The 57,472-nt window shown below is 73.6% G+C and carries 47 protein-coding genes and 1 pseudogene (1 of these 48 cut by a window edge); 39 read left to right on the forward strand and 9 right to left on the reverse strand.

Going from position 1 to position 57,472, the window contains the following annotated elements; all coding sequences use genetic code 11:
• Both AB0H71_RS33175 and AB0H71_RS33180 read left to right on the forward strand, forming a co-directional pair.
• Window positions 1-1,390: pseudogene (locus tag AB0H71_RS33175) on the forward strand (hypothetical protein); the annotation flags it as partial.
• A complete protein-coding gene (locus AB0H71_RS33180) occupies window positions 1,390-3,432 on the forward strand; it encodes a hypothetical protein (protein WP_357029301.1) in 2,043 nt (680 codons plus the stop codon). The pseudogene AB0H71_RS33175 and the gene AB0H71_RS33180, both read left to right, overlap by 1 nt.
• A gap of 123 nt (window positions 3,433-3,555) precedes the next feature.
• On the opposite strand, the gene AB0H71_RS33185 is transcribed toward AB0H71_RS33180, so the two are convergent.
• Window positions 3,556-4,452: a hypothetical protein gene (locus tag AB0H71_RS33185; RefSeq protein ID WP_357029304.1), complete on the reverse strand. Its 897-nt coding sequence runs from the start codon at window positions 4,450-4,452 to the stop codon at window positions 3,556-3,558.
• 169 nt (window positions 4,453-4,621) lie between these two features.
• Here AB0H71_RS33185 and AB0H71_RS33190 point away from each other — a divergent pair, with 169 nt between their 5' ends.
• From AB0H71_RS33190 to AB0H71_RS33275, 18 genes are all read left to right on the forward strand, one after another.
• A complete protein-coding gene (locus AB0H71_RS33190) occupies window positions 4,622-5,647 on the forward strand; it encodes an NlpC/P60 family protein (RefSeq protein ID WP_357029307.1) in 1,026 nt (341 codons plus the stop codon).
• On the forward strand, window positions 5,628-6,296 hold the full coding sequence (locus AB0H71_RS33195; protein WP_357029310.1) for a hypothetical protein: 669 nt from the start codon (window positions 5,628-5,630) through the stop codon (window positions 6,294-6,296). Before AB0H71_RS33190 ends, AB0H71_RS33195 begins: the two co-directional genes overlap by 20 nt.
• 313 nt (window positions 6,297-6,609) lie before the next feature.
• Entirely contained in the window at window positions 6,610-8,370 is a 1,761-nt protein-coding gene (gene eccA / locus AB0H71_RS33200; RefSeq protein ID WP_357029314.1) for a type VII secretion AAA-ATPase EccA, read from the forward strand.
• Between the two features lie 32 nt (window positions 8,371-8,402).
• Window positions 8,403-9,956, forward strand: coding sequence for a type VII secretion protein EccB (gene eccB / locus AB0H71_RS33205; RefSeq protein WP_357029317.1), 1,554 nt, complete (start codon window positions 8,403-8,405; stop codon window positions 9,954-9,956).
• Complete coding sequence (eccCa, locus tag AB0H71_RS33210) at window positions 9,953-13,981, forward strand: type VII secretion protein EccCa (protein ID WP_357029320.1); 4,029 nt, start codon at window positions 9,953-9,955, stop codon at window positions 13,979-13,981. Before eccB ends, eccCa begins: the two co-directional genes overlap by 4 nt.
• A gap of 56 nt (window positions 13,982-14,037) precedes the next feature.
• Window positions 14,038-14,364, forward strand: a complete 327-nt coding sequence (locus tag AB0H71_RS33215; RefSeq protein ID WP_357029323.1) for a PE domain-containing protein — start codon at window positions 14,038-14,040, stop codon at window positions 14,362-14,364.
• 33 nt (window positions 14,365-14,397) lie between these two features.
• The gene (locus tag AB0H71_RS33220; RefSeq protein ID WP_357029326.1) at window positions 14,398-15,747 is read left to right on the forward strand and encodes a PPE domain-containing protein; all 1,350 of its coding nucleotides are present in this window, start codon (window positions 14,398-14,400) and stop codon (window positions 15,745-15,747) included.
• Window positions 15,735-16,097 carry a WXG100 family type VII secretion target gene (locus AB0H71_RS33225; protein WP_357029329.1) on the forward strand — a complete coding sequence of 121 codons (363 nt, stop codon included), beginning with the start codon at window positions 15,735-15,737 and terminating at the stop codon, window positions 16,095-16,097. Before AB0H71_RS33220 ends, AB0H71_RS33225 begins: the two co-directional genes overlap by 13 nt.
• Window positions 16,098-16,146: 49 nt before the next feature.
• Window positions 16,147-16,455 (forward strand): hypothetical protein, encoded by a 309-nt coding sequence (locus tag AB0H71_RS33230; RefSeq protein WP_357029332.1) that lies wholly within the window; start codon window positions 16,147-16,149, stop codon window positions 16,453-16,455.
• 26 nt (window positions 16,456-16,481) lie between these two features.
• Window positions 16,482-17,312 (forward strand): ESX secretion-associated protein EspG, encoded by an 831-nt coding sequence (locus AB0H71_RS33235; RefSeq protein WP_357029335.1) that lies wholly within the window; start codon window positions 16,482-16,484, stop codon window positions 17,310-17,312.
• Window positions 17,313-17,326: 14 nt separating this feature from the next.
• A complete protein-coding gene (locus AB0H71_RS33240) occupies window positions 17,327-18,847 on the forward strand; it encodes a MinD/ParA family protein (protein WP_357029337.1) in 1,521 nt (506 codons plus the stop codon).
• The gene (eccD, locus tag AB0H71_RS33245) at window positions 18,844-20,358 is read left to right on the forward strand and encodes a type VII secretion integral membrane protein EccD (RefSeq protein WP_357029340.1); all 1,515 of its coding nucleotides are present in this window, start codon (window positions 18,844-18,846) and stop codon (window positions 20,356-20,358) included. Before AB0H71_RS33240 ends, eccD begins: the two co-directional genes overlap by 4 nt.
• A gap of 14 nt (window positions 20,359-20,372) precedes the next feature.
• A complete protein-coding gene (gene mycP, locus AB0H71_RS33250) occupies window positions 20,373-21,812 on the forward strand; it encodes a type VII secretion-associated serine protease mycosin (protein WP_357029343.1) in 1,440 nt (479 codons plus the stop codon).
• 26 nt (window positions 21,813-21,838) lie between these two features.
• On the forward strand, window positions 21,839-23,524 hold the full coding sequence (eccE, locus tag AB0H71_RS33255) for a type VII secretion protein EccE (RefSeq protein ID WP_357029346.1): 1,686 nt from the start codon (window positions 21,839-21,841) through the stop codon (window positions 23,522-23,524).
• A gap of 9 nt (window positions 23,525-23,533) precedes the next feature.
• Window positions 23,534-23,869, forward strand: a complete 336-nt coding sequence (locus AB0H71_RS33260) for a helix-turn-helix transcriptional regulator (protein WP_357029350.1) — start codon at window positions 23,534-23,536, stop codon at window positions 23,867-23,869.
• 66 nt (window positions 23,870-23,935) lie between these two features.
• Window positions 23,936-24,880 carry a hypothetical protein gene (locus AB0H71_RS33265; protein WP_357029353.1) on the forward strand — a complete coding sequence of 315 codons (945 nt, stop codon included), beginning with the start codon at window positions 23,936-23,938 and terminating at the stop codon, window positions 24,878-24,880.
• Window positions 24,877-25,563, forward strand: a complete 687-nt coding sequence (locus AB0H71_RS33270; RefSeq protein ID WP_357029356.1) for a hypothetical protein — start codon at window positions 24,877-24,879, stop codon at window positions 25,561-25,563. The genes AB0H71_RS33265 and AB0H71_RS33270 overlap by 4 nt, the downstream gene beginning before the upstream one ends.
• Before the next feature lie 124 nt (window positions 25,564-25,687).
• Window positions 25,688-30,574, forward strand: coding sequence for an NAD-glutamate dehydrogenase (locus tag AB0H71_RS33275; protein WP_357029359.1), 4,887 nt, complete (start codon window positions 25,688-25,690; stop codon window positions 30,572-30,574).
• Window positions 30,575-30,747: 173 nt separating this feature from the next.
• On the opposite strand, the gene AB0H71_RS33280 is transcribed toward AB0H71_RS33275, so the two are convergent.
• Window positions 30,748-31,767 carry an SPFH domain-containing protein gene (locus AB0H71_RS33280; RefSeq protein ID WP_357029362.1) on the reverse strand — a complete coding sequence of 340 codons (1,020 nt, stop codon included), beginning with the start codon at window positions 31,765-31,767 and terminating at the stop codon, window positions 30,748-30,750.
• 135 nt (window positions 31,768-31,902) lie between these two features.
• Between AB0H71_RS33280 and AB0H71_RS33285 the strand changes: the two genes are divergently transcribed.
• Window positions 31,903-33,441, forward strand: a complete 1,539-nt coding sequence (locus tag AB0H71_RS33285; protein WP_357029365.1) for an amino acid permease — start codon at window positions 31,903-31,905, stop codon at window positions 33,439-33,441.
• 133 nt (window positions 33,442-33,574) lie between these two features.
• Window positions 33,575-36,244 carry a tetratricopeptide repeat protein gene (locus AB0H71_RS33290; RefSeq protein ID WP_357029368.1) on the forward strand — a complete coding sequence of 890 codons (2,670 nt, stop codon included), beginning with the start codon at window positions 33,575-33,577 and terminating at the stop codon, window positions 36,242-36,244.
• A 157-nt stretch (window positions 36,245-36,401) separates the two neighbouring features.
• Here AB0H71_RS33290 and AB0H71_RS33295 read toward each other — a convergent pair whose 3' ends face one another.
• Both AB0H71_RS33295 and AB0H71_RS33300 read right to left on the reverse strand, forming a co-directional pair.
• Complete coding sequence (locus AB0H71_RS33295) at window positions 36,402-36,776, reverse strand: DUF1707 domain-containing protein (RefSeq protein ID WP_357029371.1); 375 nt, start codon at window positions 36,774-36,776, stop codon at window positions 36,402-36,404.
• A 2-nt stretch (window positions 36,777-36,778) separates the two neighbouring features.
• Entirely contained in the window at window positions 36,779-37,282 is a 504-nt protein-coding gene (locus AB0H71_RS33300) for a hypothetical protein (protein WP_357029373.1), read from the reverse strand.
• 300 nt (window positions 37,283-37,582) lie between these two features.
• Between AB0H71_RS33300 and AB0H71_RS33305 the strand changes: the two genes are divergently transcribed.
• Window positions 37,583-38,329 carry a MerR family transcriptional regulator gene (locus tag AB0H71_RS33305; protein WP_357029376.1) on the forward strand — a complete coding sequence of 249 codons (747 nt, stop codon included), beginning with the start codon at window positions 37,583-37,585 and terminating at the stop codon, window positions 38,327-38,329.
• On the opposite strand, the gene AB0H71_RS33310 is transcribed toward AB0H71_RS33305, so the two are convergent.
• The gene (locus tag AB0H71_RS33310; RefSeq protein ID WP_357029379.1) at window positions 38,320-38,661 is read right to left on the reverse strand and encodes a hypothetical protein; all 342 of its coding nucleotides are present in this window, start codon (window positions 38,659-38,661) and stop codon (window positions 38,320-38,322) included. The genes AB0H71_RS33305 and AB0H71_RS33310 overlap by 10 nt on opposite strands.
• Before the next feature lie 587 nt (window positions 38,662-39,248).
• On the opposite strand from AB0H71_RS33310, the gene AB0H71_RS33315 reads away from it, so the two are divergent.
• The 10 genes from AB0H71_RS33315 (at window position 39,249) to pdxS (ending at window position 50,651) form a co-directional block, all read left to right on the forward strand.
• Window positions 39,249-41,456, forward strand: coding sequence for a bifunctional SulP family inorganic anion transporter/carbonic anhydrase (locus AB0H71_RS33315; RefSeq protein ID WP_357029382.1), 2,208 nt, complete (start codon window positions 39,249-39,251; stop codon window positions 41,454-41,456).
• A gap of 199 nt (window positions 41,457-41,655) precedes the next feature.
• Window positions 41,656-42,018, forward strand: a complete 363-nt coding sequence (locus AB0H71_RS33320) for a TIGR02611 family protein (RefSeq protein ID WP_357029467.1) — start codon at window positions 41,656-41,658, stop codon at window positions 42,016-42,018.
• Window positions 42,015-42,761: a (2Fe-2S)-binding protein gene (locus AB0H71_RS33325; RefSeq protein WP_357029385.1), complete on the forward strand. Its 747-nt coding sequence runs from the start codon at window positions 42,015-42,017 to the stop codon at window positions 42,759-42,761. The genes AB0H71_RS33320 and AB0H71_RS33325 overlap by 4 nt, the downstream gene beginning before the upstream one ends.
• A gap of 160 nt (window positions 42,762-42,921) precedes the next feature.
• Window positions 42,922-44,976, forward strand: coding sequence for a threonine--tRNA ligase (thrS, locus tag AB0H71_RS33330; protein ID WP_357029388.1), 2,055 nt, complete (start codon window positions 42,922-42,924; stop codon window positions 44,974-44,976).
• Window positions 44,977-45,047: 71 nt separating this feature from the next.
• Window positions 45,048-45,611: an HIT domain-containing protein gene (locus AB0H71_RS33335; protein WP_357029391.1), complete on the forward strand. Its 564-nt coding sequence runs from the start codon at window positions 45,048-45,050 to the stop codon at window positions 45,609-45,611.
• Window position 45,612: 1 nt separating this feature from the next.
• Complete coding sequence (gene pgsA / locus AB0H71_RS33340; protein ID WP_357029394.1) at window positions 45,613-46,281, forward strand: phosphatidylinositol phosphate synthase; 669 nt, start codon at window positions 45,613-45,615, stop codon at window positions 46,279-46,281.
• Window positions 46,278-47,228: a phosphatidylinositol mannoside acyltransferase gene (locus AB0H71_RS33345; protein WP_357029397.1), complete on the forward strand. Its 951-nt coding sequence runs from the start codon at window positions 46,278-46,280 to the stop codon at window positions 47,226-47,228. Before pgsA ends, AB0H71_RS33345 begins: the two co-directional genes overlap by 4 nt.
• Window positions 47,225-48,349: a glycosyltransferase family 4 protein gene (locus AB0H71_RS33350; RefSeq protein WP_357029400.1), complete on the forward strand. Its 1,125-nt coding sequence runs from the start codon at window positions 47,225-47,227 to the stop codon at window positions 48,347-48,349. The genes AB0H71_RS33345 and AB0H71_RS33350 overlap by 4 nt, the downstream gene beginning before the upstream one ends.
• Window positions 48,349-49,392 carry an NUDIX domain-containing protein gene (locus AB0H71_RS33355; protein WP_357029469.1) on the forward strand — a complete coding sequence of 348 codons (1,044 nt, stop codon included), beginning with the start codon at window positions 48,349-48,351 and terminating at the stop codon, window positions 49,390-49,392. Before AB0H71_RS33350 ends, AB0H71_RS33355 begins: the two co-directional genes overlap by 1 nt.
• Before the next feature lie 356 nt (window positions 49,393-49,748).
• Window positions 49,749-50,651, forward strand: a complete 903-nt coding sequence (gene pdxS / locus AB0H71_RS33360) for a pyridoxal 5'-phosphate synthase lyase subunit PdxS (RefSeq protein WP_357029403.1) — start codon at window positions 49,749-49,751, stop codon at window positions 50,649-50,651.
• A gap of 68 nt (window positions 50,652-50,719) precedes the next feature.
• Here the strand turns inward: pdxS and AB0H71_RS33365 are convergent, their stop codons facing one another.
• Genes AB0H71_RS33365 through AB0H71_RS33375 form a run of 3 tightly spaced genes read right to left on the reverse strand, consistent with a single transcriptional unit; the run spans window position 50,720 to window position 52,197 of the window.
• Window positions 50,720-51,073, reverse strand: a complete 354-nt coding sequence (locus AB0H71_RS33365) for a hypothetical protein (RefSeq protein ID WP_357029406.1) — start codon at window positions 51,071-51,073, stop codon at window positions 50,720-50,722.
• Window positions 51,073-51,531 (reverse strand): prevent-host-death protein, encoded by a 459-nt coding sequence (locus AB0H71_RS33370; RefSeq protein ID WP_357029409.1) that lies wholly within the window; start codon window positions 51,529-51,531, stop codon window positions 51,073-51,075. The genes AB0H71_RS33365 and AB0H71_RS33370 overlap by 1 nt, the downstream gene beginning before the upstream one ends.
• Window positions 51,532-51,582: 51 nt before the next feature.
• A complete protein-coding gene (locus tag AB0H71_RS33375) occupies window positions 51,583-52,197 on the reverse strand; it encodes a hypothetical protein (RefSeq protein ID WP_357029412.1) in 615 nt (204 codons plus the stop codon).
• Between the two features lie 81 nt (window positions 52,198-52,278).
• Between AB0H71_RS33375 and AB0H71_RS33380 the strand changes: the two genes are divergently transcribed.
• From AB0H71_RS33380 to AB0H71_RS33390, 3 genes are read left to right on the forward strand one after another with little or no spacing between them, the layout of a single operon-like run.
• Complete coding sequence (locus AB0H71_RS33380; protein WP_357029415.1) at window positions 52,279-53,103, forward strand: acyl-CoA thioesterase II; 825 nt, start codon at window positions 52,279-52,281, stop codon at window positions 53,101-53,103.
• The gene (gene pdxT, locus AB0H71_RS33385; protein ID WP_357029418.1) at window positions 53,100-53,729 is read left to right on the forward strand and encodes a pyridoxal 5'-phosphate synthase glutaminase subunit PdxT; all 630 of its coding nucleotides are present in this window, start codon (window positions 53,100-53,102) and stop codon (window positions 53,727-53,729) included. The genes AB0H71_RS33380 and pdxT overlap by 4 nt, the downstream gene beginning before the upstream one ends.
• Window positions 53,730-53,785: 56 nt before the next feature.
• The gene (locus tag AB0H71_RS33390) at window positions 53,786-54,538 is read left to right on the forward strand and encodes a YebC/PmpR family DNA-binding transcriptional regulator (RefSeq protein WP_357029421.1); all 753 of its coding nucleotides are present in this window, start codon (window positions 53,786-53,788) and stop codon (window positions 54,536-54,538) included.
• A gap of 1 nt (window position 54,539) precedes the next feature.
• On the opposite strand, the gene AB0H71_RS33395 is transcribed toward AB0H71_RS33390, so the two are convergent.
• Window positions 54,540-55,025 (reverse strand): SRPBCC family protein, encoded by a 486-nt coding sequence (locus AB0H71_RS33395; protein ID WP_357029424.1) that lies wholly within the window; start codon window positions 55,023-55,025, stop codon window positions 54,540-54,542.
• Between the two features lie 221 nt (window positions 55,026-55,246).
• Here AB0H71_RS33395 and ruvC point away from each other — a divergent pair, with 221 nt between their 5' ends.
• The 3 genes in view from ruvC to ruvB are tightly spaced (at most 3 nt apart) and all read left to right on the forward strand, a layout consistent with a single transcriptional unit that may run on beyond the window.
• Complete coding sequence (gene ruvC, locus AB0H71_RS33400; RefSeq protein ID WP_357029426.1) at window positions 55,247-55,816, forward strand: crossover junction endodeoxyribonuclease RuvC; 570 nt, start codon at window positions 55,247-55,249, stop codon at window positions 55,814-55,816.
• Window positions 55,813-56,409, forward strand: a complete 597-nt coding sequence (ruvA, locus tag AB0H71_RS33405) for a Holliday junction branch migration protein RuvA (RefSeq protein WP_357029429.1) — start codon at window positions 55,813-55,815, stop codon at window positions 56,407-56,409. The genes ruvC and ruvA overlap by 4 nt, the downstream gene beginning before the upstream one ends.
• Window positions 56,410-56,412: 3 nt before the next feature.
• Window positions 56,413-57,472 carry the 5' portion of a Holliday junction branch migration DNA helicase RuvB gene (gene ruvB, locus AB0H71_RS33410; RefSeq protein ID WP_357029432.1) on the forward strand. 26 nt of this gene lie beyond the right edge of the window, so only the first 1,060 of its 1,086 coding nucleotides appear in the window; it begins with the start codon at window positions 56,413-56,415; the stop codon falls past the right edge of the window.

The raw sequence follows: 57,472 nt of genomic DNA on the forward strand, positions 1-57,472 counted from the left end.
GCCCGCCGGCGCGCCCACCGCACCCGGCCTGCCGCCCGCTCCGATCACCGCGGCGGGCGCGGACCACGGCGCCACCGGCCACCCGGCCGGGAGCGCGCCGGTGAGCGGCGACCCAGCGGCGACCTCGGCGGCGCCCACCGGCGCCACCGCGCCGTCCGGAGCCGGTGTCGCCCCGCCCGTTCCGCTCGCCCCGCTCGCGGCGGGCCCCGACGACCACCGGCCGCAGAACGGCGCGAACCGGGGCGAGGCCGTCCCGGCCGCCCCGCTGCCGACCCCGTTCGCGGCGGCGGTCGCCCAGGCCAGGCAGGACGCCGCCGAGCCCGGCCATGTGGTCGGCGCCGCGGTCGACGACGACCTGGTGCTGGCCCGGACCCTGCTCGCGGGCGTGCTCGCCGCCACCGAGGCGGCCGTCGGCACCACCTGGGCCGTCGCCGTGCTGCGCGGCCCCGCCGGGGCCGGGGTCTTCATCACCAGCAACGAGGGCCGCGGCTGGCTGCCCGCCGGGCTGCACCTGCCGCGCGAGATCTCCACCCCGTGGCTCTGGGATGCCCTGCTCGCCACCCCCGAGCACGGCGGCTCGCCGTGGGAGGGCATCGCCGACCCGGCCCGGGTGCTCGCCGAGTTCGCGCTCGCCTGGGGCGCCAAGGCGAATGCCGGGCTCTCCGCGCTGGCCTCCTCCGGCCCCATCGACCCCGGGCTGCGGCTGCGGCTCGGCGGCACCGCCATCGCCGACCACGTCGGCCCCGCCTACGACCTCGACCTGCGCGTCCCCACCCCGGATACCACCGACCGGCTCGGCCTGGCCGGCTCCATCGCCGGGCTGGAAAGCGCCACGGCCGTGCCGGATTCGCAGCTCCGCGCGCACACGCTCGAACTGGCGGTCACCGCCAACGCCGCCACCGGGCGCGCGGGCCGCACCCCGCCGGAGGCGCGCGCCGCCCGGCAGCTGCGCGAACGGATCCTGGTCGAGCTGACCGCGGGCGGCACCGTCCCGCGCCGGCTCTGGGACGAGCTGCGCGACGCCGACGACCTGCTCGCCGCGTCGATGCTGGCGCAGCGCATCGATGTCGGCCGGGTCGAGCTCGGCGAGCTCCGGGTCGACACCGCCGCCGCCCCGCTGCGCGACCTGGTCTTCGAGCGCCGCTGCACCGAGCTGGTGCTGCTGCTCGAGGGCGAGCCGACCAGGCAGACGCTGCGCGACGCGGTCTACGCGCACGGCCAGATCACCGAGCATCCGCAGTTCACCGCGGCTCCGGCGGCGGTCTCGGTGCCCGAGCGGGTCGCGGTTCCCGCGGGTGCCCCTGGTGCGGTCGCCGCGCCCGCGGTCGGTGGGCCGCCCGCCGGTGCGGTCGCCGCGCCCAGTACCTCGCCGCCGGAGCGGTCGGTCTGATGGCGCCGGAGCCGAGGGTCGACCCGAAGGTCGACGCGAAGGGCGACGTCGCCGGGAACAGCGTCGACGTCGGGGGTGCGATTCTCTCCGGCTCCCCGATCAAATCCGCCGACGGCAGATACCAGCTGGCGCTCGACAACGGCAACCTGGTGCTGTTCGGGCCGAACGGCGTCGTCTGGGAGTCGGCGACGACGAACACCAACCCGGCGGGCCGGGGCAGCGGCAATATCATGGCCGCCTCGATCGGCCCGGACGGGCAGATCATCCTCAAGGCCGATGCCTACTACCAGTCGCTTCCGGTGTGGGCGACCGACAAGGTGGCGGGCGCGGTCCGGCTGCAGCTGAACAACGACGGCAGCCTCGTCTTCCTGGACAAGGACGGCAAGCCGATCCACACGGTCTCCGCGCCGGACCCCGAGCGCGGCTTCGAACTGCACCTGCACCACCCGTACGGCGCATCGGCCAATCTGGACAAGCACATCGACATCTGCGAGAACTTCCTGGTCACCGCCTGCGCCCAGGAGCTGTGGGGAACTGGTAGGGAGACCGCGAATCCGTCGCTGGACAAGCTGCTCACCAAGGCGGGGCTGCCCGGCACCAAGAACGACTCCACCATGACCGAGCGCTACGACGGCAAGACCGAGCGGCTCGACAAGGTGAATGCCGACCTCTACAAGAAGGTCCAGCAGGTGCACGTCACCACCCGCGACCTCTCGCAGCAGGCGGCGACCGCGCTCAAGGGCATCCAGGCGCAGGTGGACTCGACCAACGAGAAGCTGCGGGCGCCGCACCGGGTGGAGAAGGCGCCGCAGGCGGTCGCGAACCCCCCCTCCTACATCGAGTACGACGAGAAGGGCAATGTGAAGGGGGAGCCGAAGCTCCCCGCCGCCACCGAGGACTTCCTGCTCGGGGTCCTGCACGACCTGGTGCACTTCGTCGAGGGCGAGATCAAGAAGGTCAGCGACGCCGCCGACGCCAGTGGGCGCGACGTCGACGACAAGGAGCCGAAGTACGACGGCGAGAAGAACGGCAACGGCCAGTACAACGGCGGCTACGGCGACACCTCCGGGGGCACGACACCGCCCGGCACCGGAACCCAGGACTTCAGCAGCCTCTACGGCGACCTCCTCGGCACCGGCGACTCCCTCGGCACCGACCCGCTCACCGCCGGGACCGGCAGCGGCTCCAACAAGATCGTCGACCTGCTCAACTCGGCCATTGAGGAGATCGAGGGCGGCGCGGGCGCGACGACCGCCGGGACCGTCGGCACCACCGGCGCGGGCGGCACCGGCTCGACCGGCGGGGGCTCGACCGGCGGCACCGGCTCCGGCATGAATCAGATGATGCAGATGCTGCCCATGATGATGATGATGCAACAGATGATGCAATCCGCGTCCAAGGACCGGGGGCGCGACCGGGATCGGGAACGCGAGGAGGAGCGCGAGGAGCGGGAGCCGGAGCCGGGCCAGGACCCGAACGTGCCGGTCCAGCAGGTGCAGAACCAGGGCGCCGCCCCGCCGCCGGGGACGGTCACCGCCGAACCGGCCGCCCCGCCGACGGTGGTGCTCGGCACCAAGTCCATGGTCGACGTGCAGCTGCCCACGAAACCGCCGAGCACACAGCAGGTCTCGCAGGTGGTGGCGGAGGCGATCCAGCGCGAGCTGAACAACCCCAACGGCAGCGATGCCAGGGCCGCGTACGTGGGCACGCCCGGCGAGTCCTCGGCCGCCAATCCGTGGACCATGGTGGACGGCAACGACGTCCGCACCGGGGATGTGGCGCAGTGGCGGGATCACACCGGGCTGGTGGTGGTGGTCGACGGGGTGCCGAACATCATCGTCGACGGGCAGATCGTCCCGCTCGACCCGAACAACCCGGCCGCGGGTGAGTTCCTCGGTTTCGCCCGCCCCGGTGGTGCCGGGATCGCCGAGCAGGTGCCCGGCACCGAGGAGGCGCCGCCCATCCCCGCCACCCCCTCGACCCCGCCGGCGCCCATGCCGCCCGCCGTCACCGCGCCCCCGCCGGTCAGCGTCACCATCTGAGAAGGGGCCGATACCGCCGGCGGCTACACCGCCGCCGGCGACTGGACCGCCGGGCCGGCATTCGCGCGGCTGTCGCGGGAATCCGGCGCGGTGAATCCCGGATGGCCCAGCGGGAACCCGCCCCTACACGACGGCGGTCGGGTCCGGAATAGGCTCGGCGTTCACCGCGGGCGGCGGCCCACCGGGCTCCCCGGCCTGCACGCCGGGCGGCGGCCCCGCGGCATTCGGATCGGCGGATTCCGCCGGATCCTTCTTCGCCTCCTCCTCCGCCTCCTTCCGCTTCTCCTCCTGCTGCTCGAGCAGCTCCGGAATCTGCGAGAGCAGCGGCATGGCCGCCATCGGCAGCATGGCGAGCATGGGCAGGATCCCGCCCAGCCCGCCGTCCCCGCCGCCGCCCCCACCGGTCGCCGCCCCGCCCGCCGAGACCTGCTCGGTACCGCCGCCGGACTTGTTCCCGCCCGCCATGTCCTCGTTGAGCTTGGCGACCGCCTCGACCTTGTCGTACACCGCGTCGACGGCGTCGGCCACCTTCTTCAGCAGCGCCTTCTCCTGCGCGGGCTGGAGTTTCGCCGTGCCCGCCGCGGTGAGCGCGGCGTTCAGCTCGGCCACGATGGTCTTGATCGCGCGCAGCGTCTCGTTCTGCTCGGCGGCGACCACCACCGAGGTCTTCAAGACCTGGGTGTCCAGGGTGAGCAGGGTGGTCTGGCGGGCCTGGACCGCGGTGATCGCCTTCTCGTACTCGTCGACGCCCTTCCCCTTGCCGATATCGTCGAGCACCACCGGTTGCAGCAGGTCGTCGACCTTGGGCGGCGGCTTCGGCATGCCGCGGCCGAGCAGGTCGACCGCGGTCTGGATCGCCATCTCGGCGAGGCCGATGAAGGCGAGCAGCCCGGGCGAGCCGCCCGCCGGTCGCACCAGCTTGACCGGCCAGTAGTTCTTGCCCGCGACCAGCGTCATCAGCGGCGTCGCGGCGATCTTCGCGGCATCCTCGGTGCCGGATCCCGCAGCGTCGACTGGCATGGCGCACCACCTTCCTGGGATTCCGTTCATTGTCCCGGCTTCTCCCCGATGGGAATGCGGGCCAAACCGGGCACCCCCAGGATTGGGAACACGCGCGGGGCGGCGCTCTCCACAATGAGCGGATGCGAATCGAGAGATGGTCCGCACCGCGCGAGGGCGAGCCGGTCGAATGGCGCCCGCGCTGAGCGGCGACGTGGACGGGGTGCTGCGCTCGATGCTCGAGCTCTACGGCGCGGGCAGCCCCGACGCGAACCGGGCGGCCGGCCCCGCCTACGCGACCGCGGCCGAGGCGGGCCGGGTGGCGGGCGCGGCCGCGGCGGGGTACTCGCAGGCCGAGGGGATGCGCAGCTCCATCGCGGATTCGCACAGCAGGCGGGACGGCGTGGTCGGGCGGGCCGTCGGGGAGTCCGGCGACGGCACGGTGCACGGCCGCTCCCGGCTCACCGATCAGCTCGCCGACTTCCGCAGCCGGGTGCAGGCGCTCGCCGCGCTCGGCGGGGCCAGGTTCTCCGGCCCGGCCCTGCTCGACGCCGCGCACACCACCGTCTCCAACGCGGTGCGCCAGGTCGACGCCGACGTGGCCGCGGCCCGCAAGCAGGCCGCGCAGATCATGCCGCCGGAGGCGCCGCTGCAGAAGTTCACCCGCACCGTCCCCGCCGGGCGGCGCAGGCGCAACCGCTCGCGCTCCGGCCGGCGCTCGCGCTCCCGCACCGGGACCGCCACCCGCGCCGGCCGCGGCCGGGACCCGGTCGTCCCCGGCACGTTCCGGGACGACGGCACCGCGGGCAGCGCCGCCGTCCAGGCCGCCTTCGGCCAGATCGGGCTGGACTACGTGTGGGGCGGCGGCGGCGCCAACGGCCCGACCGGCGGCGGCTTCGACTGCTCCGGGCTGACCCAGTACGCCATCGCGCAGGCCTCCGGCGGCGAGGTGATCCTGCCGCGCACCACCTACGACCAGATCTACAGCGGCACCCGGGTGCCGATGGACCAGGTACGCCCGGGCGACCTGGTGTTCCCCAGCGACTCGTTCAGCTCGCGCGGGCCGGAGCACGTGCAGCTGGCGGTGGACCGCAATAGCGTGGTGGAGGCGCCGACGCCGGGCGAGAAGGTGAAGCGGACGCCGATGCCGGACCAGGCGATCATCATCCGGGTGCTGCCGGCCGGGGGAGCCGGGCGTGGCGATCGAGATACCTGACGAGGTCGCCCGCTTCCTCGCCGCCATCGGGGTGCCGCACCCCGATATCGACGAGGACGACGTGCGGGCGCTGGCCGGGTACGTGCGGGAGCTCGCCGCCGGCCTCCGGGCCGCGCCCGGCGCGCCACCCGACCCGGACCCGGCCGCGGGGTGCGCCGCCGAGGCGCTGCTGCGCTCCCTCGCGGCGACCGGCGCCGCGCACCGGGAGCAGCTCGACACCGGTTGCCGGATATTCGCGGCCGCCCTGGACGGGGCCGCCGACGTGCTCGCCGCCGTGCATGCGGCGGGCTGGGGCAGCAATGTGGGTAGGGCGCCGGGCCGAGCCGGCGTCGTAGATGGGGTGCCGGGCGAGCCGGGCCGTGCCAGCGCCGGCGATCGGGTACCCAGCGGAGAGCTGGGCCGGGTCGGCGACGCGGATCGGGCGCCGGGCGGCGAGCCGGGAAAGGCCGGGGATGAGCGGCCGGCGGCGAGGAAACCCGCCCCTGAGACGAAACGGCCCGCCCACACTCCGTGGCGCCGACCGGCGGCGAAGGCCGAAACCCCCACCGCGGCGCCGCGCCCCCGCACCCCCTGGCGAAATCACCGCGCCGCGAACATCACCGTGCCGACGATCCGGCACCCCCGCGACGAGAACGGCACCCACCCCTGAAACGCCGGCGGAGACCGGCGGCACAGCCGCCGGTCTCCGCGGTCGGAAGCGGGATCCGCCCGCGTCCTGAGAGGGGTTCCGGGGTTACCGATGCCGTGCCGGCGTCACCGGTAACCGCCGGTGTGCGGATCGGCAGGATGAGGGTCTGACCGATCCGCCGCAAACCTTACACCTGAATAACGGTCCATGCAATCGTGTGCACTTATGAGACGTCATATAACTGCTTCCCATCCGTGGGAAGCGCGCGCCCCCGGTTGCCGGGGGCCGGAACCTATCGTTCTCGCAGGCGAGATCGGCGGAAGGGATATCCGAGTTGTCAGCGGCCGAGGACGCGTTCTACACCGGGGTTCAGAATCTGGGACTGGTCACCGGTGCGGTGCGCAATGAAGAGCATGCGAGGGCGGCGTTCCGGGCGGCCACCGATCTCGATCCGGATATGTGCGATGCCTGGCTGGGCCGGGCGATGGCGGGCGAGGTCACCGCGGAGGTGATCTACGGTGCCTTCCGCTCGGTGCACAACCTGTACCGCGACCAGCAGCGCGCGGGGCTGGTGGACCGGGCGCTCTGGTGCCAGGTGGAGATCGGGATGTACGGGCTGCGGGTGGCGATGGCCGACCGCGACCAGATCTCGGTGGCGCAGGCCTGCTCGTACGCCGCGGACGGCGAGTGGGCCGAGGCGGCGACCATCCTGGAGAGCGTGCCGAGCGACGACATCGCCGACTTCGTGCGCATGTCGCTGTACTTCCGCACCAAGCGCTGGCCCGACGTGCTCGCCGCGCGCACCGCCCGCCCGGTGCTGGAGGACGGGCTGCTCGACATCGCCGCCGAGCTCATGGCGGCGACCGCGCTCGCGCACACCGGCCGCACCGCCGAGGCGCTCGCCCGGGCCCAGCGCATCGTCGACGACAGCCGCTCCGGCAACCTCTCCTACATCTGGGCCGACGCGCACTACCTGCACGGCATGCTGCTGCGGCACAACGGCGACCACGAGGAGGCCGACCGCATCCTGGGCGGGCTGCGCAGCTCGGCGCTCTGGCCGGACCGCCCGGAGTGGCAGCGGGCGCTGCGGGACAAGGCCTTCCGGCTGGAGGTCGCCACCGCCGAGATCATCGCCTCGCGCACCGACGCCTGGGATCCCGCCACCGGCCTGGACCCGGCCGAGGCGGCGGCGTCGGCCGCGAAGGCCGAGCGCGACACGCTGCTCGAGGAGGCGTCGGAGCTGCTGCAGGCGCAGATCGGCATGGACTCGGTGAAGGAGCAGGTGGATCGGCTCAAGTCCGGGGTGCTCATGGACCAGGTGCGCGCCAAGCGCGGCCTCGCCGTGGACGCCAGGTCGCAGCACCTGATCTTCTCCGGTCCGCCCGGCACCGGCAAGACCACCATCGCCCGGGTGATCGCCAAGATCTTCGCCGGGCTCGGCGTGGTGGAGAACGCCGAGGTGATCGAGGTGTCCCGCAACGACATGGTCGGCACCCACCTCGGCCACACCGCGCCGAAGACCAACGCGCTCATCGACTCCGCGCTCGGCGGGGTGCTCTTCATCGACGAGGCGTACACGCTGATCCAGGAGGGGCTCTCCGGCGGCGACGCCTTCGGCAAGGAGGCGGTGGACACGCTGCTGGCCCGGATGGAGAACGACCGGGACAAGCTGGTCGTCATCATCGCGGGGTACGAGGACCAGATCGACCGCTTCCTCGCCTCCAACGAGGGGCTCGCCTCGCGCTTCACCAAGCGCATCCGGTTCGCCAGCTACGAGGCCGACGAGCTGGTGCGGATCGCCGATCACATCGCGCGCAAGAAGGATTCGATCCTCTCCGGGGAGGCGCGCGAGGCGCTCCGCGAGCGCTGCGCGCACCTGGCCGCGAACCGGAAGGACGGCCGCAGGCTGATCGACCTCGCGGGCAACGGCCGCTTCGTGCGCAATGTGGTCGAGGCCGCCGAGTCCGAGCGCGACTACCGCTTCACCCGCACCAATATCGATGTCCTCGCCATGACCGACGAGGAGCTGATGACCATCGACGTGCTGGATGTGACCGGCGCGCTGGAGAGCCTCGCCCCGGTGGCGCGGGCGTGAACCGGCGCCGGGCGCCGCGGGGGGAGTGAGCGGTGGCGCGCTTCCGGGTGGTGACCAAGCACCAGATCTCCGGGTGGCGATTCCTGCTGCGCCGGATCGAGCACGCGCTGGTGCGCCGGGACGCCTCGATGATCGACGACCCGCAGCGCGGCCGCTCCACCGCGCTCTCCATCGGGGTCGCGCTGGCCTGCGTGGTGATCGCGGGCGCCGCGGTGCTCTCGTTCTTCAAACCGGCGAAGCGGGTCGCGGATTCGAAGATCGTCTCCGAGAAGGACTCCGGCGCGCTCTTCGTGCGGATCGGCGACCGGCTGCACCCGGCGCTCAACCTGACCTCCGCGCGGCTCATCCTCGGCTCGGCGGACAAGCCGGTCCCGGTCTCGAAGGAGGAGCTGGCGAAGTATCCGCGCGGCCCGTGGGTCGGTATTCCCGGCGCCCCGGGCACCATCGCCGACACCGCCGAGCGGGACTCCTCCTGGACGGTCTGCGACACCTCGCGCAGCGGCGCCACCGCCCAGGTGGACCCGAGCACCGGGCTGCCGACCGCCCGGCTCTCGGCGCCGCACACCACCGCGATCGGCGGGCCGCTCACCGTGGACGGCACCGTGGTGCGCGGGCTCGCCGCCGACGAGGCCAGGCTGTTCCGCGACGACACCACCACCTGGCTGGTGTACACCGACGGCGAGCGGGGCGTGGTGCGCGCCGCCATCGACCCGGCGAACTCCGCGGTCGCGCTCGCCCTCGGCATCGATGCCGCCGCGCCGGTGCTTGCCGTCTCGAAGGGGCTGATCGGCGCGATTCCCGAGGCGCCGCCGCTGACCGTGCCGCAGGTGCCGGGCGCGGGGGAGGTCGTGACGCTGAGCTCCGGGCTGACCATCCCGATCGGCTCCATCCTCACCACCTCCGCGCCGGACCAGCCCGCCGCGTACTACCTGGTCGCCAGGGACGGCCTGGTGCGGGTGACGGCGCTGCTCGCCGCCATGGTCCGCAATGCCGACGCGCACGGCGCGGCCTCGGCCCGCACCATCGGGCCCGACGTGCTCGCGGCCAACCTGCGCCCCGGCAGCTGGCCCGGCACCGCGAGCTACCCGGCCAAGCCGGTGCGGCTCGTCGACCCCGAGCGGATCGGGGTGAGCTGCTACCACTGGTCGCGCACCGACCGCGACCCCGCCGCCGTCACCGAGCTGCTGGTCGGCACCGGGCTGCCGCTCTCCGCCGAGGAGCAGCGCCGCACCGTCTCGCTGGTCACCGCGCCCGCCTCCGGCGGCAGCACCGCCGACGCCGCGCACCTGCCCCGCGACACCGGCCGGTTCGTGCAGGTGACCGGCGCCGACACCGGGTCGCCGCTGCGCGAATCGCTGTACTGGATCTCCGACAGCGGGGTCCGCTACGGGGTCGAGGCGGCGCTCACCGGCAGCGGCACCGACCCCACGCTGACCGCGCTCGCGCTGCGCACCCCGGTGCCCGCGCCCTGGCACATCGTCTCGCTCTTCGCCGTCGGCCCGACGCTCTCGCAGCGCGACGCCAGGGTCATGCACGACGGCATCCCACCGGATCAGCTGGTGGCCGGCTTCGGAGCTCCGTCGTGACGGTGACCCGCCGCTTCGTCCGGCCCGCGCGGATGGTGCGCGGCCCGAAGGCGCCCGCGGTCACCGAGCTGCGCCTGCAACCCCCCACCGAGCTGCCGAAACCGGTGCCGCCGTCGCGGCTCAAGATGATCATGCCCGTGGTCATGGTCGCGGCCATGTGCGGGATGGTCGTGATCATGGTGCGCGGCGGCGGCATCGGCAGCTCGCCCATGGCCATGCTCTTCCCGGTCATGATGATGGTCTCGATGTTCGGCATGATGGGCGGCTCGATGGCGGGCAACTCGTCCGGCGGCGCCGCGAGCCTGAACGAGGAGCGCAAGGACTACCTGCGCAGCCTCACCGAGAACCGCAGGACGGTGCACGGCTCCGAGGCCGAGCTCTTCGAGTTCCTGCGCTACACCCACCCCGGCCCCGATGCGCTCACCCGGTTGATCGGCGGCAAGCGGATGTGGGAGGTGCAGGTGGCGCACCCGCAGTTCCTGCGGGTGCGGGTGGGGCGCGGCCGGATCGCCAACCAGGTGCGGGTGATCGTGCCGGAGGCGGCGCCCACCTCCGACCTGGACCCGGTCGGCGTGGTGGAGCTGACCCGGTTCGCCAAGGCGTACTCGACCGTCGGCGGCATGCCGGTCGCCATCAACCTGCTCTCCGCGCCGCAGCTCGGGCTGGAGGGCGACCCGGAGGCGGTCGCCGGGCTGGTCCGGGCCATGATCGCCGAGGCGGTGGTGCTGCACGGCCCGGACCAGGTCGCGGTGGCCGCGGTGCTCACCGACCCCGATGCCGAGCAGTGGGCCTGGCTGAAGTGGCTGCCGCACACCCAGCACCCGGCCGACACCGACGCCATCGGGCCGGGCCGGATGATCTACCGCACCGTGAGCGAGCTGCGCGCCAAGGTGCTCGCCGGGCTGAATCGCGGGCCGTTCTCCGCCAACTCCCAGCCGACGCTGGACCGGCAGCACTACCTGCTGCTGGTGGAGACCCAGGGCGCCGCCACCGACCGGGACATCTCCGGCATCGACGGCTGCACCTGGATCCGGATCGGCGCCGCCGAGCAGTACCTGCCGCGCGCGCTGCGCTTCACCGTCGCCGCGGACGGCGCGCTGAGCGAGCTGAGCGCGCGCGGGCCGCGCCCGGTCGGCACCGCCGACGCCATGTCCGCGCCCGCGGTGCGCGCCCTGGCCCGCACCCTCTCGCCGTACCGGCTCACCACCGTGGTGGAGGCGGTCGCCGCCGAGCAGGCGGGCACCGGGACCAGCTGGGAGGAGCTGGTCGGGATCGCCGACCCCGGCGACATCCGGGTGGCCAGGCAGTGGCCGCAGCGCCGGGACGCCGACCGCACCCGGCTGAACATCCCGTTCGGCCACGACCCCGCGGGCGGCGTCGTGCACCTGGACATCAAGGAATCCGCCGAGGAGGGGATGGGGCCGCACGGCATGTGCATCGGCGCCACCGGCTCCGGCAAATCCGAATTCCTGCGCACCCTTGTCCTCTCGGCGGTCGCCACGCACCCGCCGGACCTGCTCAACCTGCTGCTCGTCGACTTCAAGGGCGGCGCCACCTTCCTCGGCTTCGACCGGCTCTCGCACGTCACCGCGGTGGTCACCAATATGGAGGAGGAGGCCGATCTCGTCACCCGCATGGAGGACGTGATCAACGGCGAGATGGCCCGCCGCCAGCGCATCCTGCGCGACGCGGGCAACTTCGCCAGCGTCGCCGATTACGAGCGGGCCAGGGAGCAGGGCGCCGAGCTGGCCCCGCTGCCCACGCTGCTGATCATCCTGGACGAGTTCGCCGAGCTGCTGGAGCAGTACCCGGGCTTCGCCAAGCTCTTCGTCGCGATCGGCAGGCTCGGCCGCTCGCTCCGGATCCACCTGCTGCTCGCCTCGCAGAAGGTGCCGGCCAACCGGATGGGCGAGCTGGAGGCGCACCTCTCGTACCGGATCGCGCTGCGCACCAACCAGACCAGCGATTCCCGCGACGCCATCGGCACCGCCGACGCCTACCACCTGCCGAAGAAGCCGGGCGCCGGGTACCTGCGGGTCGGCGCGGGGGAGCTGCAGCGCTTCCAGGCCGCCTACGTGGGCGCGGCGTACGCGGCGCCGGTGCAGAGCGCCGCCGGCGCGCAGCGGGTGCGGCGCGCGGGCGGCGGCTACCGGCCGCCGCAGCTCTTCGTCTCCGGGGTGATCGCCGAGCACCGGCCCCCGGTCGTCGAGCCGGAACCCGTTGCACCCGAGCCGGATTCCGGCGCCGAGCCGGTGACCGTGATGGAGACGGCGCTACAGCAGCTCGCCGGGCACGGCAGGCGGGCGCACGCCATGTGGCTGCCGCCGCTGCTGGTCCCGCCGACCCTGGACCGCATGGTCCCCGCGGTGCAGCCGGGCGCGCTGCAGCTGCCGGTCGCGCTGGTGGACCGGCCGCGCCAGCAGCGCCAGGACATCTGGTCGGTCGATCTGGCCGGCGCGGGCGGGCACGTCGCGGTGGTCGGCGGGCCGCAGTCCGGCAAGTCGACCACGCTGCAGACCCTCATCCTCGCCGCGGCGCTGACGCACACCCCGGAGCAGGCGCAGTTCTACTGCCTGGACTTCTCCGGCGGGCTGGCCGGGCTGCGCAGGCTGCCGCACGTCGGCTCGATCGCCTCGGCCCGCGACGGCGACCGCATCCGGCGCACCTTCGCGCTGCTCACCACCCTCATCGCGAGCAGGCAGGTGCTCTTCGCCGAGCTCGGCATCGACTCCATGCGCGAGTTCCGCAGGCGCCGCGCCACCGCGGCGGGCGCCGCCGAGCTGGCCGCGCGCGGCGACCGGCACGGCGACGTCTTCGTGGTGGTGGACGGCTGGGACATCGGCTTCGCGGTGAACGGCCCGTACTTCGACGAGTACCTGCCGCTCATGGAGTCGATCGCGCTACAAGGGCTGAACTTCGGCGTGCACCTCATGGTGAGCAGCTCGCGCTGGGTCGCGATCCGCCCCGCCGTCAAGGACCTGCTGCAGACCCGGATCGAGCTGCGGCTCGGCGACCTCACCGACACCGTCTTCGGCAACCACCGCGCCGCGGTCGCCGCGGTGCCGGCCGAGCGGCCCGGCCGCGGCATCACCGCCGAGGGGCTGCACATGCTGGTCGCGCTGCCCCGGGTGGACGGCTCCGGCGACGTCGAGACCGCGGGCGCGGGGCTGGCCGCGGCCGTCGACCGGCTCGGCGCGCAGTACCGGGAGCGGCACGCGCCCGAGGTCAAGCTGCTGCCCGCGCGGATCACGCTGGCCGAGGTCGCCGCCGGGCTGCCCGCGCCCGCCACCCCGGCCGAGCGGCTGCGGGTGCCCTTCGGCATCCGGGAATCCGACCTCTCCGCCGCCACCATCGATTTCGGCGTCTCCACGCACCTGATCGTGCTCGGCTCGTCGGGGTCGGGGAAGTCGACGGTGCTCGGCGCGCTGCTCGCCGCGATCCGGAGCCGCTTCGACCCGGCGCAGGCCAGGGTGCTGCTGATCGACTACCGCAGGCAGCACATGGACGCGCTGCCGGAGGAGCAGCTGGTCGGCTACCTCACCAGCGAGCGCGACGCGGTGGAGAACCTGCCCGCCTTCGCTGAGCGGATGCGCGCCCGCCGCGCCCCGGACGGCGTCACCTCGCAGCAGCTCAGGGAGCGCTCGTGGTGGAGCGGGCCGGAGATCTTCGTGGTCGTGGACGACTACCACATGGTCGCGCAGCGCGGCGCGCGGAATCCGCTGGAGCCGCTGAAGGATCTGATCGTCGACGGCCGCGACACCGGGCTGCACGTCGTGGTCGCGCGGAATATCGCGCAGGCCGACACCGCGATGTACGACAGCGTGCTCGGCCAGATGAAGAATCTGAACTCCTCCGGATTCATCATGGACGGCTCCAAACTGGACGGCATTCTGGTCGGCGACGTGAAGGCGACGAAACAACCCGTCGGCCGCGGAATTCTGGTGGAGCCGCTGCATTCCCGGAAGGACCTCGTGCAGTCGGCGTGGATTCCGCCGGACGAATTCCCAGAGTTGGGAATGGCTTAACGTTCTGTTGGTACCGCCCGGTACGGGTCGACACCCCCGCTTCACCAGGAGATCTCATGACTGTCGACGTAACTCCGGAACATCTCGTCGTGACCAGCGGTAATCTCGCCGCCGCCGAAGCCGCGCTGAGCGCCGCGCTGGAGGCGGCGCACGCGGCCACCACCACCGCGCTCGCCGTCACCGCCACCCCGGAACCGGTCATGGCGGCCTGCGGGGCGCTCTTCCAGTTCTTCGAGACCCCGTTCGCCGGCTGCAACGAGGGCGGCGCCACCTATCTGCGCAACGGCCACCAGGTCCTGCTCCCGGTGAGCACCGGGTACGAGACCACCGATATCGCGGGCGGCGTCTCGACCGCCGCCGCGGGCGCGCGTTTCGGCAAATAGGCCGATTCGAGCACGGAGGGAATCGGAGGCACCATGCCATTGTTCGGATTCGGCGCGCTGCCGCCCGAGGTGAATTCCGCCCGGATGCTGCTCGGCCCCGGCCCCGCCCCGATGGCGGCGGTGGCGGACTCGTACGCGCTCGCCGCGCTCGCGCTGGCCACCATGGCGGCCGAGTCCGCGGGGGCGATGGGCGTGCTGGAGACCACCTGGCGCGGCCCGGCCGCCAGCCGCGCGCAGCGCGCCTTCCGCAACCACGGCACCTGGCTGGAGCAGCAGGCCCAGGTCGCGGCGCAGGCCGCGACGAGCGCGGCCGCGGTGGCGGGCGCCTGCGCGGCGGCCGAGGTCGCGATGCCGCCGCTCGGGGCCATCCTGGCCAACCGCGCCGCATCGGCCACCCTCGCCGCCAGCAACACGATGGGGCAGAACACGATGGCCATCGCCGCGAACGAGGCGGTGTACATGGCGATGTGGGTCGCCGCGGCCGCGGTCATGGAGGCCTACGCGGCGGAGGCGCTCGGCGCGGCCGCCGCACTGCCGCCGCCGGTGCCGCCGCCGCCCATCACCACGCTCGGCACCGGGTACGAGGCGGTGCAGACCTTCGGCGAGCTCGGCGGCGACGAGTACAGCGCCGCCGACGACACCGGCACCCGCCTCGAGCGGCTCGCCGACACCGGCGGCGGTGGCGACACCGGGGGCGATACCGGCGGTGGCGGCGACACCAACCCGCGGGACCTCACGCAGCCGGCCGACCCGGGGCCCAACCCCGGCAACGACCTCACGAATCCGCCCACCGAACCGCCGCAGGCACCGGGTGATCCGGGGCAGGCGCTCGGCGACGTGGAGCGTGCGGGCGCCGGGCTGCCGGACTCGCTGGCCGACACCACCTCCGGCGGCGAGGTGCTCGACCAGCACGGCTTCCTCGGCACCTCGCCGTACTCCAGCACCCTCGCCGCGCTGAACGGCGGCGCGCTCGCCGCCGCGGGCGGGCTCGGGCTGATCACCGGCGGGCTCGGCGCGCTGGCCGGCTCCGCGACCGGCTTCCGGATGCCGCGCACCTGGACCCCCGGCGCGGGCACCGCCTTCGGTGCGGCGCCGAGCGCGCCCTCGGCGGCCCCGGTGAGCAGGCAGGCGCCGCGCGGCGTCACCGCGCCGCGGGCCACCATGCGGCGGCGCCGGGACGAGGAGCGGGACGGCCAGGTCAGCGTCTTCGTCCCGGGCGGCGAGCCGGAGGTGCCGCTGCTGGAGGAGATCCCGGTGATCGGCGTCATCTCCTACGACGACGAGCCGCCGGAGGACGGGTACGCGCTGCGGCAGTACGCGGCCGGCGTGCTCGAACCGGCCTACGAGTTTCACCAGAGGAAGGAACCACAGTGGCAACCTTGATGAATGTCAGCCCCGAATCGATCCAGGCGTCGGCGGGCAAGACCGCGGCGGGGCTGGGTGAACTGGAGAGCCACCTGAAGGGGCTCTCCGGCGCCCAGGACGAGCTCTACGCCGCCGTGCAGGGCCAGACCGGTGACGCCATCTACCAGGCCATGAGCCAGGCGTACACCTCCGGAAAGGCGCTGGCCGGGACGCTGCAGGAGATCGTCGACGCGATGACCGCCGTCGGCGCGAACTTCGACGCCGCGGATCTCGACTCCGCGGGGCAGTTCTACCGCGACCTCGGCACCGACGGAAAGCTCGACACCGGCGCCGGTTTCGGCGCCTCCAAGCTCAACATGAATTTCTGACCGGCGCGATTCCGGTTATCGAGTACCGATCCAGAAAGGCGGCGAACCGATGAGCGGTAAGCCTATCCACGTCAATTTCAGCGCCGCGGACGCGGCCACCGGCACCGTCGGCTCCCTGGTGGCGGCGATGGAGACCAACACCGCGAACCTGCGGAAGATCTACCAGCAGCTGCTGCAGGAATTCCAGGGCTCCGGCGGCACCGGCTACGAGACGGTCATGGCGAACTTCGACAGCAAGCTCACCGCCTACGACGGCAGCGTGAACAACGTCAAGGCCAAGCTGGTGCAGAACGTCAACACCGGCGGTATCCACCACGAGACCGATATCGCGCAGGGCAACCGCTTCCTGGGCGTGTAGCGGGGTTCGCGGATCGGCATCGGCACGTGGAGAGCGACCCCGTCGCGGTCGATCTGAACGTCGACGCGGCGCTGCTGCTGCAGGAGCTGGCCGGCATCGAGTCCTACCCCCCGGTGCTGGCCGTGCTGCCGAACATCTACGACCTCGACGACCGGAACCGGGTGCGCGGCGCCGTCGCCGCCGAGCTCGACGAGCTCGGCATCCTGGTCGGCGGCGCGGTGCACCCGGTGGTCGAGCGCTGGCTGCACTGCCTGCACCGGCCCGATATCGAGCTGGTGGCGCGGATCGTGGACACCGGACTGACCGGCGGCGACCGGACCATGCTGCGGTTCTCGCTGGTGCGCAGCGCGCAGCAGCACGTGCTCGCGCTGCGCTGCGAGGACAGCATCGTGATCCAGCCGGTCTTCCAGGGCGGGCGGGAGCTGCGGAACGTCTCCGCGGCGCTCACCGCGGCGCTCGGCTACCTGCCCGCGGTGCGGTTCGAGCCGGTCAGCGCCGACCTGGCGGAGTTCGAGGAGGTGCCGGGCGATCCGGCCGCGCGCCGCGCCGCGCTGCTCGACCTGGGCGCGAACCCGCACAGCGCCGGGGTGCTGACCCGGGTGCTGGACGAGGTGGTGCGGCGCACCGAGGTGCTCGCGGTGCAGCACCGGGACGGCGGCTCCACCGACACCGAGGTGTGCCTGACCGTCCTCGACACCGTCTCCGGGCGGGTCGTCGTGGTGCCGCACCGGACGCTGGACGGGCGGATCGGCTCCACCTACGCGCCGGGCGACGACGCGGCGGTGCACGCGGGGGTGGTGGCGCTGCTGGAGCTGCTGCCGGGGCGCAGCTGGTTCGACACCAGCCGGATTCAGTGAGAGAGAGGAATCGGATGCCGAGCACCAATGGTCGCTCCGCCGAGTCGGTCCGGCCGCTCGGCGGGTACGACGCGTACTTCGCGCAGCCGGACGTGGCGCTGGCCGCCCCGCCCCGGGCGGAGGACGCGGAGCCCGCGCCCTTCCAGGTGCCGGACGCCGCCCGGCTGCTCGCGCAGTCCGGCGCCGCCGCGCCGGCGCCGACCGCGGCGGCCCCCGAGACCCCGCCCCCCGGCGCCGCCGGCGAGCCGCGCCCGGCGCCGGCGGCCGGCCGCGGCGAGCCCCGCCCCGAGCCGGAGCCCGGCCGCGAGGTGCCGCACTCGGCGACGGTCGCGGGTGCCGACGCGCCGCGCCCTGCGGCCGAGTTCGACGAGCCGACCTCGTGGGCCCCGCCCCCGGAACCTCCGCACATCATCGAATCCGCCCGCGCGCAGCCGGATTCCGGCGAACCGCGCGCCGAGATCCGGCGGTACACCGCGCCGTCACGGGCGCAGACGGCGGCGCGCAGGCGCGCCGAGTACGGGGTGGCGGAGGCGAGCCCCCTGGTCCCGGAGCGGATCGAGCGCACCGCCGAGCCCGCCCCGCGCATCGAGGTGCTCCCGGCCACCCTCACCTCGATGGACCTGCTCGCCGATATCGCCGCCGCGAACCGCGCCAAGCTCCGCTCCACCACCGGCATGCGCGGCGCGCTGAACAAGGTCGGCTTCCGGCTCGGGCTCTCCCCGGCCGAGCAGCGCATCGAGGAGCGCCGCGCGCGCATCCGCCGCCAGCTCACCTCCACGTACCAGATCGCCGTGGTGAGCGTGAAGGGCGGCGTCGGCCGCACCACCGCCGCGGCCGCGCTCGGCTCCACCTTCGCGGCGCTGCGCCCGGACCGGGTGGTCGCCATCGACGCCAACCCCGACTTCGGCGATCTCGCCACCCGCACCAGCCGCCACCCCTACGGCCTCACCCTGCGCGACCTGGCCCAGGCCCCCGACCTGGACGCCTTCTCCGCGGTGCAGTCCTTCACCTCGATCAACACCGCCGACCTCGCGGTGCTCGCCTCGCCGTGGACGACCGAGGCCACCGAGCCGCTCTCCGGCCACGAGTACACCACCGCCGTCGAGGTGCTGCGCAGGCACTTCAACCTGCTGCTCGTCGATTGCGGCACCGGCGTGCTCGACGCCGCCTCCGCCACCGTGCTGCGCGCCAGCGACGCCGTCGTGGTGGTCACCCCGGCCACCGTCGGCGGCGTCACCGGCGCCGTCGCCACCCTGAACTGGCTCGGCGCGCACGGCCTCGGCCGCCTGGTGACGAGCTCGATCGTGGCGATCGTGCACCACCAGCCCGCCAAGCCGACCGTGGAGGTGGAGGCCATCGAGCAGCTCTTCGCGACCGCGCAGCGCCCGACCCGGGTGCTGCCCTACGACGCGCACCTGGCCGAGGGCGGCGAGATCGACCTGCGGCTGCTGAACGGCGAGACCGCGGCCGCCTTCGAGGAGCTCGCGGCCGAGCTGGCCGACGGCTTCCCCGGCCACCAGGGCGGGTGGCGATGAGCACGGCCGTCGCGCCGCCCGCACCGGTCACCGCGCAGCCCTCCGCCGAGGTCGCCAGGGCCCGGATCGCGGTGCTGGTCGCCACCTACCAGGTGGACGTGGTGGTGCCGACCCGGTTCACCATCGAGACCTTCATCGACGACCTGCTCGCCGTGCTGGCCGCCGCCATCGACGACGCGGAGGTGGATTTCGTTCCGCCGCAGGGGCAGTGGAGCCTGGCCAGGCCCGGCGAGCCGCCGATGCCGCGCTGGCGCAGCCTGGCCGACCACGACATCGCCGACGGCACCGTGCTCGTGCTCGCGGCGATCGAGTCGGCGGAGGTCTTCACCCCGGTGGTGGAGGACATCACCGACGCGCTCGCGCAGATCAACGAGCGCGAGTTCGCCGAGTTCGACCCCGGCACCGCGGCCGTCGCCGGGCTGGCCGCGCTCGGCGCGGGGGCGTCCGCGGTGGCGGTGCTGCTCGCCCGCTCCTGGTTCGCCTCCGGCTCGCTCTGGTGGTGCGCGCTGCCCGCGCTGCTGCTCGGGTTCGCGTGCTGGGGCGGCGCGGTGCTCGCGTTCCGCCGGGCGGCTCCGCCGCGGCTCCCGCTCGGACTGGTGCTCGCCTCGATCCCGCTGCTCTTCGCCGGCGGCGCCATGCTGGTGCCACCCGCCTACGGCGAGCCGGGGCCGTTCGCCGCCGCCAACCTCGCGGCCGGCGCCGTGGTGGCCGCGGTCGCCGCCGCGACCATGCTGCGGCTCACCGGCATCGGCACCGCCACGCTCACCGCGATCACCGTCGCGGGCGCGGTGCTGGCCTGCGCGGCGCTGCCGCTCACCTACGTGGAGCTCTCGGTGGCCCAGGTCGGCGCCGGCACCGTCTTCGCCGGCATCGTGCTGCTCACCGCCGCGCCCCGGCTCGCCGTGGTGATCGCGCGGATCCGCCCGCCGGACCTGCCCGACCCCGGCACCGAGGTGGCGCCGGCCACGCTCACCGACCTCTTCGACGCCGAGACCGGCCGCGTCGTCGAGGAGGGCGAACGCCCGCGCGCGGCGGGGGAGCCCGGCATCGAGGCGCGGGCCCGGCTCGCGGTGACCAGCCTGCGCGGCCTGATCGCCGCCGTCGCCGCGGTGCTCGCCACCGCGGTGGCCTGCACCGCCGCGGCCGCGCCCGGCGGGATCAGGGAGCTGGTGCTGGCCGCGGCCGTGGCCGGCATCCTGGCGCTGCGCTCGCGCTGGTTCCCGGACCGGGTGCAGGCCATCGCGCTGCTCGCCGCCGCCACCGCGGTGGTGGCCGCGGTCGGCATCCAGCTCGCGGGCGCCTACCGCACCCCCGGCGCCGACCTGGTGGTCGCCGCCGTGGTCGCGCTGCTCGCCTGCGCCGGGTGCGTGGCCGCGCTCCGGCTGCCGGGCCGGCGGCTCTCGCCGGTCACCAGGCGCATGATCGATCTGCTGGAGTACGCGCTGATCCTGGTCGTGCCGGTGATCGCCTGCTGGATCATGGGCGTCTACACCGCGATGCGGAGCCTGTAGATGCGGTGCGCGAGATGACCGGGCCGCTGCTCCGCCCCTCCGGCGTGAATCCGGCGCGGCCGCCGGATCGAGCCACCCACCGGCCGGTCGGCGCCCGGGCGCGGCGGGGAGCGGTGGCCGCGCTGGCCGCCGCCCTGCTGGCGATCACCGCCGCGCCGGCGGGCGCGCTGGCGCCGCCGGAGGTGGTGATCGGCGCCCCGCCCGCCGACGACCCGCCCGGTCCGGAGTTCCCGGTCAAGCAGGACAAGGGCTGCCTGGCGGCGGGCGTGCTGCCGGACAGCGACCTGACCCGCACCCCGCCGCCGGAGGAGGCGCTCGACCTGGACCGGGCGCGGGCGCTGAGCCGCGGCGCCGGGGTGACCGTCGCGGTCATCGACACCGGCGTGCAGCCGCAGCCCCGGCTGCCCAACCTGGTCGGCGGCGGCGACTACGTGACCCCGGGCGGCGACGGCCTCTCCGACTGCGACGCGCACGGCACCCTGGTCGCCGGGATCATCGGCGCCGCCGACGATCCGGCGGACGGCCTCACCGGCGTCGCCCCCGACGCCAGGATCATCTCCATCCGGCAGCACTCCGGCGCCTTCGTCCCCGACGGCGGCAGCCTCGACCAGGCGCAGCGCGCCGCCGCCGAGATCAGGACGCTGGCCCGCGCCATCACCAGGGCCGCGAACCAGGGCGCCGGGGTGATCACGGTGTCGCTGCCGATCTGCATGCCGGTGGAGCAGCAGCTCGACCAGGCCATGCTCTCCGCCGCCATCGGGCACGCCGTGCACGTGCGCGGCGCGCTCATCGTGGCCGGTGCCGGGAACACCGGGAGCACCGGCTGCCAGGAGCAGAACCCCGCCATCGACCCGGCCCGCCCCGGCGACCCGAGGAACTGGGAGAAGGTGCGCACCATCGCCACCCCCGGCTGGTTCGCGCCCACCGTGCTGACCGTCGGCTTCACCACCGCGACCGGCGTCCCCATGCCGGATTCGCTGGCCGGGCCGTGGGTTTCGGTCGCCGCGCCGGGAACCGGGGTGGAGTCGCTCGGCCCCGGCGGGAGCGGCCTGGTGAACGGCGTCGGCTCGCCGGACAAGCTGGTCCCGGTCGGCGGCGCCTCGTTCGCCGCGGCCTACGTGAGCGGGGTGGCGGCGCTGCTGCGCTCGCGCTTCCCGAACGAGACCCCCGCGGAGATCGCGGCGCGGTTGCAGGCCAGCGCGCACGCCCCCGCCCGCGGCATCGACAACGCGGTCGGCGCCGGGCTCATCGATCCGGTGGCCGCGCTCGGCTACCGGAGCCCGCCGCGGCCGCCCGCCGGGCTCTTCCGCGGCACCCCGTTCACCATGCCGGTGCCGCCGCGCCCGGCGGACCCCATCCCCGCGGTCGCCGCCACCGTCGTCGTGCTGGTCGCGGTGCTGCTCGGGGCGGGCGGCGCGGCGGGCGCGAGCGCGCTGCGCCGGAGGCGCCGGTGACGCGCCCCGAGCTACGGATCGGCGGTGTGGAGCGCGCACCCTTCGCCGCGATCGTGATCGCGGGCGGGCCACCGCTGGTGCTGCTCTCGGCACACGCGCCGTGGTGGGTGCTCGCGCTGGTCTGCACCACGCTGCTGGTCCTGGTGACCGTGCGGGTCGCGGGCCGGACCGCGGTGCGCAGGCTGCTCGACCGCATCGCCTACCGGGCCGGGTACGCGGCGCGGGCGGCGGCCCGCGCGGCGCCGCTGCCGATCACCGATGTCGCGGTGCGCGCCGGGATCTGCGGGATCGGCGGGCGGGACGGCGTGCTGGTCGCCATGATCCAGCTCGCCCCGAACCTGGATCTGCCGACCGTGGTCACCGAGGCGACGCTGTACACCGAGGACACCATCGGGATCGGCGAGCTGTCCCCGATGCTCGACCAGTTCGGCATCGCCGTCGACATCGATGTGGTCACCACCGGGCGCCGGGTGCGCGCCGACGGCGGCTACAGCATGCTCTACGACCAGCTGATCGGCACCCACCCGGTGGTCGGCGACCGCCGCACCTGGCTGGTGGTCCGGCTGGACCAGCGGCGCAACCTGGTCGCGCTGGCCCGGCGCGGCGCGGTCGAGGTGACCGGGCCGCAGGCGCTCGCCACCGCGGCGCACCGGATCGCGAACCGGCTGCGCGAGCGCGGGATCGCGGCGCACGCGCTGCCCGCGGGTGCGCTGCGCGAGGCGACCCGCTCGCTGCACGCCGGGGTCGAGCTGGACGAGCTGCGCGAGACCTGGCGGCAGCTGGAGTCGACGGTGCCGGGCCGCAGCGTCACCAGCTTCGCCATCGACTGGCCCCGGCTCGGCGAGGCCGGGCTGGACGACTGCTGGTCCTGGAGCCGCGGCCACACCACCCTGGTGATCGCGCTCTCCGCGGCGGCCGCCGGGCCGCGCGCGCTGGTGCGGTATGTGGGCCCGCCGGTCTCCGCGTCGGTGCCGGAGTACCTGCGCCCGCTCGGCGGGGCACAGTCCGCCGCGCTGCTGGCCTCGCTGCCCGGCGTGGTGGCCGTCGGCGACCTGCGCGGCGCGGAGTCCGGCGCCGATATCGCCCCGGCCGAGCTGGTGGCGCGGCTCGCGCTGCCGATCGGGCCCAACGGCCAGATCCTCGGCGCCATCAGCGGGCAGCCGCGGCACAGCCTCGCGCTGCCGCTCTTCGACCCCGCCCGCTACAACCCGCGCCGCCGGGCCATCGATGTGCACGCCGTGCTGCCGGTGGCGCAGCAGATCGTGCTGCGCGCCATGGTCGTCGGCGCCGATATCGAGGTGCACACCGCGCGGCCGCAGAACTGGCTGCAGCTGGTCGCCGCCGTCGGCGACGACCGGTCGCTGCGGCTGATCGACGACCGTGCGGGCGAACCGCTGTCGCGGCCGGAGCCACCCGCGACCATCGCGGTCTTCGACCAGCTCCCGCCCCGCGGCTCGGAGGCGCCGACCACCGTGACCATCAACGAGCCCGGCGGCCCGCGCCAGCGCTCGGCCGACCTGGCCATCACCCAGGTCAGCGCGACCGCGGTGGATGTGAGCATCCCGATGCGTACAGTGCGGGTAGAGCTGATCGAGCCCCGCGGCGAAACCCGCTACGTCGATCCCGCCGACGGCCCGCGCCCACCGAGCGCGGCCGCCGGTTCCACTGTCCCCCGAGCGAGCTCGCCGACCGGCGGGCTGCGCGTGAGCTGACGAGGCGCTATGACTATTTCCGTGGCAGCGGATTCCCCCGGCGACGCGGCGGAGACGCCGGGTGACGGGGCCGCGCTGACGCCGCGCCAGGCGGCGGCGGCCATCTTCTCCCGCAGGCTCTCCGACCTGATCGCGGAGTCGGTGGTCTCCACCGAGGACGGCTCGACCCGCTCGCTGACGCTGTACTCGCTGGCCAGGCACCTGGAGCTGGCCTACCCGGACGTGCCGGTCTCGCAGTCCGGGCTGTACCGGCTGATCCACGGCGACGCCATCCCCCGGCTGGACCTGGTGATCGCGCTGGCCCGGGTGTTCGACGTGCCGCAGGAGTACTTCCTCTCCGAGTGACGCCGTTCCCACCGGCGGGAATATCGTCCACGCGGGGGCCGGAGCTGCCCGGATAGCATTCCGGCCATGCCCGACGAGGACTCGGGAGATGTCTTTCTCCATCATCGCGCGCTGCTCCTCGACACCCTGCTCGCCGATCCGGCGCTCGCGGGGCCGGGCCGCGGCGCGCCGGACCCGGAGCTGTCGGGGCCGGTCTCGGCGCCGGCGCGGAGCCAGGGCGGGCCGAAGGCCAGCGAGCGAATCCTGGCGCTGCTCAACGGCGACCAGTACGAGCCGGAGCCGCCGCCCGGCCTCACCACCGTCGCCCGCCCCGGGCAACCGCAGGGCCCCGCGCCCGAACCGGCGCCCGAGCCGCCACGGCCGCCGGGCCCGGACGGGCCGCTCGCCGCCGGGCTCGCCCTGCTGCGCAGGCCGAAGGTGGCGATCGCGGCGGCCGCCGCGCTGGTGCTCGCGCTGATCCTGACGTTGATCACCACCGGCGGCCGCACCGACGAGCAGGCCACCGTCGGCACCCTCGTGGTCACCGCACCGCCGCTCACCACCGCGCCGAGCACCTCCGCGGTGCCGCTCACCGAGCCGATCGAGGTCAAGTCGGCGCAGTCCAAGTGCCCGCCGGGCAGCACGGCGGCGATGGACGCCTTCAGCGGCGTGCCGGACAAGGCGTGGTCCTGCGTCCGCGCGTACAAGGTGGACGGCCAGGTGCTCAGCATCGACCTGGGCCGGACCTACGAGGTCGACTCCATCGGCATCGTGCCCGGCTGGGACAGCGTGGCCGCCGACGGCACCGACCAGTGGCCGAGATTCCGCACGGTGAGCCGGGTCTCGTACCAGTTCGACGACGGCAACTCCACCGTCTACACGCAGCAGACGCTGAATCAGCGCACCCTGGTGGTCACCCCGATCCGGCCCGCGCTGCGCGCCTCCCGGATCGTGCTCACCGTGCTGCAGTCCAGCGGGGACGCCGCGATCAACACCACCGCCATCTCCTCGGTCGTGGTGACCGGCCGATGAGCGGGCCACCCGAGCTGGTCTGCGAGTACTGCGCGCACCGCAGCCACGGCGGCGAGTCCAGGTGCGGGCACTGCGGCGGGCCGCTGCGCGCCGCGCTCGATATCGCCGAGACCACGGTGCGCGGGGCGCGGGAGGTGGTCAAGGACGCGCACGAGGTGGTGAGCCACGCGGAGCAGGTCGCCGGCGTGCTCGGCGGCGAGTGGCAGCGCTTCGTGCTGCCCGCCGCCGCGGTACTGCTGGCGGGGCTCTGCGCGGTGCTGGTGTGGTCCTGCTCGCCGCTGCGCTCGGCGGTGGCGCCGCCGCCCCCGGCCGCCGCGGCGCAGGCGCTGCCCGAGCTGCTCGCCGCCGCCACCTCGTGCGAGCGGGCCGACGCCGGGCGCCGCACGGAGCGGTGCGTGCTGCCCGCCGGCAGCCCGCTGCTCTTCGGCGGGCTGGCCGGGGGGCGCGAGCTGACGCTCTTCACCGAGCTGGCGACGCCGGAGGAGCTCGCCGCCACGGTGCGCCGGTGGCGCGCGGCGGGCGGCGCCGTCCTGCTCGACGGCCGCGTCTACGCCGCCGTCGGCCCCTCCACGACCGTCCTCTACGCCGACTCGCGCACCGGTCTGGTGCTCGAGACCAGCGCCTTCTCCGGCCCCGCCGCGGCACGGACCTTCCTGAACCGGGCCGGGCTGCTCATGCCGTGACGCCGCGGCCCCGGCTTGTTACACTGTTGAACGTACCGCTAAATAACGGCTCGTTCGAATGAGGTAAAGACACCGCCGAACGAGCGCGGCGCGCACGAACCCCGCTCGGGAAGGCGACAGGTCGATGGTGGCAACCACTCACTCCACGAATCCGCGGCAGCGCTCCGGCGATCCGGAGGCGGCGTACTTCCGCTGGCTGCCGCCCGGCGCCGCCGCGGCCGGCTCCGGCCGCGCCGAGCAGATCTTCCGCCGCCACCGCGAGCTGGCCGCGGTGCGGGCGCCCGGCTCGGCGGCCACCCGGGTCTACCGGCCCGGCGACGCGGGCGGGCTCGGGGCGGCGGTGCAGATCGTCAACGACGACATGCCCATGCTGGTCGACTCGGTGACCGCGGCGCTGCGCCGGCTCGGCGCCACCGTGACCGAGGTGATCCACCCGGTCTTCGCGGTGACCAGGGACCCCGCCGGCGCCCTGGTGCACGTGGCGGCGCCGGACGGCGAGCCGCTCGCCGGGCGCGCCGAATCCTGGATCCACGTGCAGCTCGCGCCCGACCTCACCGCCGAGACCGCGGACCGGATCGAGGCGGCGCTGCCGCCGCTGCTGCACGACCTGCGCCGGGTCGCCGAGCACCGCCCCGCCATGCTCGGCACGCTCGGCGAGGTGGCGGGCGCACTGGACCGGGCCGCGGCGCGCGCCGACGACCCGGAGATCGCCGAGTGCGCCGAGCTGCTGCGCTGGATGGGCGACGGCCACTTCACCGTGCTCGGCTACGGCTACTACCGCATCCGCCGCGCCAACCCCACCGCGGACGAGGCGTGGCAGGTACCGGGCACCGGGCTCGGCGTGCTGCGCGACGACGCCGCGGTGGCGCTCACCGTCCCGCTGCTCGGCCCCAAGCGCGCGGTGCTGCGCATGTCCAACGGCACCGTCGACTCGCTGCTGCCCGGCTCCCGCGACCTCTACTTCGTGAGCATCGCCGACTACGGTGCGGGCGAACGCAGCTCGCCCGCGGTGCCGGGCGAGACGGTGCGCATGGTGCAGGGCGAGCACGTCTTCGTCGGCACCTTCGCGGTCACCGGGCTGCACGAGAACATCCTGGACATCCCGGTGATCTCCAGCCGGGCGCTGCAGGCCATCGCGCGCTCCGGGCTGGCGCTCGACTCCTTCTCCGGGCAGACCATGCTGGAGCTGATGCAGTCGTTCCCGCGCGCGGAGCTCTTCTCCACCGACGCGCGCCGGCTCTCCGAGACCGTCACCGACGTCATGACGCTCGGGCTGCGCAGGCAGCTGCGGCTCTTCGTCCGGCGCGACGTGCGCAGCGACGCCCTCTACTGCCTGGTCTACCTGCCGCGCGACCGCTACTCGGCCGAGGTGCGGCGGCGGATGACCGAGGTGCTGCGCGCCGAGTACGGCGGCGAGCGGATCGGCTACTCGGCGCGGGCCACCGAATCCGAGCTGGCCGTCCTCTACTTCACCGTGCACCGCGCCGCGGGCGCCACCCCGGCCGATCTCTCCGACGACGGCCGCGCGCGGGTGCAGCAACTGCTCCAGGACGCCACCCTGACCTGGGCCGACCGCCTGCGTAGCGCCGCCGCCGCGGCCCCCGACCTCACCCCCGCGCTGCTCGACGAGTACGCCGAGGCCTTCCCGCCGAGCTACCGGGACGAGCACGGCCCCGAGCGCGCGCTGGCCGACCTGCGCAGGCTGGAGCGGCTGCGCGACGGCGCGATCGACACCAGGCTGGCCAGGGCGGCGGGCGCGCCGCCGGGGGAGTGGCGGTTCACGCTCTACCTCACCGGCGCGGGCGTCTCGCTCAGCCGGGTGCTCCCGGTGCTGCACAGCCTCGGCGTCGAGGTGGTCGACGAGCGGCCGCACCGGGTGCGGCGCGCGGGGGCCGCGGACCGCTGGATCCTGGACTTCGGGCTGCGGGTGCCCGCCGCGCTGCTGCGCGGGGCGCTCGACCCGGAGCTGGAGGCCGGGCTCAGCGCGGGCGATATCGGCGCCGGGCCGCGCACCGGCGTCGGCCGCGACTTCCCGGCGGCGGTGACCGCCATGTGGTTCGGGGACGCCGAGATCGACGGGCTGAACGAGCTGGTGCTGCGCGCCGGGCTGCACTGGCGGCAGATCACCGTGCTCCGCGCCTACGCGAAGTACCTGCGGCAGGCCGGGTTCCCGTACACCTTCGACCACATCACCCGGGTGCTGCTCGGCCACCCGGCCATCGCCGGGGCCTGCGCGGAGCTCTTCGCCGCGCGCTTCGACCCGGACGCCCCCGAGCCCACCCGCGGCGTCCGGGCGGCGGCGCTGGCCGCGCGGCTGCGGGCCGCCATCGACGAGGTCACCGGCCTGGACGCGGACCGCATCCTGCGGGCCCTGCACGGGCTGATCGAGGCCACGCTGCGCACCAACCACTACCGCCGCGACGCAGCGGGGCGGCCACCGGGGTACCTCTCCTGCAAGCTGGACCCGCCCTCCATCGCCGAACTGCCGGAGCCGCGGCCCAAGTACGAGATCTTCGTCTACTCGCCCCGGGTCGAGGGCGTGCACCTGCGCTTCGGCTCGGTGGCGCGCGGCGGGCTGCGCTGGTCGGACCGGCTGGAGGATTTCCGCACCGAGATCCTGGGGCTGGTCAAGGCGCAGGCGGTGAAGAACGCGGTGATCGTTCCGGTCGGCGCCAAGGGCGGCTTCGTGGTCAAGCGGCCGCCCGCCCCCACCGGCGACCCGGCGGCCGATCGCAGGGCCGCGCTCGACGAGGGCATCGCCTGCTACCGCACCTTCATCTCCGGGCTGCTCGACCTCACCGACAATGTCGACCGGGCCACCGGCGAGACCCGCCCGCCCACCCGGGTGGTCCGCCGCGACGGCGACGACAGCTACCTGGTGGTCGCCGCCGACAAGGGCACCGCGACCTTCTCCGACATCGCCAACGAGGTGGCCGGGGGCTACGGCTTCTGGCTCGGCGACGCCTTCGCCTCCGGCGGCTCCGCCGGGTACGACCACAAGGCCATGGGGATCACCGCCCGCGGCGCCTGGACCAGCGTCGAACGGCACTTCCGCGAGCTCGACGTCGACGTGCGGACCCAGGACTTCACCGTGGTCGGCATCGGCGACATGTCCGGCGACGTCTTCGGCAACGGCATGCTGCTCTCCGCGCACATCCGGCTGGTGGCCGCCTTCGACCACCGGCACATCTTCCTCGACCCCGACCCGGACCCCGCGCGCTCGCACGCCGAGCGCGCCCGGCTCTTCGCGCTGCCCCGCTCCTCCTGGGCCGAGTACGACACCGCGCTGATCAGCGCGGGCGGCGGCGTCTACGACCGCGCCGCCAAATCGATCCCGATCACCCCCGAGGTGCGGGCGGCGCTCGGCATCGCCCGCGAGGTGACCGCGCTGGCGCCGCCGGAGCTGATCAGGGCGGTGCTGCAAGCCCCGGTCGACCTGCTCTGGAACGGCGGCATCGGCACCTACGTCAAGGCGAGCACCGAATCCGACGCCGAGGTCGGCGACAAGGGCAACGACGCGGTGCGGGTGGACGCCGACCGGCTGCGGGTCAAGGTGATCGGCGAGGGCGGGAACCTCGGGGTGACCGCGCTCGGCCGGATCGAGTTCTGCCGCGCCGGCGGCCGGATGAACACCGACGCCCTGGACAATGCCGCCGGGGTGGACTGCTCCGACCACGAGGTCAATATCAAGGTGTTGCTCGACGCCGCGGTCTCCGCGGGCGAGCTCGCCGCCGCCGACCGCGACCCGCTGCTCGCCTCGATGACCGACGAGGTCGCGGAGCTGGTGCTGCGCAACAATATCGCGCAGAACGCCCGGCTCGGCATCTCCCGCGCGGACGCCCCGGCCATGCTCGGCGTGCACCGGCGGCTGATCGCCGCGCTGGAGTCCGGGCACGGGCTGGACCGCCGCCTGGCGGCGCTGCCCACCGAGGCCGAGCTGGACCGCAGGGGCGCCGACGGCCGCGGCCTCTCCTCGCCCGAGCTCGCGAACCTCATGGCGCACGTCAAGCTCGCGCTCAAGGCCGAGCTGCTCGACGGCGAGCTGCTGGACGGCCCGGCCTTCGCCGGGGTGCTGCCGAGCTACTTCCCGTCCCCGCTGCGCGAGCGGGCGGCCGGGTCGATGGCCAGGCATCCGCTGCGCCGCCGGATCGTCGCCACCGTCGTGGTCAACGACATGGTCGACAACGGCGGCATCACCTACGCCTTCCGGCTGGCCGAGGAGGCCGGCGCCACCACCGAGGACGCGGTGCGGGCCTTCACCGTCGCCTCCGCCATCTTCGACCTGCCGGTGCTGCGCGAGCGGGTCCGCAGCACGCCCATGCCGACCGCGGTCCGCGACCAGCTCGAGCTGGAGGCCGAGCGCACCCTGGACCGGGCCGCCCGCTGGCTGCTGGCCAACCGGCCGCAGCCGATCGCCATCGGCGCCGAGATCGCCCGCTACTGGGACCGGGTGCGGGTCCTCGCCGACCAGGTCCCCGGGCTGCTCACCGGCTACCTCGCCACCGATCTCGCCGCGCGCTCGCGCTGGGCGGTCGAGCACGGCGCGCCCGCGGAGATCGCCGGGGAGGTGTACCGGCTGATCCAGCTGTGCCCGCTGCTCGACGCCGTCGACGTCGCCGAGATCGCCGAGCGCGACCCGGCCGAGGTGACCGCGCTCATGTACGCGCTGAACGAGCACTTCGCCATCGAGCGGCTGTTCACCGCGGTCGGCAGGCTCCCGCGCGGCGACCGCTGGCACACCCTCGCCCGGCTCGCGGTCCGCGACGACCTCTACGAATCCTGGCGGCTGCTTACCCGGGACGTGCTCGCCGCCACCGGCCCGCAGGACGGGGTCGCCGCCAAGATCAGCTACTGGGAGTCGATGAACCGGGCCCGGCTGGCCAGGGCGGGCGCCGCGCTGCGCGAGATCTTCGCCGCCGAGGAGCACGACATCGCCACCCTCTCGGTGGCGGCGCGGCAGGTGCGCGGATTGGTCGGTGGCGAATCCGGGAGCGCCTCCCGAGCCGGCTGACCGGCGCGCGGCGGCACGGGTCGCCGTTTCGCGGGGTGCGCCGGGGCAGCGGCGCGTGGGCGCGGCGGATGGCCTCGACTCCGCTGCGCCCGCCCAGTGGGGCGCAGCGGGCACCGCTCAGCCGGATGGCCCGACACCGCTCGCCCCGCCCGGTGGGGCGCAGCGGGCACCGCTCAGCCGGTCAGCCCGGCCCCGCAGGCGGCGCAGAACCGCGCGCCGGGGGCGGTGTCGGTCCCGCAGCTGGGGCAGTGCCGGGGCGCGGCGGCGAGCCGCTCACCGCAGGCGGCGCAGAACCGGGCGCCCACTTGGCTCGCAGCCCCGCACCCGCCGCACACCGGCCCCGAAGCCGGGGCTGCCCTTGGCTGTTGCAACGCCGCCAAACCCAGTGCGGCGCCCAGCAATCCACCCTCGCCCCCGCCCCCGTGCGCGAGCCCCTGCCCGGCCCCGAGCGCCAGCTCCCCGGCGGCGTACCGCTGGAAATCCCCGGCCAGCCGGATATAGGTGATGTCCTTGGCGAGCCGCTTCAACCGCTCGGAATCCTCCGGCGCCAGCGTGATGTCGAAGTTCCCCATCCGCGGAATCCGCAGCCCGTACTCGTAGAGCGCGAGATTGGTCTCGCGCAGCACCGCCGCCTCGATCGGCCCCAGCCGCTCGGAGAGCCCGAGCACCGGCCACGCACCCCCGGAGACCCCGCGCGCCACCGCCACCTTCATGGACTTGAGCAGCAGGTCACCGGCCCACGAGGTGACCGCGGCCGGATCGGTGAGATCGGCGGTGCCGGTCAGCGCGGTGATCAGCACCGCCGGATCGCGCACGGCGAGCGCGAACTCGCCGAAGGCGCGCAGCGTCACCACCTGCTCGCTCACCGGGTCCCTGACATCGGCCAGCCGCCCGCCGAACCGCAGCCCGGTCACCTCGCGCCCCGCCACGAAGTACAGCTCCGCGCGGTACAGGTTCCCCCCGCTGACGCCGTCCAGCAGCGCGCCGAGCACCGGCAGCTCGACCGCGTCGATCCGGTGCCTGCCCGGCCCGAGCGTGGCGAGCACCTGCCCTGAGCGCACGAAGAGCGCCAGCTCGTCGGCGTTCACGATGGCGCGCGAGTAGCGCCGGATGGTGACGTCCGGCCACTTGTAGATCAGCTGGTTCTTGCGGCTCTCCGGGACCGCGATGAACTCCCGAGCGAACCAGGCCATCCGCGCACCTCCGTCGAGTCTGCTCCCCACGTTCCACTATAGCGGTACTCCAATTAGAGAACCGCCATTGAACGTGCCGCTGTATGGCGGTACATTAAGCACCGATATGATCGCCGTCACGCGAAAGGCATCGGCATGACAACAGTTCGCGCACCGGAGGCGCAGAGCCCCGGCCCCACGCCGGACGCGGCGCTCGCGGAGGACGCCGGCTACCACAAGGCGCTCCGCCCGCGGCAGATCCAGATGATCGCCATCGGCGGCGCCATCGGCACCGGCCTCTTCCTCGGCGCCGGCGGCAGGCTGGCGCACGCGGGCCCCGGCCTCTTCCTCGTCTACGCCATCTGCGGCGTCTTCGTCTTCTTCATCCTGCGGGCGCTCGGCGAGCTGGTGCTGCACCGCCCGTCGTCGGGCTCCTTCGTCTCCTACGCCCGCGAGTTCTACGGCGAGAAGCTGGCCTTCGCGGTCGGCTGGATGTACTTCTTCCACTGGTGCATGACCGGCATCGTCGACATCACCGCCATCGCCACCTACGTGCACTTCTGGAGCAAGTTCGAGGTGGTGCCGCAGTGGGTGATCGCGTTCATCGCGCTGGCCGCGGTGGTCGCCATCAACATGGTCTCGGTGCGCTGGTTCGGCGAGCTGGAGTTCTGGGCCTCGATCATCAAGGTCGTCGCGCTGGTCGGGTTCCTGATCATCGGCACCGTCTTCCTGGCCCGGCGCACCGAGATCGACGGCGTGCCCACCGGGTTGAGCGTGATCAGCGACAGCGGCGGGTTGTTCCCGAGCGGGTTGATGCCGCTGGTGCTGGTCACCACCGGCGTGGTCTTCGCCTACGCGGCGGTCGAGCTGGTCGGCACCGCGGCCGGGGAGACGGAGCACCCGGAGAAGGTCATGCCGCGCGCCATCAACTCGGTGATCGCCCGGATCGCGCTGTTCTACGTCGGCTCGCTGGTGCTGCTCGCGCTGCTGCTGCCCTACACCGCGTTCCGGTCGGGGGAGAGCCCGTTCGTCACCTTCTTCTCCAAGATCGGCGTCGACGGCGCGGGCTCGGCGATGAACCTGGTGGTGCTCACCGCGGCCTTCTCCAGCCTGAACGCCGGGCTGTACTCGACCGGGCGGATCCTGCGCTCGATGTCGATGAGCGGCAGCGCGCCGGGGGTCGCCGCGCGGATGTCGAAGGGCGGCGTGCCCTACGTCGGCATCCTCGCGACCGGCGCGATCGCGCTGTTCGGCGTCGGGCTCAACGCCCTGGTGCCGGAGCAGGCGTTCGAGATCGTGCTGAACATGTCGGCGCTCGGCACCATCGCCGCGTGGAGCGCGATCATCCTCTGCCAGCTCAAGCTGTACCGCTGGGCGAAGGAGGGGCGGATCGAGCGGCCCGCCTTCCGGCTCTTCGGCGCGCCGTACACCAGCTACGCCACGCTGGTCTTCCTGGCCACGGTGGTGCTGCTGATGCTCTTCAGCGACGACGCCGTGCAGCGCGGCGCGGTGATCGCGACCCTGCTGGTGGTGGTGCCGCTCTTCGTCGGCGGCTGGTTCCTGGCGCGCAAGCGGGTGCTGGCGATCGCCACGGCCCGGGTCGGGCACACCGGGGCCTTCCCGGTGGTGGCCGAGCGGCCGCCGGGCAGCGGCGGCCCGGCGACGGTGCTCGGCGAGCCGGAGGAGCGCGACTGACCGTCTCCCGCTCCACCCCGGGCCGCTCGCCCGGGGTGGAGCGCTGTTCCCAGCACTGGGAAGAGCGGGTTGCCCGGATCGAAAGGTGGTGGATCACAATGGGGCGCCAATCGAGTGGGTCCGAGAGGTTCGCATGCCGGAGCAGCCTGACGCAGCCGACCGCCCCCTGCCGCACCCGTGGTCGAGCCGGCGGATCCGGGGCACCGAGCTGCCCCGGCACGCCAGGCACCCCTGGGCGACCCGGCGCCCCCCGAACGCCACGCCCCGCGGGCCGGGCCAGACCGCCGTCGCCGACCGCGGCACCGAGCCGGACCCCGGTACCGCTCCGGGCTCCGGCACGGGACACGACCCTGGTACCGGCCCGGACCTCGGTACAGGTCCGGACTCCGGCTCGGGGCGCAGCTCCGGCAGGGGACACGACACCGGCGCCGGGCACGACCCAGGCGCGGGACACGACCCCGGCGCGGGACACGACTCCGGCACCGGGCACGGCCCCGGCGCGGGACACGGCCCCGGCGCGGGACGCGACCCCGGCGCGGGACGCGACCCCGGCCCGGGACGCGACCTCGGCTCGGGACGCGACCCCGGCGCGGGACGCGACTCCGGCGCCGGATCGGGCGCCGATTCCGAGCCGATGGACACCGCCGCGGCGCTCTTCGCGGCACTCGACACCGGCTCCGGCCGCAGCGCCCGCTCGCGTCCCACCACCCGCCGGCTCGGCGACGGCCTGGTGTCCATGCCCCAGGTGAGCCCCCTCGACCCGCGCGGCGCGGTGCTGCCGAACCCCGAGGTCGCCGAGCACAAGCGGCTCTGCTGGAAGTGTCAGCACCCGGTGGGCCGCGGCACCGGCACCGAGCCGGGGCCGGTGGCGGGCGAATGCGCCCGCTGCCGTTCGCCGTTCAACTTCCGCCCGGCGCTGACCGCGGGGGAGATGGTGGCCGGGCAGTACGAGGTGCAGGGCTGCCTCGCGCACGGCGGCCTCGGCTGGATCTACCTGGCCATCGACCGGAACGTGAGCGACCGCTGGGTGGTGCTCAAGGGGCTGCAGAACCCGCTCGACTTCGAGGCGCACGTGGTCGCGCTGGCCGAGCGGCAGTTCCTCTCCGAGGTGGCGTACCCGAGCATCGTCAAGATCTACAACTTCGTGAAGCACCGCTCGGTCCGGGACACCCCGGACGGCTACATCGTCATGGAGTACGTGGGCGGCCGCTCGCTCAAGACGCTGCTCGATCTGGCCGCGCCGGAACGGCTTCCGGTCGCCGATGCCATCGCCTACCTGATGGAGATCCTGCCCGCGCTCGACTACCTGCACTCCTCCGGGCTCGCCTACAACGACCTCAAGCCGGACAACATCATGGTCAGCGCGGACGAGGTGAAGCTGATCGACCTGGGCGCGGTGGCCGCGGTCGAGTCCTACGGCAGCATCTACGGCACCCCCGGCTACCAGGCCCCCGAGGTCACCGAGACCGGCCCGACCGTGGCCTCCGACATCCACACCGTCGGCCGCACGCTGGCCGCGCTGGTGCTGGAGCTGCCCAGGGACGAGCGCGGCCACCACCGCCCCGGCATCCCCGGCCCGGACGAGGTGCCGCTGCTCGCCCGCTACCCGGCGCTGCGCCGGCTGCTGGTGCGCGCCACCGACCCGGACCCGAAGCGCCGCTTCCCGTCGGCCTACGCGCTGCACTGCCAGCTCGCCGGGGTGCTCCGGATCGTGCTCGCCACCGACACCGAGGTGGAGCACCCGCAGTCGTCGGCCGAGTTCGGCTCCATGCGCGGCGCCTTCGGCATCGAGACCGTGATCGGCCAGACCGACGGCATGGCCGACGGCAGGCACCGGCTGCCGACCCTGGACGCCCCGAGCGTGGTCGCGGCGCTGCCGGTGCCGCTGGTGGACAGCGAGGACCCCAGCGCCGAGCTGCTCTCCACGCTGCCGCACGCCGACCCGAGGCACGCGCTGGACTCGCTGCGCCGCGCCGCCGACCGCATCGTCGCGGGCACCATCCCGGAGCCGGCGACCTTCGAGCTGGAGGGCACGCTCACCGTGGTGCGCGCGCACCTGGACCTCGGCGATGTCGCGCAGGCCGCCCAGCGCCTCGCCGAGCTGCGGCCGCGGTACGGCGGGGACTGGCGGCTCGAGTGGTACAGCGCGATCGCCGCGCTGCTCGCGGGGGAGTACGGCACCGCGTACGAGCACTTCGACCGGGTGCACACCATGGTGCCGGGGGAGCTGGCGCCGCAGCTCGCGCTGGCGGCCACCGCGGAGCTCGCGCTCGGCACGCCCGCCGAGGCCGGGAACTGGGCGGAGTCGGCGATCGAGTACTACCGCACCGTGTGGCGCACCGACCGGGGCGCGGTGAGCGCGGCCTTCGGGCTGGCCAGGCGGCTCGCCGCCGAGCAGCGGGTGCCGGAGGCCGTCGCGGTCCTGGACCAGGTGCCGGAGGCATCGCGCTACCACGGCATCGCCCGGCTCACCGGCTGCCTGCTGCTGGTCTCCCGCCCGCCGGCGGAGATCACCGAGGCCGATCTCGCCGAGGCGGCGGCCCGGCTGGAGGCGGCGCCGGACGAGCCGCGCGCGCTGCAGCTGCGCATCGTGGTCCTCGGCGCGGCACTGCAAACGCTGGACGCGCAGCCGCACCGGGTCCGGGCGGACAGCACCATCCTCGGCGTCCCCTGCACCCGGCCCGGGCTGCGCGCCGGACTGGAGACCGCGCTGCGCGCGCTGGCCCGCGGCGCGCCGCAGCGGCTGCACCGATACCGCCTCGTCGACCTGGCCAACTACGTCCGCCCGCGAACCCGCTTCTAGCGCGGCGCAGTACCGGCCCGGCCGCAGTACCGGCCCGCCGCAGTACCGGGCCGGCCGCGGGATCGGCCCGGCCGAGCAGGATGCGCACCTGCCCGGCGACCTCCGGCGAGGCCAGGGTGTGCAGCTTCGCGCGAATGGCGCCGCACACCTCCTGAAATCAGCTGGGCCGAGAGTTCTGGCTCGGCAGCGCGAGCAAGGGCCGGAGCAGCGGCGGGACAGCGAGCAGCGTCAGCAACCAGGCCCACTGGCCGGTGAGCGCGGTCAGCAGCAGCGCCGCGCAGGCGAGCGCCGCGGCGAGCAGCGCCCGCCGCACGCCCGGCCGGGGGCTGGGGCCGGGGGGACCCGGCGGAATCGCGTGCGGCAGGTCGGCGAAGGACTCCGCCAGCTCCGCCCGGCTCTCGGCGCCCGCGACCGCAGCGCTGCGCACCTCGAACTCCGGCAGGCTCAGCCGCCCGGAGCCCAGCTGCTCGGAGAGCTCGCGCAGCGCCCGCTCGCGGTCGGCGTCGCCCGCGCGCGGTTCCGATCCGGCCACGGTCAGATCAGCATGCCGTCGTAGCAGAGGCTGGACGAGCGCCAGGAGGGCTGCGGGCCGGTCCCGGCGTCGAAGCGCCACTGCGCGATCGGCGCGGCGGCCTTCCAGAACGGCGGTCCGCTCGCGCCCCACACCACCTCGTAGACGTCCTCGGCCCCCTCGATGAGCTGGCTGCCGACGCAGTAGTCGGTGTAGGCGGTGCCCGGCTGCAGCGCGCCGCCGCTGAAGGTGCCGGAGGGCGCCCGGCCCGCGCCGGGGTTCGGCACCGTGCTCGGCGCGCCGGTCCGACCGCCGCGGAACCAGTGCGAGCTGAGCCCGTCCCAGCCGCACTCGAAGGTCCAGCCGCCGGCCACCACCTCGGAGAGGTACGGGTGCGAGACCCCGGCCCAGAGACAGGCGATGCCCTCGTCGGCCTGCGCGGCCCCGCCGCCGAGCCCGGTGCCGATCGCACCCGCGGCCACCGCCACGCACGCGGCCATCGCCCGCGCCGCGAACCTCGTGAACATCGAAGCCTCCACTTCCGCGGCCGATACACGCCGCTATACAACGAGACGTTATCCAGGGGTAAACTGTGCTGTCGAGCACGGCACCTTCCCGGCGCTGGGAAATCCCGGCGCCGCCGGGGTTGCCCGGGGCTTGCGCCGAGCCGGATCCCGGTCCGCCCCGTGCTCGGTCACCGGCGGCGGAGCGCGATGTCCGGCCGGGTGCCCGCCGTTTTGTGCCATGTCACCAATCCGGTGCCGCACCCCGGCGGGGCGGCGCGCCGCGGGCCGTGCCCGGCACGCCGGATATGGTTTCCTTAGTGCATGTCTGCGGGTGTTGAGTACACGATCGATGAGCTGGCGCGTGCGGCTGACACGACGGTTCGCAGCGTGCGCGTGTACCACGAGCGCGGCGTGCTCCCCCCGCCGCAGGTGAAGGGGCGGACCGGCTTCTACAGCCGGGAGCACCTGAATCGGATTCGCACCATCAGCAGATTGCTGGATCGCGGAATAAAGCTCAACGGGATCCGAGAGCTGCTGGAGGCGTGGGACCGCGGCGACGATCTCGGCGACGTGCTCGGGGTCTCCGACGCCGAGGAGCTCGAGGGCGCCGCGGCGGCCGCGGGCGAGACCATCTCCGCCACCGATCTCGACGAGCGATACCGCGCGGTGCCGAACGGGCTGACCAGGGTGGTCGCCGCCGGGCTGTACGAGCCGGTGGACGCCACCACCTACCGGATCGCCGACCCGGAGCTCATCGCCGTCGCCGAGCAGCTCGATGCCGCCGGGGTCCCGGTGGCCGACGTGCTCGACGAGCTCGATCGGTTGCGCGGCGATTGCGAACGCATCTCGCGCCGCTTCGTCGAGCTCTTCCAGCGCACCGCCTGGCAGCCGTTCCTGGAATCGGAGCGCACCGCCGCCGACGTCGCCGAGCTCGCCGGTCGCGCCGAGGTCACCAGGGCGGTGCCGGGCCGGCTCGCCGCCGAGCTGGTGAACCGGTACACCGCGCGCTACCTGGCGCAGGATTCCGAGCTGAACGAGGTGCTGCCGGGCGCCGGAGCTCAGCAGTAGCGCGCCTGCGGCTTGCAGACGGTCCAGCCGTCCTCGTTGTCCGAGCGGGACCAGGTGGTGCTGCCGCCGCCGGAGTTCGAGGACTGCCCCGGGTAGTTCTCGGCGTAGTAGGCCCTGCGGTTGTCCTGGACCTCGGCCCGCGAGCGCGGGTCCTCCGACCCGTGGTGCAGCCCCCTCGGGTCGATGTGATCCCAGCCGGTGTCGTCGCGGCCGAAGCGCGAGTCCCGCGGCGCGGCGCCCGCCGTGCCCGCCGTGCCGGCGATGACGCCGGCGACGGTGCCGGTGAGGGCGAGGGCGGCGAGCATGCGGCGGGTGGTCGAACTGGTGGTCATCGGGAACTCCGTTCGAGTAAGTGCACACTCTGTAGTGCGCCGTTATCCAACGGTACGTTCAAATGGTAAAGATCGGCTCGTCGGTGTTCCCCCTGCTGGGAAGCGCCACACTATGTGGACGCTCACACGTTGATTCTGTGCGCCATTCGTCCTACCTGGGACTTTCCACAGCCTTTGGTTCATCTTTACTATTGGGGAGACCTCAGCGTCACCGGTCACGTACCAAGGGCGCCGCGCGACCGCGCGGCGCGTTCGATGCCGCACATGTTCCGCCGATGAACCGGGCTTCGGCCCCGGCGAAGGAGAAATATGTTCACCGACACCGACGTCGCCCCGCGTCTCCGCCCGACGGGCGAAAAATGTTGAAGCGCAAGGATTTCAGACTGGCAGCGTAGCCCTCCGCCCGGCAGCGGAGTTCTCAGGCTTTGCTAAGTCATTACCAATACCCTTGCTTTTCATTGCACCCCGGCCCACCGCGGCGCCGGGGCATCGCTCCACCGCGACTGCCGGTTCGCGGTCTGTGCTCCCTGTCGGATTTCGTGATCGTCAACCGACCCCGGCTGCGCCGGGTCGGCGAAGGAGAAGACATGGCAATCGAGAACGACCTGGCTCCACCCGGCCGCCCCGCGCTGCGGGAGCGGATGAATTCCGTTCTGCGCCACGATGTTCCCGCATCCATCGTGGTGTTCCTGGTTGCGCTCCCGCTCTCGCTGGGAATCGCGGTCGCCTCCGGCGCGCCGGTGGCGGCCGGGCTCATCGCCGCCGTCATCGGCGGCATCGTGGCCGGGCTCCTCGGCGGGGCGGTGCTGCAGGTCAGTGGCCCCGCGGCGGGGCTCACCGTGGTGGTGGCCGAGTCCATCGCCCAGTTCGGCTGGCGCACCACCTGTTTCATCGTGGTCGCCGCCGGCGTGCTGCAGATCCTCTTCGGGCTGAGCCGGGTGGCGCGCGCCGCGCTCGCGGTGGCGCCGGTGGTGGTGCATGCCATGCTGGCCGGGATCGGCCTCACCATCGCGCTGCAGCAGGTGCACGTGCTGCTCGGCGGCGAATCGCAGAGCAGTGCCTGGCGCAATATCGCCCAGCTGCCGCAGCAGGTCGTGCAGCTGCACGCCTGGGACGCGGCGATCGGGCTGGTGGTCGTCGCCATCATGATCGGCTGGCGCCGGGTGCCGAAGCGGCTCGCGGCGGTGCCGGGCCCGCTGGTGGCCGTCGTCGTCGCCACCGTGCTCTCGCTGGTGCTGCCCACCGATGTCGAGCGCATCGTGCTGGACGGCTCGCTCTTCGACGCCATCGGGCTGCCGCAGATCCCGGACGGCGGCTGGGCCGCGGTCGCGCTCATGGTGCTCACCATCGCGCTGATCGCCAGCGTGGAGAGCCTGCTCTCGGCGGTCGCCATCGACAAGATGCACGACGGCAAGCGCACCAACTTCGACCGCGAGCTGATCGGCCAGGGCTCGGCGAACGTGCTCTCCGGCCTGGCCGGCGGGCTGCCGGTGACCGGCGTGATCGTGCGCAGCGCGACCAATGTCGCCGCCGGGGCGCGCAGCCGGGCCTCGGCCGTGCTGCACGGGGTCTGGCTGCTGGTCTTCTCGGTGGCGCTCGCGGGGCTGGTCGAGCGGATTCCGCTGGCCGCGCTGGCCGGGCTGCTCATCGTGATCGGCGTGCAGCTGGTCAAGCTCGCGCACATCAAGCTCGCCAAGCGCACCGGCGACCTGCTGATCTACGCCTCCACCATTGTCGGCGTGGTCTTCCTGAACCTGCTGGAGGGTGTACTCATCGGGCTCGCGCTCGCCTTCGCGCTGCTGCTCTGGCGGGTGGTGCGGATCCACGTGCACGCGCAGCGGGCGCCCGGCTCCGAGCAGTGGGTGGTGCGGATCGACGGCTCCTGCACCTTCCTGGCGCTGCCGAAGCTCACCGGCGAGCTGGGCAAGGTGCCCGAGGGCGCCGACGTCACGGTGGAGATGACCGTCGACTTCCTCGACCACGCCGCCTTCGAGGCGCTGGAGGAGTGGGTGCGGCAGCAGGAGAACGGCGGCGGCTCGGTGCACTTCGTCGAGATCGGCAGCGCGCGGATGGCGGATGCCACCGCCGGGCCGCCGGCCCGCGGCATGGGCCGCGCCATCTGGGACGACATCCTCGGGCCGTGGCGGCACGAGGCGGCGCCGGAGGACCGGGTGACGGCCGGGGTCGCGGCCTACCACCGCAGCCACGCGCACGTGGTGCGGCCGCACCTGGACGAGCTGCGCGACCGGCAGGACCCGGATTCCTTCTTCCTCACCTGCGCCGACTCCAGGATCGTGCCGAACGTCATCACCAACAGCGGCCCCGGCGACCTGTTCACCGTGCGCAACGTCGGCAATCTGGTCCCGGTCACCGGCGACCCGTCGGTGGAGGCGGCGCTGCTCTTCGCCCTGGCCGAGTTGGACGTGCGCAGCGTCGTGGTCTGCGGCCACTCGTCCTGCGGGGCCATGAAGGCGCTGCACTCCGGGGCGGAGGCCGGGCCGGAGATCGGTGCCTGGCTGGCGCACGCCGCGCCGAGCCTGGAGCGGTTCCGGCTCGGCCACCCGGTCGCGCTGGCCGCCCGCGCGGCCGGCTTCGGCGAGGTCGACCAGCTCAGCATGGTGAATGTGGCCGTGCAGCTGGAGACGCTGCGCCGGCATCCGGCGGTGCTGGAGCGCGGGGCCGCGGTCACCGGGCTGTTCTTCGACATCGCCAGCGCGCGGGTGGTCGAGGTGACCGAGGACGGGATCGCGCAGATCGACGAGCGCGGGCAGCGGCGCGTGCTCGAACCGGCCTGACGCCGGGGCCCGCCCGGACCATCCGGGCGGGCCCCGGTGCCGCCCGCCCCGCCGGGCGGCGGTGTTCGGGCGGCCGTGCCCGGTCGGCTCGTACGCTGGGCTGGTGACCATCGAGCCCGACCCCGCCGCGCCCGCGCCGCCCGACGCCGCCCGGGAGGCCCGCGCCCGGCGCGAGCACCGATACGCCTGGCGGCGCCGGATCGCGGAGCGCCGCGGCATGGAGTTCGGCTACCGGATCCTGGTCGCGGTGGCCGGGGTCGCGGTGCTCGCGCTCGGCATCGTCGCCATTCCCTACCCGGGCCCGGGCTGGGCTCTCGTCTTCGCCGGGCTCGGCATTCTGGCCAGCGAATTCGCCTGGGCACAGCGGGTCCTGGCGTGGCTTCGCGAGCGGTACCGGCAATTCATGGCATGGTTCTCGGCGCGCGGGCCGCTGATCCGCGCGCTCGCGGCGCTCGGTACCTTCCTCCTCGTCGTCGCGACGCTCTGGGTGCTGAATACGTTCTCGCTGGTCGGCGGCTGGATCGGAGTGGAATGGCCATGGTTGCGCAGTCCCCTGAAGTGACGGAGACGGTGGGCGGCGCCGCGCTGCGCGACCCCGCCTGGGTCACCGCGCGGATCACGGAGATGGGCCGCAGCTGGGGCACCGGCTCCTGCCGTGCCGCGGGCACGCTGTGGTGGTGCATGGTGGCATCGGCCCTGGTCCAGCCGGTGGTCAGGGCCTACGCCGCACAGTCGGCGGTGCCCACCGTCGAACTGGACCGGATCACCTGCCCGGTCCGCGCCGACGGCGGCGTCGAAACCGTGCATTTCCCCGCGGATCCGCCCGCCGCCGCCCTCGCATCCGGCGCGGCGCAAGCGGGCGACGCCGCACTCGCGCTCACCGGAACCGCGCCCACCGGAACCGGCCCGGTCGAGCGGGCACAGTCCCCGCACGCGGCGAACGGCCGCGCCTCGGACACCCGCGCCGCCGCACACGCGCTGCGCGCGAGCCTGGCCTCGGTCATCGCCACCGTCGCCCAGGCATCCGGCGCGGGCATCCCCGCGCTCTGGGCGGTGGTCGCCGACGCCATCGGCAACCGCGCCATCGACGCGGGCGCCGCCGCCATCGCCCCCGCGCTCGCGCACGACGTCGGCGGCAAACTGCCCACCCCCCGCTTCCAGGAGGTCGCCGGCCGCACCTTCGTCAAGCGGATCTCCTGCTGCCTCGTCTTCGAGGCGCCCGGCTGCGCCATGTGCACAAGTTGCCCGAAGCGCCCCGCGGCCGAGCGCGAGCAGCTGCTGACGGCACTGACCACGGGGAACTGACTCCCCGGCGGAGCATCGGCCGCGGTGTCCGTCGGCGCGTCCGCCCGGCGGTGCCGATAGCATGGCAGCGCCGGAGCACACGGGTGCCCGGTATCGACGCGGGATTCCGCCCCAGGGGCGGGAAACGCCCGTGCCCGACGACGCCGAGGAGAGCTCAGCCGTGACCATCTCAGCCCCGATCAGTCCTGCCACCCACGTCCGGGTGCCTGCCGGGACGACGGCGGGTGCCGCGGTGCGCGAGGCGGGGCTGCCGACCAAGGGTCCGGACACCATCGTGGTGGTGCGCGACGCCGAGGGGCTCAAGGATCTCTCCTGGGCGCCGGAGGCCGACGTCGAGGTGGAGGCGATCGCCGCGAACACCGAGGCCGGCCGCAGCGTGATCCGGCACTCCGCCGCGCACGTGCTGGCCCAGGCGGTGCAGCAGGAGTTCCCGGAGGCCAAGCTCGGCATCGGCCCGCCGATCAAGGACGGCTTCTACTACGACTTCCGGGTCGACCGCCCGTTCACCCCGGAGGATCTGGCCAAGCTGGAATCCCGGATGAAGAAGATCGTGAAGGGCGCCCAGCGCTTCGCCCGCCGCGTGGTGGAGGTCGAGGACGCCAGGGCGGAGCTTGCGGGCGAGCCGTTCAAACTGGAGCTCATCGCCGACAAGTCCGGCATCGACGACCCCGAGGTGATGGAGGTCGGTGGCAAGGAACTCACCATCTACGACAACCTCGATCCGCGCTCCGGCGAGCGGATCTGGGGCGACCTGTGCCGCGGCCCGCACATCCCCACCACCAAGTTCATCCCGGCCTTCAAGCTCACCCGCAGCTCCGCCGCGTACTGGCGCGGCGACCAGAGCCGCGAGGGGCTGCAGCGCATCTACGGCACCGCGTGGGAGTCGCCGGAGGCGCTGGAGGAGCACCTGCACCTGCTGGCCGAGGCCGAGCGGCGCGACCACCGCAAGCTCGGGCTGGAGCTCGACCTCTTCAGCTTCCCGGACGAGCTCGGCTCCGGGCTGCCGGTCTTCCACCCCAAGGGGGGGATCATCCGCAAGGAGCTCGAGGAGTACTCGCGGGCGCGGCACGTGGCGGCCGGGTACGAGTTCGTGAACACCCCGCACATCACCAAGGGCCACCTCTTCGAGGTCTCCGGCCACCTGGACTGGTACCGGGACGGCATGTTCCCGGCCATGCAGCTGGACGCGGAGTACAACGAGGACGGCACCGTCCGCAAGCCCGGCCAGGACTACTACGTCAAGCCGATGAACTGCCCCATGCACAACCTGATCTTCCGCTCCCGCGGCCGCTCGTACCGCGAGCTCCCGCTGCGGCTCTTCGAGTTCGGGTCGGTGTACCGGTACGAGAAGTCCGGCGTGATCCACGGCCTCACCCGGGTGCGCGGCATGACCCAGGACGACGCGCACATCTACTGCACCAAGGAGCAGATGCACGCGGAGCTGACCAGCACCCTGCAGTTCGTGCTCGGGCTGCTCGCCGACTACGGCCTGGACGACTTCTACCTGGAGCTCTCCACCAAGGACCCGGTGAAGTTCGTCGGCTCGGACGAGATCTGGGAAGAGGCCACCGAGACGCTCGCCAAGGTCGCCGCGGCCTCCGGGCTGGACCTGGTGCCCGACCCGGGCGGCGCCGCCTTCTACGGCCCGAAGATCTCGGTGCAGGCCAGGGACGCGCTGGGCCGCACCTGGCAGATGTCGACCATCCAGCTCGACTTCAATCTGCCCGAGCGGTTCCAGCTGGAGTACACCGCCGCCGACGGCAGCAAGCAGCGCCCGGTGATGATCCACCGCGCGCTCTTCGGCTCCATCGAGCGGTTCTTCGGCGTGCTCACCGAGCACTACGCGGGCGCCTTCCCGGCCTGGCTGGCGCCGGTGCAGGTGGTCGGCATCCCGGTGGCGGAGGCCTTCGCCGAGCACCTGGACGCGGTCGTCGAGCGGCTGCGCGACGCCGGGGTCAGGGCCCAGGTCGACCGCACCGACGACCGCATGCAGAAGAAGATCTTCAACCACACCGCGCAGAAGGTGCCGTTCATGCTGCTCGCCGGCGAGCGCGATGTCACCGCCGGTGCGGTGAGCTTCCGCTTCCGCGACGGCAGCCAGGTGAACGGGGTCCCGGTGGACGACGCCGTCGCCACCATCCTCGCCTGGATCGCGGGCCGGGAGAACGCCTCGCCGAGCGCGGACGGGTTCGAGGTCCGGAAGGCGGGGGCATGAGCGAGTCAGGCCCGGAGGCGGGAGCGGAGCGTAGCCACGGAGGGCCCTCGCCCAGGCCGGATGGACAGAGCATGAGCGAGGAGTTCGTGGTGCGGGGGGCGGGGGAGCCGGATCGGCTGCAACGGCTGTGGACCCCGTACCGGATGTCCTACATCTCGGAGGCCGCCACCGCCGAGCCCAAGAACGGGTCGACCGGCCACCCCTTCACCGACATCCCGCTGATGACCGACGAGGACGGCCTGGTCATCGCGCGCGGCGAGCTGGTGTACGCGGTGCTCAACCTGTACCCGTACAACCCCGGCCACCTCATGGTGGTGCCGTACCGCAGGGTCGCCAAGCTGGAGGATCTCACCGACGCCGAGTCGGCCGAGCTCATGGCCTTCACCCAGGAGGCGATCCGCACGGTCAAGCGGGTCTCCTCGCCGCACGGCTTCAATGTCGGGCTGAACCTGGGCGGGGTCGCGGGCGGGTCGCTCGCCGACCACCTGCACCAGCACGTCGTCCCGCGCTGGGGCGGCGACGCCAACTTCATCACCGTCATCGGCGGCGCCAAGGTGATGCCGCAGCTGCTGCGCGACACCAGGGCGCTGCTCGCCGACGCCTGGAAGAATCCCGCCGCGAAGGATGTCGAGTGAGGTGCTGAGCTTCTTCGGCCGCGCGACCTTCGCCAAGGCCACCGCCCCGCTGGGCCGCGCCCTGGTGCGCACCGGGCTCACCCCGGACGCGGTGACGCTGCTCGGCACCGCCGCCACCATCGCGGCGGCGGTAACGCTCTTCCCGGCCGGTCACCTGTTCTGGGGCACCATGGTGATCTGGCTCTTCGTCATGTTCGACATGCTGGACGGCGCCATGGCCAGGGCCAGGGGCGGCGGCACCAGGTACGGCGCGGTGCTCGACGCCACCTGCGACCGGGTCGCCGACGGCGCCATCTTCGGCGGGCTGGCCTGGTGGGCGGTGTTCCACGAGGACAGCAGGCTGCTGTTCGCCGCGACGCTGGTGGTGCTGGTGACCTCGCAGGTCATCTCCTACGCCAAGGCGCGCGCCGAGGCCAGCGGGCTCTCCGCCGACGGCGGGCTCATCGAGCGGCCGGACCGGCTGATCATCGTGCTCGTCGGCGCCGGGCTCACCGGCATCGGCGGGTACTGGGGGATCGAGTGGCTCACCTGGGCGGTGCACGTCGCCATGTGGATCCTCGCCGTGCTCAGCATCGTCACGGTGTTCCAGCGGGTGCTCGCGGTGCGCAACTCGCCCGGCGCCCGCGACCTGCTCCCGCCCGCGGGGTCCGCGCCGCAGGACACCGCATGAGTCTCGGCGAGCGGCTGAGCGCGCTCGGCTACGCCGCGGGCTGGCGCGTCGTCCGCGCTTTGCCGGAGGGGCTCGCGCGCAGCGCCTTCCGCATCGGCGCCGACCGCGGCGCCCGCAACGGCGGCCCGGACCAGCTGCGCCGCAACCTCGCCCGCGTCCTCGGCGTCCCGCCGGCCGAGGTACCGGACGAGCTGATCCGCGCCTCCGTCCGCTCCTACGCCCGCTACTGGCGCGAAGCCTTCCGCCTGCCCACCATGGACCACGCCGCGCTCGGCCGCTCCCCCCTGCTCCCGGTCGAGGGCCGCGAGCACCTGGATGCCGCCCTGGAGCGCGGCAAGGGCATGCTGCTCGTGCTCCCGCACACCGGCAACTGGGACATGGCCGGCGTCTGGCTGGTGCAGAACTACGGCCGCCTCAGCACCGTCATGGAGCGGCTGAAGCCGGAATCGCTGTTCGAGCGTTTCGTGGCCTACCGCGAGAGCCTCGGCTTCGAGATCTTCCCGCTCACCGGCGGTGAACAGCCGCCCTTCGCCACGCTCGCCGACCGGCTCCGGGCGAACGGCATCGTCTGCCTGCTCGGCGAGCGCGACCTCACCGGCCGCGGCGTCCCGGTCACCTTCTTCGGCGAGCGCACCTGGATGCCGGGCGGCCCCGCCGCGCTCGCCGTCGAGACCGGTGCCGCGCTGCTCCCGGTGCACCTCTGGTTCCGCGAGACCGCGGACGGCACCGAGGCGTGGGGGCTGCGCGTCGGCGCCGCCATCGACACCACCGGCGGCGTCGCCACCGCCACCCAGGCGCTCGCCGACTCCTTCGCCGCCGGCATCGCCGAGCACCCCGCGGACTGGCACATGCTGCAACCGCTCTGGGAGGGCGATCTCTCCGACCGCAGGCGCGCGGTGATCGAGGCCGCGCAGGCGGGCAGGCACTCCGGCGAGGCACCCCGATGAGGATCGGCATGGTCTGCCCGTACTCCTTCGACGTGCCGGGCGGCGTGCAGGCGCACGTCGTCGAGCTGGCCCGGGTGCTGATCGAGCGCGGCCACCGGGTGAGCGTGCTCGCCCCCGCCGCCGAGGAGACCGAGCTGCCGGACTTCGTGGTCTCGGCCGGCCGCGCCGTCGCCATCCCGTACAACGGCTCGGTCGCCCGGCTCGCCTTCGGCCCCATGGCCTACACCCGGATCCGGCGCTGGATCGAGACCGGCGACTTCGACGTGCTGCACATTCACGAGCCGAACGCGCCCAGCCTCTCCATGCTCGCGCTGAAGATCGCCGAGGGGCCGATCGTCGCCACCTTCCACACCTCGACCACGAAATCGCTGGTCCTGAGCACTTTCCAGGGTGTGCTGCGGCCCTACCACGAGAAGATCACCGGCCGGATCGCGGTCTCCGAGCTGGCCCGGCGCTGGCAGGTGGAGGCGCTCGGCTCGGACGCCGTGGAGATCCCGAACGGCGTCGACGTGGGGGCCTTCGCCCGCGCGCCGCTGCTGCCCGGCTACCCGCGCCCCGGCGGCACCGTGCTCTTCCTCGGCCGCTACGACGAGCCGCGCAAGGGCATGGACGTGCTGCTCGCCGCGCTGCCCGCGCTGGTGGCCCGGCATCCGGACGTGCGAATCCTGGTGGTCGGGCGCGGCGACGAGGAGCGGCTGCGCAGGCAGGCGGGCCCGCACGCCGACCGGCTGCACTGCCTCGGCCAGGTCTCCGACGCCGAGAAGGCCGCCGCCATGCGCAGCGCCGACGTCTACGTGGCGCCGAACCTGGGCGGCGAGAGCTTCGGCATCATCCTGATCGAGGCCATGGCCGCCGGAACCGCGGTGGTCGCCAGCGAGCTCGACGCCTTCCGCCGGGTGCTGCGCGACGGCGCCGCGGGGGTGCTCGTCCCGATCGGTGACGCCGCCGCGCTCGGCACCGCGCTCGGCGACCTGCTCGCCGACGCGGACCGGCGCACCGCGCTGGTGCGGACCGCGACCCGGGTGGTCGGGGAGTACGACTGGCCGGTGGTGGCCGAGCAGATCCTGCGGGTCTACGAGACCGTCACCGTCGGCGACGAGGGAGTGCGGGCCGCCGGATGATCACCTTCTCCGCCACCACGGTGCTGGTCCTCGCCATCATCGTCGCGGCGCTGGCCGCGCTGGCGCTCTGGGCCTACGCCACCGCCAACCGGCTGGACCGGCTGCACGTGCGCAACGACCAGTCCTGGGCCGCCCTGGAATCCGCGCTGGCCCGCCGCGCGGTGGTCGCCAGGGCGGTGGCGCTCGCCATCGCCGGCCCGGTCTCCGACCCCGCCGCCACCGAGCAGGCCCGCAGGCTCACCGCGCTCGCCGGGCGGGCCGAGCGCGCCGACCGCGGCGAGCGGGAGGCGGCGGAGAACCGGCTCGGCGCCGCGCTCGCCGCCGTCGATATCGAGCACCTGCGCCCGCAGCTCATCTCCGAGCTCGCCGACGCCGAGGCCAGGGTGCTCATCGCCCGCCGCTTCCACAACGACGCCGTGCGCGACACCCTCGCGCTGCGCACCAGGCGCCCGGTGCGCTGGCTGCACCTCGGCGGCACCGCGCCGCTGCCCACCTACTTCGAGATCCCCGAGCGCACCACCCCGGCCGCGTCGACCGGGCTCGCCGTCGACACCAGCCGCACCTCCGCCCGGGTGGTGCTGCTCGACCACTCCGGCCGGGTGCTGCTCATGCGCGGCTCCGACCCGCGCACCCCGGAGACCGCGTTCTGGTTCACCATCGGCGGCGGCGTCGAACCGGGGGAGACGCTGCGCCAGGCCGCCGTGCGCGAGCTGCACGAGGAGACCGGCCACAGCGCCGACCCCGCCGCGCTGCGCGGCCCGATCTGGCGCCGGGTCGCGGTCTTCCCCTTCGACGGCGAGCTCATCCGCGCCGAGGAGCTCTTCTTCGTGCTGCGGGTGCCCGCCTTCGAGCCGAACCCGGCCTCGCTCACCTTCGTCGAGCGCCGCTCGATCTCCGGCAACCGGTGGTGCGCGCCGGACGACATCGTGGCACTGGACCGTTCCGGGGAGACCGTCTACCCGTACCAGTTGGACGAGTTGCTCGCCGAGGCCGCCGCCGTCGCGGACGGCGGCGACGAACCCGAGGTGCGCTCGATCCGCTGAAACATTCCTGTGATCTGCTGCACAATCGAGGGGCTGTGGGGTGCCCGGCTCCCGGGGTCGGGTACCCCTGAACGGACGCGCGTCATCGGGGGCGCGCAGAGGTGGAGGTAGCACATGTCGTATCTGCTTTTCGATTTCCTGACGCCGCTGATCGGCCCGGCCGCCGCGACGTACTGGGCCGAATTGCTGGTCGTCGCTCCGCTGTAACGGTCGTCACGATCGCGGCGGGGTTGCTGTACTTGTTGGTCCGGTACCAGACCAGTGGTGCCGGACTGGCTATCAAGTGGCCTGCCTGGCACGCCTAGAATCGGGAGCGTCCCCCCGACCGTTAGGCGCACATGATCCAGGAGTTTGCCGTGACCACCCCCGATCCCACCCCGACCACCGGTACCGCCCGCGTCAAGCGCGGCATGGCCGAGATGCTCAAGGGCGGGGTGATCATGGACGTCGTCACCCCCGACCAGGCGAAGATCGCCGAGGACGCGGGCGCCGTCGCGGTGATGGCGCTGGAGCGGGTCCCCGCCGACATCCGCGCCCAGGGCGGCGTCTCCCGGATGAGCGACCCCGGCATGGTCGAGGGCATCATCTCCGCCGTCTCCATTCCGGTGATGGCCAAGGCCAGGATCGGCCACTTCGTGGAGGCCCAGATCCTGCAGAGCCTCGGCGTCGACTACATCGACGAATCCGAGGTGCTCACCCCCGCCGACTACGCCAACCACATCGACAAGTGGAAGTTCACCGTCCCCTTCGTCTGCGGCGCCACCAACCTCGGCGAGGCGCTGCGCCGCATCACCGAGGGCGCGGCCATGATCCGCTCCAAGGGCGAGGCCGGCACCGGTGACGTCTCCAACGCCACCACCCACATGCGCAAGATCCGCCAGGAGCTGCGCCGCCTTTCTTCCCTGCCGGAAGACGAGCTCTTCGTCGCCGCCAAGGAGCTCCAGGCACCGTACGAGCTGGTCCGCGAGGTCGCCGAGACCGGCAAGCTGCCCGTCGTGCTCTTCACCGCCGGTGGCATCGCCACCCCCGCCGACGCCGCCATGATGATGCAGCTCGGCGCCGAAGGCGTGTTCGTGGGTTCCGGGATCTTCAAGTCCGGGAATCCGGCGCAGCGGGCCGAGGCGATCGTCAAGGCGACCACGTTCTACGACGATCCCGACGTGCTGGCCAAGGTGTCGCGGGGGCTGGGCGAGGCGATGGTCGGCATCAATGTCGAGGAGATCCCCGAGCCCCACCGCCTCGCCGAGCGCGGTTGGTGATCTTTTCCCCCGAAGGCTGCCCGGCACCGAAAAGTGCCGGGCAGCAGTCGTTTGCGTGGTCCGAGGCCCTACTTCGTCTCGCTCGGATGGTTCGTGTGCACCTGTTCCAGGAATACCGTGCGCTCGTCCACGTAGAACCAGATGCGTGCGGTCCCCTTGGCGGTCGGCTTGTGCTGCCAGCGCTCGTGGGTCGCGCCGCCGCGCTCGATGACGCCGAGCGCGCCCCTGAGCGGGTAGTTCGTCGGCGTCGTGGACAGCGGCGTTCTCGTGAGGAAGTCCCATGTCTCCGTCATGGGGTTGCGGATCGTCGCGACGAGGTCCCGCCACCCTCTGTGCGCTTCGGAAGTGGCGAAACGAATTTCGTACTCGGTCTTTCTCGGCGGACGGGGAACCAACTCACCCTTTTTGGCTGCCGCCATCATCAAGGCCGCTCCACGGGGGTGTCCTCGTCGAGCCACTCCAGGTCGGTGCGGCCGAGGCCGGCGGCGATAGCCGTCGCGGTCTCCTTCCAGGAGGTCAGCTCGGCGATCGCCAGCTGCGGCTGGTCGGTGGAGAAGGAGGCGCGGGCGGCATCGACGAGGTCCTGTGCACAGGTCTCCCGGTCGGCCGGCGACAGTGCGAGCATCCAGGGGAATGCCTTGGCCATGCGCTCGGCGAGTGAGCCTCGGTCATCGAGGGTGACGGTGATGAGCTGCGCGGCGAACTGCAGCAGGCGGGTGCGGCCCTCTGCCTCGCGCTGCGACATCAGGACCAGCGCCTCGCCATCGCGGCGGGTCACCGTCACGGGGTGGTTCTCGGCCTCGGCGAAGACCTCCGCGGAGTGCTTGCTCAGGTCCGAAGAGCGGCGGGTCGCCGCGGGTAGGTCTGCTGCGGTGCCCATGGATCCATGGTATTCGGAACGTATTCGGAAGTCGAGGACAGCGCCCCGGAATCATCCCGAGATGCGGAGCGCGGGCTTGCCGGGATGATCCCAGCGGACGGCGAAATCGGGCTCCTCCGGGTACTCGGCAGCGTGCGCGAGCAGCGCGGGGACGGTCCAGCGCCGCTCCTCCGGGGTGCGGCGGAGCAGGGCGGGCTCGGTGAGCTCGAGCCGGACGGTGTGGTCGAAGGCGAGCCCGCGGCCGAGCAGCATGGGGCCGGAGACCACGAGGACGGTGCCGGCCGAGGCGGTGCGGAGGGCGGCTCGGGCGGAGCGGTCGGCGACCTCGTCCCAGAGCGCGGGGAGCCAGCGGCCGCGGTCGCGCAGGGCGCGGAGGACCTCGCGGTCGAGGGCGGCGTAGTCGTACCAGGTGTCGCGGTAGGAGTCGGTGTCGTCGCGGCCGTACTCCAGCCGCAGGGAGGCGGGGCGCACGTAGCCGCGCAGGGGGACGGAGGCCGCGTCCCGGCCGGCGTCGCGCAACCGCGAAACCAGCTCCGAGGCAAGAGATTCGGGGTCGGCGGCGTCGGCACCGTCCACCGCGACGACGGCGCGACCCGCAGACGCCGGCACCCGCTCGGCGACCCGGGCGACGAGTTCACCGGGGCTCAGGGGTTCGTAGCGCACCACGGCTCCATCTCAGCAAACGCCTGCCGGGCAGGTCCGCCGGGTGCCGCCGACCGCGCCGACCGGCCGGGATACTCTCAGCGCATGGCGACAATCGAAGAGGCACTGGAGATCGAGCGCATCGAGCGGGACATCTTCCGCGGCGCCTCGGTCAAGACGCAGCTGCCGCGCACCTTCGGCGGTCAGGTCGCCGGGCAGGCGCTGGTCTCGGCGGTGCGGACGGTGGAGCCGCGGCATCAGGTGCACTCGCTGCACGGGTACTTCCTGCGGCCGGGGAATCCGGACCAGCCCACGGTGTACCAGGTCGAGCGGATCCGGGACGGCCGCTCGTTCTGCACCCGCCGGGTCACCGCGATCCAGGAGGGGCAGGCCATCTTCACCATGTCGGCCTCGTTCCACACCGGCGACCAGGGGCCGACGCACCAGGACGTGATGTCCGAGGTGCCGGGCCCGGACGAGCTGCCCGATGTCTCCACCACGCTGAGCGCGGAGAGCCTGTGGCTCATGCGCGAGTGGGAGCACTGGGACATCCGGATCGTGCCGCGGGACCGGGTCACGGCCAGGGAGGGGGTGGTGTCGCCGCAGCAGGTGTGGTTCCGCTACCGGCACCCGCTCTCGGACGACCCGCTGCTGCACGTCTGCACCCTGGCCTACATGAGCGATATGACGCTGCTCGGGTCGTCCAAGGTGACGCATCCGGACGAGCCGACGCAGGGCGCCTCGCTGGACCACGCCATGTGGTTCCTGCGCCCGTTCCGCGCCGACGACTGGCTGCTCTACGACCAGTCCTCGCCGTCGGCCGGCTTCGGCCGCGCGCTCACCGGCGGCAAGATCTTCGACCGGGAGGGCAGGCTGGTCGCCGCGGTCGTCCAGGAGGGGCTGATCCGCACCCTGAGGGAGCAGCCGTGACCGATCGGCCGCTCGTGGGCGTGCTCGCCCTGCAGGGCGACGTCCGCGAGCACCTCGTCGCGCTGGAGAAGTGCGGCGCCACCCCGACCCTGGTGCGCCGTGCCTCCGAGCTCGCCGCGGTGGACGGGCTGGTGCTGCCCGGCGGCGAGTCCACCACCATCTCCAAGCTGCTGCGGACCTTCGAGCTGCTGGAGCCGCTGCGCGCCCGGCTGCGCGCCGGCATGCCGGCCTTCGGCTCCTGCGCGGGCATGATCCTGCTCGCCTCCGAGGTGCTCGACACCAGGGCCGACGCCGAGCACCTGCACGGCATCGATATGACGGTGCGGCGCAACGCCTTCGGCCGCCAGGTCGACTCGTTCGAAACCGACCTCGACTTCGCCGGGCTGGACGACGGCCCGATGCGCGCGGTCTTCATCCGGGCGCCCTGGGTCGAGCGGGCGGGCGCGGGCGTCGAGGTGCTCGCCACCGTGCCGCACGGCCCGGCCGCGGGGCGCATCGTCGCGGTCAGGCAGGGGGCGGTCGTGGCGACCTCCTTCCACCCCGAGGTAACCGGCGACCTGCGGGTGCACGAACTCTTCGTGGACCTGGTCCGGCGGGCCGAGGGCGAGCGCGACGACCACGGCTGAACCGGGCGAGTAACGTACACACGTCGAACGTGCCACCGACTCGAAGGAAGTAGGGAATGAGCGGCCACTCCAAATGGGCCACCACCAAGCACAAGAAGGCCGCGATCGATGCCAAGCGGGGCAAGCTCTTCGCGAAGCTGATCAAGAACATCGAGGTGGCGGCCCGGCAGGGTGGTGGTGACCCCGAAGGCAACCCGACACTCTTCGACGCCATCCAGAAGGCGAAGAAGTCGTCGGTCCCCAACGACAATATCGAGCGGGCGCGCAAGCGCGGCGGCGGCGAGGAAGCCGGCGGCGCCGACTGGCAGACCATCATGTACGAGGGGTACGGCCCGAACGGCGTCGCGGTGCTCATCGAGTGCCTCACCGACAACCGCAACCGCGCCGCGGGCGAGGTCCGGGTCGCCATGACGCGCAACGGCGGCAACATGGCCGACCCGGGGTCGGTGGCGTACCTGTTCCACCGCAAGGGCGTCGTCACCCTGGAGAAGAACGAGCTCTCCGAGGACGACGTGCTCACCGCCGTGCTGGACGCCGGCGCCGAGGAGGTCAACGACCTCGGCGACACCTTCGAGGTGATCAGCGAGCCCGGCGACCTGATCGCCGTGCGCACCGCGCTGCAGGGCAGCGGCATCGACTACGACTCCGCCGAGTCCGGCTTCCAGCCCTCGGTCTCGGTCGCGGTCGACGCCGAGGGCGCGCGCAAGGTGATCAAGCTGGTGGACGCGCTGGAGGACAGCGACGACGTGCAGAACGTCTACACCAACGCCGACATCTCCGACGAGGTGCTCGCCGAGCTGGACGACTGACTCACCCCAGCCGCTGGAAGTACTCCCGCTGCGCCGGGAAGTAGGCGGCGAAATCGGGGCGGTCCGCGCCGGAGCGGGCCGCCCCGAGCAGGTCCAGGTAGTACTCCCAGCCCGGGCCGACCATGCCCGGGTCGGCGTCGTCGTCCAGGTGGTGGATCAGCGCCAGCTCGGTGCCGCCGCCGGTGGCGGTGAGCACCGCCTCCAGGTGCCAGGAGCCCGCCTCGTCGACCGCGCGCAGCTCCAGCCGCCGGGGTGGCTCGCAGGCTTCGATGAGCATGTCCATCCACGGCTCGCCCTCCTCGAACACCATGCGCACCCGGATGGCGCCGCCCGGCTCGCCCTCCCATGGCCCGAACCACCGCGCGGTGCGCTCGGACTCGGTGAGGTCGGCCCAGATCTCCTCGGGCGGCGCGGCGTACCGCCGGGTGAGCACCAGGTCGCGGCCGGTGGGGGTGTGCTGCAGGGTGCCGGTCGGTTCGGGAGCCACGGGTTCCTCCATTCGGAGCGGGTCGGGTTGCGCCGCATTGTGCCCGGTGGGTCCGACAGATCACCGATGGCCACGCGGGCCGGGCGATCACCCGCGGCGGCCGTGCCGGGGGCGCGGGGCGCAGCCCCGCATTCCTCCCTTGTTACCGTGTCGCCCGGCGGCGGAAACGACCGTGTGAGCTAAACTCTCGAACAATTGTTCGCTCGAGGGAAGGGGTCCGGGTGCGGGTGATGGGCGTCGACCCCGGGCTCACCCGGTGCGGCCTCAGCATGGTGCAGGGCGGCCGCGGCCGCACCGTCACCGCGCTGGACGTGGACGTGGTGCGCACCCCGCCCGAGCTCGACCTGGCCAACCGCCTGCTGCTGGTGGCCGACGCCGCCGAGGAGTGGATGGACACGCACCGCCCGGAGGCGGTCGCGGTCGAGCGGGTCTTCGCCCAGCACAATGTGCGCACCGCCATGGGCACCGCGCAGGCGGGCGGGGTGATCGCGCTGGCCGCCGCGCGCCGCGGCATCCCGGTCGCCTTCCACACCCCGAGCGAGGTCAAGGCCGCGGTCACCGGCAATGGCGCCGCGGACAAGGCCCAGGTCACCGCGATGGTCACCCGGATACTCGGGCTCCAGGTGGCACCGAAACCGGCCGACGCCGCGGACGCGCTGGCGCTGGCCATCTGCCACTGCTGGCGGGCCCCCCTGCTGGACCGGATGGCCAAGGCGGAGCGGGCCGCCGCCGAGGCGCAGCGCAAGTACAAGGCCAGGCTGGCCGAGCAACGGAAGGCGGTGCGGCCGTGATCGCGTCGGTGCGCGGCGAGGTGCTGGAGATCGCGCTCGACCATGTGGTCATCGAGGCCGCGGGCGTCGGTTACCGGCTCAGCGCCACCCCGGCCACGCTCGCCGGGCTCAGCCGCGGCGAGCAGGCCAGGCTCTACACCGCCATGATCGTCCGCGAGGACTCCATGACGCTGTTCGGCTTCGCCGACACCGAAACCCGCGAGCTCTTCGGCCTGCTGCAGACGGTGAACGGGGTCGGCCCCCGGCTCGCCATGGCGGTGCTCGCGGTGCTGGAGCCGGAGGCGCTGCGCAAGGCGCTCGCCGAGGGCAACCTGACCACGCTCACCCGGGTGCCCGGCATCGGCAAGCGCGGCGCCGAGCGCATGATCGTCGAGCTCAGGGACAAGGTCGACGCCGTCCCGGTGCAGTCCGGCGGCCCGGCCACGGTCGCCGCGGGCCCGGTGCGCGACCAGGTGATCGAGGCGCTCACCGGCCTCGGCTTCCCGGCCAAGCAGGCCGAACCCGCGGTCGACACCGTGCTCGCCGAACAGCCGGGGGCGGGCACCTCGGCGGTGCTGCGCGCCGCGCTCGGGCTGCTCGGCCGGAATCGCTAGCCGATGGACGACCCGGATTTCGCCGACGACGGCTCCCCGATCGCCGCGGCCGCGCAGCCGTCCGACGGTGAGCTGGACAATGGGCTGCGCCCGCGCTCGCTGGACGAGTTCATCGGCCAGCCCCGGGTCAGGGAGCAGCTGGCGCTGGTGCTGCGCGGCGCCAAACAGCGCGGCGGCACCCCGGACCACGTGCTGCTCTCCGGCCCGCCCGGGCTCGGCAAGACCAGCATGGCCATGATCATCGCCGCCGAGCTCGGCACGGCGCTGCGGGTCACCTCCGGCCCCGCGCTGGAGCGCGCGGGCGATCTCGCCGCCATGCTGAGCAACCTGGTCGACGGCGACGTGCTCTTCATCGACGAGATCCACCGCATCGCCCGCCCGGCCGAGGAGATGCTGTACCTCGCGATGGAGGATTTCCGGGTCGACGTGGTGGTCGGCAAGGGGCCGGGCGCCACCTCCATCCCGCTCGACATCGCGCCCTTCACCCTGGTCGGCGCCACCACCCGCTCCGGCTCGCTCACCGGCCCGCTGCGCGACCGCTTCGGCTTCACCGGCCACATGGACTTCTACGACCCCGAGGAGCTGCTGCGCATCCTGCTGCGCTCGGCCCGGATCCTCGGCGTCACCATCGAGCCGGACGCCGCCGCCGAGATCGCGGGCCGCTCCCGCGGCACGCCGCGGATCGCCAACCGGCTGCTGCGCCGGGTCCGCGACTACGCCGAGGTGCGCGCCGACGGCCACGTCACGCTCGCCATCGCCCGCGCCGCGCTGGAGGTGTACGACGTGGACGGCCTCGGCCTGGACCGGCTGGACCGCGCGGTGCTCGGCGCGCTGGTGCGCGGCTTCCACGGCGGCCCGGTCGGCGTCTCCACGCTGGCCGTCGCGGTGGGGGAGGAGGCGACCACCGTCGAGGAGGTGTGCGAGCCGTTCCTGGTCCGCGCCGGGCTGGTGGCCCGCACCCCGCGCGGCCGGGTCGCGACCGGCGCCGCCTGGGAGCACCTCGGGCTGACGCCGCCCGCCGGCGCGTTCGCCGGGTCGCTGGAGGTGCGCGCGCACGAATCCC

The organism is Nocardia sp. NPDC050697 (assembly GCF_040654395.1).
Lineage (GTDB): Bacteria > Actinomycetota > Actinomycetes > Mycobacteriales > Mycobacteriaceae > Nocardia.

What these genes read in the sequence shown, in the direction of transcription:
- AB0H71_RS33390 (WP_357029421.1), top strand. Translation starts at nt 53,786, where the DNA reads ATGAGCGGCCACTCCAAATGGGCCACCACCAAGCACAAGAAGGCCGCG.
- AB0H71_RS33220 (WP_357029326.1), top strand. Translation starts at nt 14,398, where the DNA reads ATGCCATTGTTCGGATTCGGCGCGCTGCCGCCCGAGGTGAATTCCGCC.
- AB0H71_RS33345 (WP_357029397.1), top strand. Translation starts at nt 46,278, where the DNA reads ATGAGTCTCGGCGAGCGGCTGAGCGCGCTCGGCTACGCCGCGGGCTGG.
- AB0H71_RS33380 (WP_357029415.1), top strand. Translation starts at nt 52,279, where the DNA reads ATGGCGACAATCGAAGAGGCACTGGAGATCGAGCGCATCGAGCGGGAC.
- AB0H71_RS33260 (WP_357029350.1), top strand. Translation starts at nt 23,534, where the DNA reads ATGACTATTTCCGTGGCAGCGGATTCCCCCGGCGACGCGGCGGAGACG.
- AB0H71_RS33215 (WP_357029323.1), top strand. Translation starts at nt 14,038, where the DNA reads ATGACTGTCGACGTAACTCCGGAACATCTCGTCGTGACCAGCGGTAAT.
- AB0H71_RS33365 (WP_357029406.1), bottom strand. Translation starts at nt 51,073, where the DNA reads ATGATGGCGGCAGCCAAAAAGGGTGAGTTGGTTCCCCGTCCGCCGAGA.
- AB0H71_RS33305 (WP_357029376.1), top strand. Translation starts at nt 37,583, where the DNA reads ATGTCTGCGGGTGTTGAGTACACGATCGATGAGCTGGCGCGTGCGGCT.
- AB0H71_RS33270 (WP_357029356.1), top strand. Translation starts at nt 24,877, where the DNA reads ATGAGCGGGCCACCCGAGCTGGTCTGCGAGTACTGCGCGCACCGCAGC.
- AB0H71_RS33275 (WP_357029359.1), top strand. Translation starts at nt 25,688, where the DNA reads ATGGTGGCAACCACTCACTCCACGAATCCGCGGCAGCGCTCCGGCGAT.
- AB0H71_RS33350 (WP_357029400.1), top strand. Translation starts at nt 47,225, where the DNA reads ATGAGGATCGGCATGGTCTGCCCGTACTCCTTCGACGTGCCGGGCGGC.
- AB0H71_RS33280 (WP_357029362.1), bottom strand. Translation starts at nt 31,767, where the DNA reads ATGGCCTGGTTCGCTCGGGAGTTCATCGCGGTCCCGGAGAGCCGCAAG.
- AB0H71_RS33180 (WP_357029301.1), top strand. Translation starts at nt 1,390, where the DNA reads ATGGCGCCGGAGCCGAGGGTCGACCCGAAGGTCGACGCGAAGGGCGAC.
- AB0H71_RS33285 (WP_357029365.1), top strand. Translation starts at nt 31,903, where the DNA reads ATGACAACAGTTCGCGCACCGGAGGCGCAGAGCCCCGGCCCCACGCCG.
- mycP (WP_357029343.1), top strand. Translation starts at nt 20,373, where the DNA reads ATGACCGGGCCGCTGCTCCGCCCCTCCGGCGTGAATCCGGCGCGGCCG.
- AB0H71_RS33185 (WP_357029304.1), bottom strand. Translation starts at nt 4,452, where the DNA reads ATGCCAGTCGACGCTGCGGGATCCGGCACCGAGGATGCCGCGAAGATC.
- AB0H71_RS33265 (WP_357029353.1), top strand. Translation starts at nt 23,936, where the DNA reads ATGCCCGACGAGGACTCGGGAGATGTCTTTCTCCATCATCGCGCGCTG.
- AB0H71_RS33190 (WP_357029307.1), top strand. Translation starts at nt 4,622, where the DNA reads ATGGCGCCCGCGCTGAGCGGCGACGTGGACGGGGTGCTGCGCTCGATG.
- eccD (WP_357029340.1), top strand. Translation starts at nt 18,844, where the DNA reads ATGAGCACGGCCGTCGCGCCGCCCGCACCGGTCACCGCGCAGCCCTCC.
- AB0H71_RS33370 (WP_357029409.1), bottom strand. Translation starts at nt 51,531, where the DNA reads ATGGGCACCGCAGCAGACCTACCCGCGGCGACCCGCCGCTCTTCGGAC.
- AB0H71_RS33230 (WP_357029332.1), top strand. Translation starts at nt 16,147, where the DNA reads ATGAGCGGTAAGCCTATCCACGTCAATTTCAGCGCCGCGGACGCGGCC.
- AB0H71_RS33240 (WP_357029337.1), top strand. Translation starts at nt 17,327, where the DNA reads ATGCCGAGCACCAATGGTCGCTCCGCCGAGTCGGTCCGGCCGCTCGGC.
- AB0H71_RS33315 (WP_357029382.1), top strand. Translation starts at nt 39,249, where the DNA reads ATGGCAATCGAGAACGACCTGGCTCCACCCGGCCGCCCCGCGCTGCGG.
- AB0H71_RS33335 (WP_357029391.1), top strand. Translation starts at nt 45,048, where the DNA reads ATGAGCGAGGAGTTCGTGGTGCGGGGGGCGGGGGAGCCGGATCGGCTG.
- AB0H71_RS33300 (WP_357029373.1), bottom strand. Translation starts at nt 37,282, where the DNA reads ATGTTCACGAGGTTCGCGGCGCGGGCGATGGCCGCGTGCGTGGCGGTG.
- AB0H71_RS33310 (WP_357029379.1), bottom strand. Translation starts at nt 38,661, where the DNA reads ATGACCACCAGTTCGACCACCCGCCGCATGCTCGCCGCCCTCGCCCTC.
- AB0H71_RS33290 (WP_357029368.1), top strand. Translation starts at nt 33,575, where the DNA reads ATGCCGGAGCAGCCTGACGCAGCCGACCGCCCCCTGCCGCACCCGTGG.